Source organism: Rhodococcus sp. T2V (assembly GCF_029269925.1).
Classification (GTDB): domain Bacteria; phylum Actinomycetota; class Actinomycetes; order Mycobacteriales; family Mycobacteriaceae; genus Rhodococcus_F; species Rhodococcus_F koreensis.
On record NZ_JARJBD010000031.1, the window covers coordinates 55,764 to 105,098 of the forward strand.

Annotated in this window: 32 protein-coding genes and 2 pseudogenes; 22 read left to right on the top strand and 12 right to left on the bottom strand. The window is 69.4% G+C overall.

Features of this window, described 5'->3' with window-relative positions; all coding sequences use genetic code 11:
• Positions 1 to 97 precede the first annotated feature (97 nt).
• The 17 genes and pseudogenes from P3H15_RS25055 to P3H15_RS25135 all read left to right on the top strand — a co-directional run bounded on the left by P3H15_RS25055 (position 98) and on the right by P3H15_RS25135 (position 18,185).
• Positions 98 to 1,450: an MFS transporter gene (locus tag P3H15_RS25055; RefSeq protein ID WP_276139699.1), complete on the top strand. Its 1,353-nt coding sequence runs from the start codon at positions 98 to 100 to the stop codon at positions 1,448 to 1,450.
• Entirely contained in the window at positions 1,447 to 2,475 is a 1,029-nt protein-coding gene (locus tag P3H15_RS25060; protein WP_276139700.1) for a Gfo/Idh/MocA family protein, read from the top strand. The genes P3H15_RS25055 and P3H15_RS25060 overlap by 4 nt, the downstream gene beginning before the upstream one ends.
• Positions 2,472 to 3,524: an alcohol dehydrogenase catalytic domain-containing protein gene (locus P3H15_RS25065; protein WP_346348803.1), complete on the top strand. Its 1,053-nt coding sequence runs from the start codon at positions 2,472 to 2,474 to the stop codon at positions 3,522 to 3,524. Before P3H15_RS25060 ends, P3H15_RS25065 begins: the two co-directional genes overlap by 4 nt.
• Before the next feature lie 101 nt (positions 3,525 to 3,625).
• Positions 3,626 to 4,639 (top strand): LacI family DNA-binding transcriptional regulator, encoded by a 1,014-nt coding sequence (locus P3H15_RS25070; protein WP_276139702.1) that lies wholly within the window; start codon positions 3,626 to 3,628, stop codon positions 4,637 to 4,639.
• A 274-nt stretch (positions 4,640 to 4,913) separates the two neighbouring features.
• Positions 4,914 to 6,476, top strand: a complete 1,563-nt coding sequence (locus P3H15_RS25075; protein ID WP_276139703.1) for a CoA-transferase — start codon at positions 4,914 to 4,916, stop codon at positions 6,474 to 6,476.
• A 12-nt stretch (positions 6,477 to 6,488) separates the two neighbouring features.
• A complete protein-coding gene (locus P3H15_RS25080; RefSeq protein WP_276139704.1) occupies positions 6,489 to 7,676 on the top strand; it encodes an acyl-CoA dehydrogenase family protein in 1,188 nt (395 codons plus the stop codon).
• 65 nt (positions 7,677 to 7,741) lie between these two features.
• Entirely contained in the window at positions 7,742 to 8,782 is a 1,041-nt protein-coding gene (locus P3H15_RS25085) for a sugar ABC transporter substrate-binding protein (protein WP_276139728.1), read from the top strand.
• A 45-nt stretch (positions 8,783 to 8,827) separates the two neighbouring features.
• The gene (locus tag P3H15_RS25090; RefSeq protein WP_276139705.1) at positions 8,828 to 9,859 is read left to right on the top strand and encodes an ABC transporter permease; all 1,032 of its coding nucleotides are present in this window, start codon (positions 8,828 to 8,830) and stop codon (positions 9,857 to 9,859) included.
• On the top strand, positions 9,856 to 11,373 hold the full coding sequence (locus P3H15_RS25095) for a sugar ABC transporter ATP-binding protein (RefSeq protein WP_276139706.1): 1,518 nt from the start codon (positions 9,856 to 9,858) through the stop codon (positions 11,371 to 11,373). Before P3H15_RS25090 ends, P3H15_RS25095 begins: the two co-directional genes overlap by 4 nt.
• The gene (locus tag P3H15_RS25100; protein ID WP_276139707.1) at positions 11,370 to 12,395 is read left to right on the top strand and encodes an ABC transporter permease; all 1,026 of its coding nucleotides are present in this window, start codon (positions 11,370 to 11,372) and stop codon (positions 12,393 to 12,395) included. Before P3H15_RS25095 ends, P3H15_RS25100 begins: the two co-directional genes overlap by 4 nt.
• Before the next feature lie 34 nt (positions 12,396 to 12,429).
• On the top strand, positions 12,430 to 13,548 hold the full coding sequence (locus P3H15_RS25105) for a Zn-dependent alcohol dehydrogenase (protein WP_276139708.1): 1,119 nt from the start codon (positions 12,430 to 12,432) through the stop codon (positions 13,546 to 13,548).
• A gap of 16 nt (positions 13,549 to 13,564) precedes the next feature.
• Positions 13,565 to 15,076: an aldehyde dehydrogenase family protein gene (locus P3H15_RS25110; RefSeq protein WP_276139709.1), complete on the top strand. Its 1,512-nt coding sequence runs from the start codon at positions 13,565 to 13,567 to the stop codon at positions 15,074 to 15,076.
• Positions 15,073 to 15,738, top strand: a pseudogene (locus P3H15_RS25115) (GMC family oxidoreductase); the annotation flags it as partial. The gene P3H15_RS25110 and the pseudogene P3H15_RS25115, both read left to right, overlap by 4 nt.
• Positions 15,739 to 15,818: 80 nt before the next feature.
• A pseudogene (locus P3H15_RS25120) lies at positions 15,819 to 15,905 on the top strand (hypothetical protein); the annotation flags it as partial.
• Between the two features lie 6 nt (positions 15,906 to 15,911).
• Positions 15,912 to 16,676: a GMC family oxidoreductase gene (locus P3H15_RS25125; RefSeq protein ID WP_276139729.1), complete on the top strand. Its 765-nt coding sequence runs from the start codon at positions 15,912 to 15,914 to the stop codon at positions 16,674 to 16,676.
• A gap of 4 nt (positions 16,677 to 16,680) precedes the next feature.
• Positions 16,681 to 17,172: a hypothetical protein gene (locus P3H15_RS25130; RefSeq protein WP_276139710.1), complete on the top strand. Its 492-nt coding sequence runs from the start codon at positions 16,681 to 16,683 to the stop codon at positions 17,170 to 17,172.
• Entirely contained in the window at positions 17,169 to 18,185 is a 1,017-nt protein-coding gene (locus P3H15_RS25135; RefSeq protein WP_276139711.1) for an aldo/keto reductase, read from the top strand. The genes P3H15_RS25130 and P3H15_RS25135 overlap by 4 nt, the downstream gene beginning before the upstream one ends.
• Positions 18,186 to 18,192: 7 nt before the next feature.
• Here the strand turns inward: P3H15_RS25135 and P3H15_RS25140 are convergent, their stop codons facing one another.
• Positions 18,193 to 21,690, bottom strand: a complete 3,498-nt coding sequence (locus P3H15_RS25140) for a serine/threonine-protein kinase (RefSeq protein WP_276139712.1) — start codon at positions 21,688 to 21,690, stop codon at positions 18,193 to 18,195.
• A 69-nt stretch (positions 21,691 to 21,759) separates the two neighbouring features.
• Between P3H15_RS25140 and P3H15_RS25145 the strand changes: the two genes are divergently transcribed.
• On the top strand, positions 21,760 to 22,431 hold the full coding sequence (locus tag P3H15_RS25145; RefSeq protein WP_276139713.1) for a cyclase family protein: 672 nt from the start codon (positions 21,760 to 21,762) through the stop codon (positions 22,429 to 22,431).
• Between the two features lie 5 nt (positions 22,432 to 22,436).
• Here the strand turns inward: P3H15_RS25145 and P3H15_RS25150 are convergent, their stop codons facing one another.
• From P3H15_RS25150 to P3H15_RS25160, 3 genes are read right to left on the bottom strand one after another with little or no spacing between them, the layout of a single operon-like run.
• Positions 22,437 to 22,727 carry a MoaD/ThiS family protein gene (locus P3H15_RS25150; RefSeq protein WP_072946317.1) on the bottom strand — a complete coding sequence of 97 codons (291 nt, stop codon included), beginning with the start codon at positions 22,725 to 22,727 and terminating at the stop codon, positions 22,437 to 22,439.
• A complete protein-coding gene (locus tag P3H15_RS25155) occupies positions 22,724 to 23,821 on the bottom strand; it encodes an exo-alpha-sialidase (RefSeq protein ID WP_276139714.1) in 1,098 nt (365 codons plus the stop codon). Before P3H15_RS25155 ends, P3H15_RS25150 begins: the two co-directional genes overlap by 4 nt.
• 53 nt (positions 23,822 to 23,874) lie before the next feature.
• Entirely contained in the window at positions 23,875 to 24,462 is a 588-nt protein-coding gene (locus P3H15_RS25160) for a sigma-70 family RNA polymerase sigma factor (protein WP_276139715.1), read from the bottom strand.
• 169 nt (positions 24,463 to 24,631) lie between these two features.
• Between P3H15_RS25160 and P3H15_RS25165 the strand changes: the two genes are divergently transcribed.
• Both P3H15_RS25165 and P3H15_RS25170 read left to right on the top strand, forming a co-directional pair.
• Positions 24,632 to 25,819 carry an AAA family ATPase gene (locus tag P3H15_RS25165; protein ID WP_276139716.1) on the top strand — a complete coding sequence of 396 codons (1,188 nt, stop codon included), beginning with the start codon at positions 24,632 to 24,634 and terminating at the stop codon, positions 25,817 to 25,819.
• Positions 25,820 to 25,928: 109 nt separating this feature from the next.
• On the top strand, positions 25,929 to 26,645 hold the full coding sequence (locus tag P3H15_RS25170) for a M50 family metallopeptidase (RefSeq protein WP_276139717.1): 717 nt from the start codon (positions 25,929 to 25,931) through the stop codon (positions 26,643 to 26,645).
• Here the strand turns inward: P3H15_RS25170 and P3H15_RS25175 are convergent.
• The 5 genes from P3H15_RS25175 to P3H15_RS25195 all read right to left on the bottom strand — a co-directional run bounded on the left by P3H15_RS25175 (position 26,580) and on the right by P3H15_RS25195 (position 45,739).
• The gene (locus P3H15_RS25175) at positions 26,580 to 41,255 is read right to left on the bottom strand and encodes a non-ribosomal peptide synthetase (protein WP_276139718.1); all 14,676 of its coding nucleotides are present in this window, start codon (positions 41,253 to 41,255) and stop codon (positions 26,580 to 26,582) included. The two genes, P3H15_RS25170 and P3H15_RS25175, sit on opposite strands and share 66 nt — an antisense overlap.
• Before the next feature lie 136 nt (positions 41,256 to 41,391).
• Positions 41,392 to 42,399 carry an NAD(P)H-dependent glycerol-3-phosphate dehydrogenase gene (locus P3H15_RS25180; RefSeq protein ID WP_276139719.1) on the bottom strand — a complete coding sequence of 336 codons (1,008 nt, stop codon included), beginning with the start codon at positions 42,397 to 42,399 and terminating at the stop codon, positions 41,392 to 41,394.
• 10 nt (positions 42,400 to 42,409) lie between these two features.
• Positions 42,410 to 43,747 carry an HNH endonuclease signature motif containing protein gene (locus tag P3H15_RS25185; protein WP_276139730.1) on the bottom strand — a complete coding sequence of 446 codons (1,338 nt, stop codon included), beginning with the start codon at positions 43,745 to 43,747 and terminating at the stop codon, positions 42,410 to 42,412.
• Between the two features lie 328 nt (positions 43,748 to 44,075).
• Positions 44,076 to 45,416, bottom strand: coding sequence for a helicase-associated domain-containing protein (locus tag P3H15_RS25190; protein ID WP_276139720.1), 1,341 nt, complete (start codon positions 45,414 to 45,416; stop codon positions 44,076 to 44,078).
• A gap of 14 nt (positions 45,417 to 45,430) precedes the next feature.
• Entirely contained in the window at positions 45,431 to 45,739 is a 309-nt protein-coding gene (locus P3H15_RS25195) for a calcium-binding protein (RefSeq protein ID WP_276139721.1), read from the bottom strand.
• A 139-nt stretch (positions 45,740 to 45,878) separates the two neighbouring features.
• On the opposite strand from P3H15_RS25195, the gene P3H15_RS25200 reads away from it, so the two are divergent.
• Positions 45,879 to 46,040 (top strand): hypothetical protein, encoded by a 162-nt coding sequence (locus tag P3H15_RS25200; protein WP_276139722.1) that lies wholly within the window; start codon positions 45,879 to 45,881, stop codon positions 46,038 to 46,040.
• Between the two features lie 16 nt (positions 46,041 to 46,056).
• On the opposite strand, the gene P3H15_RS25205 is transcribed toward P3H15_RS25200, so the two are convergent.
• From P3H15_RS25205 to P3H15_RS25215, 3 genes are all read right to left on the bottom strand, one after another.
• The gene (locus tag P3H15_RS25205; protein WP_276139723.1) at positions 46,057 to 47,415 is read right to left on the bottom strand and encodes an MFS transporter; all 1,359 of its coding nucleotides are present in this window, start codon (positions 47,413 to 47,415) and stop codon (positions 46,057 to 46,059) included.
• Between the two features lie 50 nt (positions 47,416 to 47,465).
• Positions 47,466 to 47,852 (bottom strand): carboxymuconolactone decarboxylase family protein, encoded by a 387-nt coding sequence (locus P3H15_RS25210; protein WP_276139724.1) that lies wholly within the window; start codon positions 47,850 to 47,852, stop codon positions 47,466 to 47,468.
• 152 nt (positions 47,853 to 48,004) lie between these two features.
• A complete protein-coding gene (locus P3H15_RS25215) occupies positions 48,005 to 49,009 on the bottom strand; it encodes an AraC family transcriptional regulator (RefSeq protein WP_276139725.1) in 1,005 nt (334 codons plus the stop codon).
• 159 nt (positions 49,010 to 49,168) lie between these two features.
• On the opposite strand from P3H15_RS25215, the gene P3H15_RS25220 reads away from it, so the two are divergent.
• The coding region (locus tag P3H15_RS25220; RefSeq protein ID WP_276139731.1) for a 3-keto-5-aminohexanoate cleavage protein at positions 49,169 to 49,335 on the top strand (167 nt) is incomplete at its 3' end.

The window sequence follows — 49,335 nt, forward strand, 5'->3', positions numbered from 1 at the left end:
AATCGCGCCGCGCAGATGAGAAAGCGTTTACAAATTCGGTGACGTGGGTCATAGTAGTCGGGTTCCGGCAGTTCCTTTCCACAGTCAGGAGTTCTCGATGGGCATGACCGAACTCGGCACCGAGCGGTCGACCGCGGTGCCGTACGGGTCGGCGGGGCAGCAACGCCGCCGGGTGATCAAGGCGAGCGCGGCGGGAACCGTGATCGAGTGGTACGACTTCACGCTCTACGGTCTCGCGGCCGCCCTCGTCTTCGGGCCCCTCTACTTCCCCGGGGCGGGATCCCTCGCCGGCACGATGGCCGCCTTCGGGACGTTCGCCGTCGGCCTCGGCGCCCGCCCGATCGGTGGGCTGGTCTTCGCGCACTTCGGTGACCGGATCGGCCGCAAGCCGATGCTCCTCATGACCCTGCTCGTGATGGGCGCCTCGACGACGCTGATCGGGGCACTGCCCACCGCGGACGCGATCGGCATCTGGGCGCCGATCCTCCTGATCGTCCTCCGCCTGTTCCAGGGCGCAGGCGCGGGCGCCGAGTTCGCCGGGGCGATCACGATGGTCTCCGAATCCACCGACAGTTCCCGGCGAGCGCTCTCCAGTGCGTATCCGGGGGCCGCGATCTACGTCGGAACCGGCGGCGCCACCGCGATCTTCGCGTTGCTCACGCTGATGCCCGACGACCTCTTCCTGTCCTGGGGATGGCGTATTCCATTCCTGGCCAGTGCCGTCATCGTTCTCGTCGCCGGCTACCTGCGGCTGAAGGTGAACGAGACGGCGGTGTTCGAGGAGGCCGCCCAGCACGGTGAGGTCGACCGTGCACCGCTGGTCGAGGCGGTCCGCAACCACTGGCGGCAGATCCTGTGCGGACTCGCCCTGTTCAGCTTCGTGATTCCATGGGCCTACGTCATGCAGGTCTTCGCGCTGTCGTTCGTCACCAAGACCCTCGGGGTCGATTCCACCCAGGCCCTGATCGGGTTGATCGTCGCCGAGTTCTGCGCCATCCCCGTCATCCTCGGCTTCGGCCGGCTGGCCGACCGGATCGGCCGCAAGCCGGTCCTGTTGTCCGGCGCGGTCTTCGGGATCGTCTTCCCGTTCCCGATGTTCATGATGCTCGGCACCCGGTCGCCGTGGATGGTCGGGCTGGCGCTGATCCTCGGCATCTGCCTCGTCCAGGGCACGACGTCCGGACCGGGCGGCGCGCTGCTCTCCGAACTGTTCCCCACCAAGATCCGCTGGAGCGGCATCGCGATCTCCCGGGAGATCCCGGCCGCGGTGGTCGGCGGCACGATCCCGCTGGTCGCCACCGCCCTCGTCGCCGTCGCGGGCGGAACACCCTGGCTCGTCGCGAGCTACCTCATGGGCCTGAGCGTCGTGGGTCTGATCGGCATCGCCCTGCTCCCCGAGACTCTCGGCCGGAGCGTGGGTGCGCGCACCCCCGTCGAGGCGGCGTCGTGACCCGTCGTGTCGTGGTGGTCGGCGCCGGTCTCGCGAGCGCCGCGCACCTCACGGCCCTGCGGGCGGTCGGCGCCGACGTGGCCGGTGTGGTGACGCGCGACGAGACGAGGGCGGCCGCCGCCCACCGGCTGGCACCGGAGGCGCGGATCCTCCCGAGTCTCGACGCGGCAGCGGCCCTCGACGCCGACACGGCGGTGGTGGTCACGCCGCCGTCGAGTCACCTCGCGGTCGCGTCGGCGCTGGCCGAACGGGGTCTGGACCTGGTGATCGACAAACCGCTGGCGGCCTCGCTGACCGATGCGCAAGCGATCGTGGACGTCGCGGAGCGGACCGGTGTGCGGGCCGCGGTCACGCTCCAACACCGCTACAAGGAGGCGGCCGTCCGCACGCGGCAACTGCTCGCGGACGGCGCGATCGGCACGCTGCGCTCGGCGACCGTCGCTGTCCCGCTGTGGCGGCCGGACTCCTACTACGCCGAGGCCGGGCGCGGCACCTGGGACCGCGACGGCGGCGGAGTGCTGATCACCCAGGCCATCCACACCCTCGACCTCTACCTGTCGCTGACCGGACCGGCGCGCAGTGTCGTCGCCGCGTCCTCCACCAGCCGGGGGCGGCTCGAGGCCGAGGACACGATCCACCTGCTGATCGACCACGGCACACATGCGGCGTCGGTGACGGCGAGCACGGCGGCCTGGCCGGGCGGCGCCGAGACGATCCACCTCTTCGGCGACGCGGGACAGCTTCGGCTGGTGGGCGATTCGCTCGTCCTGATCGGCGACGGTGCCCGCACCCTCGTCGACGGGACCGTCGACGCGTCCGGACCCGACCCGCTGTCGATGACGGCGTGGTTCGGGTCGCTGTACGAAGACGTCTTCACCAGTTGGGCGGCGGGGGCGGAGCCGCTGTCCGACGCCCGGTCCGGGTTGCGCGTGCAGTCGGTGATCGACGCCGCCTACCGGTCCGCCGCAGCCGGCACGACACCGGAAATCGTCTCCGAGGAAAGGGAAAGTGCATGTCAGTCTTGAGTATTCGGGTCGACGGTCCGAACGACTTTCGTCTCGACCGCGGTGACGTCGCCGAACCCGGTGAGGGGGAGGTGCTCGTCGCTCTCGACTCGGCCGGGATATGCGGCGGCGACCTGTCGCATCTGCGTGGCCGGAACGCCGTCGCCGCGTACCCCACGGTGCTGGGCCACGAATGCGCCGGACGCGTGTCGCGGGTGGGCCCGGGAACGAGTCTCACGGTCGGGCAGCCCGTGATGGTCTACCCGACGACGGGATGCGGCCGATGCCGCGCCTGCCGCGACGGCAGGATCAACAACTGCCCGAGTATCCGGGTGTTCGGGCTGTCCGATCCGCGCGGGTGTTTCAGTGAGGAGTTCGTCGTCCCCGAGACGCAGTGCGTGCCCGTCAGCGACGCGGTGCTGGACCGTTTCGGGGCCCTCGTCGAACCGCTCGCCGTCGGCGTCCACGTCGTCCGCCGCGGCGGCGTGTCGACGGGGGACACCGCGCTGGTCGTCGGGACCGGGGCGATCGGTCTCGCGACCACACTGGTGGCCCGGAGCCGGGGTGTCCGGGTGTTCGGCGTCGATCGCTACACCGAACGGGAGCGTCCCGCCCTGGCGTGCGGGATGAGCGATTTCACGACGGACTCGGGTGACGCGCTCGAGGGCTGGCTCCGGCACCGGACGGAATCGGTCGACCTGGTCTACGACACGGTGTGCTCCCAGGAATCCGCTCGGCTGGCGCTGCGGGTCCTCGCTCCGGGCGGCCGGTACGTGGCGATCGCGTCCGCGAAACCCGGGCACGAACTGACACTCGACTACAGCGCGCTCTACGCCCGCGAACTGTCCGTCGTGGCGTGCCGGAACTACGTGCGGCAGGACTTCGTCGACGCGGCAGGACTGCTCGAGTCGGGGCAGGTGGACGCGTCGCCGCTGCACACCGCGACGTTCGCGCTGGACGAGTTCGGCCGCGCGGTCGAGGAGCTCGAATCGAACGGCAGCAGGCACGTCAAGGTGCTGCTGACGTCGCGGAAACTGCTCGGAACGCGCGCGTTGTTGCACGGGGAGTGAGGGTCCGGGTGATCCGGAGCCGCCTTCGCGCTACGCTGTAAGCGTTTCCACCCTGCGCTGGGTGGACGGTGGCAATGGCGACGAGAGATGCAGAGGCAACGATGGCTGATCAGACCCGGGTGCCCGCGAGCCGTCGCGTCACGATCAACACCGTAGCGAAGGCCGCCGGCGTCTCGATCGCCACCGTCTCCCGCGTCATGAGCGGCAGCTCGTCGGTGACCCCGGACCTCGCGGCCCGGGTCCACAAGGTCGCCGACGAGCTGTCCTACCGGCCCAGCACCGCCGCCCGCGGACTCGTCCTCGGGTCGCTGAGAAACATGGGCGTGATCCTGCCCGACCTGGCCAACGCGTACTTCTTCGACGTCGTCAAGCAGATGCACCACGGCGCCACTGCCGACGGATACCGCATGCTCGTCGCCGACTACTCCGGTGACGCGGCAGACGAACTCGCCACCGCGCTCGACCTGCTCGGCCAGGTCGACGGTCTCGTGCTGCTCTCGTCGAGGATTCCGACGAGCGGGCTGAAGGAACTCGCCAGGCAGTCGACGCCCGTCCTGCTCGTCAACCGGGTGGAGCTGGGGGTCGATCTGCCCATGGTCGCGGTCGACAACTTCACCCCGATGATGGAGCTGTGCGGGCACCTCGCGAAGCTCGACCACCGCCGGATCGTCTACGTCAAGGGTTCGGACCTGGCCTGGCAGAACCGCGAGCGGTGGCGGGCCATCGAAATGGCGAAGGTGCTCGGGATCGAGGCGACGGCGGTGCCGTCGGACGGGACCATCGAGGGTGGCTACGACGTGGTGGAGGAAGCGCTCACGCACGAGCCGACGGCCCTCGTCTGCTTCAACGACCTGACGGCGCTCGGCGTCATCTCGAAACTGCGGGAGCGGGGACTCCGTGTCCCCGAGGACATTTCGGTCACCGGATTCGACGACATCGACATGGCGCGGCACCTGGCGCCGCGCCTGACCACGGTCGTGAGCCCCAAGATCGATCTGGGCGACCAGGCCTGGTCGCTGATGCGTGCCGCCCTGAACAACGAGACCACCACGTCTCCGCCGCTGATCTCCGCGGACGTCGTCATTCGCGAGTCGACGGGCCCCGTCCCGAGCTGAGCCGGGGTTCCCGCCCGGCGATAGAGGCGGGGTCGGCGACAGAGCCGTCGATCATCCATGTCACCCCGGCGCACAGTGCTGCGCCGGTGCGGTGAAGCAGCCCGACGCGACAGTCGTCGGCGAATCGTGTCCTTTCCGGTAGCCGGACAGGTCTCGAAAACTTTCTGTAATCGCTTTCTTGATGTTGCTCAGCTCACAATATAGTGTGTCAATAACCGAGGTACATGGCGTTCATGGACCGATTGGCCAGATGTAAGCATTTACAGGAGCGGATATGACACAGCCGGGAACGGGTGCCGCGGCGAGGCGCTGGACACCGACCACCGCGACAAGAGCCGTGCGCGGCATCGCACCAGGATCGACGATCGCCCTCACCGGTTCGGGCGGCGGAATCCTCGAACCGGACACCGTGCTGAAGGCGCTGGAGGAGTGCTTTCTCGCGACCGGATCGCCCAGGGACCTCACGATCGTGCACGCTCTGGGCATCGGTGACCGGGTGCGCCGCGGAACCAACCACCTCGCGCACAAGGGCATGGTCAAGCGGGTCATCGGCGGGCACTGGACGTGGTCGCCGACGATGATCGAACTCGTCCGCAACGACGAGATCGAGGCGTACGCCTGGCCCGGCGGCGCGATCAGTCAGCTGCTGCGGGAGATCGGCGCGCGCCGGCCCGGCCTCGTCACCGCCACGGGCCTCGACACGTTCGTCGACCCGCGGCACGGTGGCGGCAAGTTCACGCCGTCCGCCACCGAGGACCTCGTCGAACTCCTCACGCTGGACGGTCGTGAGTATCTGCGCTACAAGCCGTTTCCCGTCGACGTGGCCGTCGTCCGCGGCGATTCCATCGACCCGTCCGGCAACGTCACCTGCTCGGGGGAGGCCGCGCAGCTCGACGCGCTGGCCGTCGCCCAGGCGGCGAAGGCCTGCGGCGGCCGGGTCATCGTCCAGGTGAAGAATCTGCTGGACCGGTCGATCGATCCGCGGCTCGTGCACATCCCGGCGGTCCTGGTGGACGACGTTGTCCACGCGCCGGCCCAATGGCAGACGTACGCAGGCGAATTCGACCCGGAACTGTCCGGCGACGCGGCGAACGCCGGCTTCGGCGCGACGGACCACGACCCGATCCGCATGCTGATCGCCCGGCGGGCCGCCGCCGAGGTCCGGGACGGCGACGTCCTGAACGTCGGCTTCGGGGTGTCCGCGCTGGTCGTGGACGCGCTCGCCGAACAGGACCGCCTGGACGACGTCACCCTCGCCATCGAGCAGGGACTGATCGACGGCATCCCCGTCTCCGGCGACCTGTTCGGGGCCGCACGAGGACCGAAGGTCGTGCACTCGTCGACCACCCAGTTCGACCTGTTCTCGGGTGGAATGCTCGACGTCAGCTGCCTGGGCATGGCCGAGGTCGATGTCACCGGCGCCGTCAACGTCAGCAAGATCGGCGGCGGCATCGTCGGACCGGGCGGATTCATCGACATCTCCCAGAACTCGCCGCGCGCCGTGTTCTGCGGAACCTTCACCGCGCGCGGACTGGACATCGAGATCGTCGGGGGAGAACTGGTGATCCGGCGGGAAGGGTCGGTGCCGAAGTTCGTCGACCGCGTCGACCAGGTCACCTACTCCGGCGCTCTCGCCGTCCGTGAGGGACGCGAGGCGGTGTACGTCACCGAACGCGCCGTCTTCGTGCTCACCCGGGACGGCCTCGAACTCGCCGAGGTCGCACCCGGCATCGACATCGATCGGGACATTCTGCCGCACATGGGATTCCGTCCGATCATCAAGAACCCACGCCTGATGGACGCGGGGCTGTTCGCCCCCGTCGCCGTACACATCTGAGGAGAGAACCACATGCCCACCGGAAACAGTGTCATTCCGTCGTCCGTGCTCGGAACCGACGAACGCAAGCTCGTCGCGGAGTTCGTCGACGAACGGATACGGCCGGTCGCCACCGAACTGGACGAGACCGAACGATTCCCCGAAGAGATCTACGCCGAGATGGGCAAGATCGGGCTCTTCGGCATCACCGTGCCCGAGAAGTTCGGCGGATTCGGCGGCACCGCCCTCGACTACCTGTTCGTCATGGAGTCGCTGTCCTACGGTTATGCGTCGGTGGCCGACCAGTGCGGGCTCGTCGAGATCCTCGGCAGCCTGCTCGGCAACTACGGCACCCCCGAGCAACAGGAGCAGTACCTGCGCCCGATGCTCTCCGCCGAGAAGCGCTGCGCCTACGCGCTCACCGAGCCGGGCTCCGGATCCGACCTCGGGTCGATCACCACGCGGGCGGTGCGCAGCGGCGACGGCTGGGTGCTCAGCGGCGAGAAGATCTACATCCACAACGCCCCGGTCGCGGACTTCGCGGTCGTCCTCGCCGTCACCGATCCCGAACTGGGGAAGCGCGGCGGCATCTCGGTGTTCCTGGTGGATGTCGACCAGCCCGGCGTCAGCCGCGCCTACCACGAGCACAAGATGGGTCAGCGGGCGTCCCAGGTCGGCGGGCTGGTGTTCGACTCCGTCCGGCTGTCGTCCGACGCGCTCCTCGGCGAGGAGGGCAAGGCGTTCGGTTACATGATGAAGGTGCTGGCCAAGGGCCGTCTCGGGATCTCGGGACTGAGCCTCGGCATCAGCCGCGCCGCACTGGACGCCGCCACCCGGCAGTCCCTCGACCGCAGCCAGTTCGGCAAGCCGATCTCCGCCAACCAGGGCATCTCGTTCTCCCTCGCCACGGTCGCCACCGAACTGCGGGCCGGCACCGCGCTGTCGGTCGAGGCGGCGCGGGCCCTCGACACCGGCGCGGCGGACGCCGAGACGCTCTGCTCGATGGCCAAGCTGTACGCCTCCGAGGGATGCGTGCGCCACGCCGACGCCGCCGTGCAGGTGTTCGGCGGCAACGGCTTCATCCGCGGGTACGAGGTGGAGCGCCTCTACCGCGACGCCCGCATCACGAAGATCTACGAAGGCACCAGTGAAATGCAGCGGCTCATCATCAGTCGGGCCGTGCTGAAGGGTGCCGCGGGCACCGGCTCGGACGAACGATGACGCCGGCGAACCGATCGGTCAGGGCGGCGGCCCGGGCCGTCGGCGTTGCCGCGGCCATCTCCGTCATGGCGAGTTCCGCCGTCGCCTGCTCGACGGGATCGGAACGGACCGAGCGGGACGGCGCCACCGTCGACCGCGGCGACATGGTGATGGTCTCCGAGGTCCGGTCGCTGACCAACCCGTACGAGGCCGCGTGGGTGCAGGGCAGCCGCGCGTACGCCGAATCGCTGGGGATCGAACTGAAGGTGATCGTCTACGGCGGCGACTCGCAGAACGCGCTGTCGCAGCTGCAGTCGGTGCTCGCCGCGGGAAAGACCGTCCTGCTCAACATCAATCCGAACACGAGCGCCGACACTCCGGCGATCGTGCGCGCCGTGCAGAACAGCGGCGGGTGCGCGGTCACCCAGTGGAGCAAGCCCTCGGACCTGCACCCCTGGGACGTCGGCAACGGGTGGGCGTCCTACGTCGCCTACGACGGGGTCCAGCAGGGCGCCGACACGGGGAAGGCGCTCGTCGATTCGCTCGGCGGCACCGGCGGCGTGATCGCGCTGCAGGGGTTGCTCGCCAACGAGATCAGCCAGACCCGGTTCCAGGGCTTCCAGCAGGCCATGGACGGACAGTCCGGCGTCACCCTGCTCGACGACCAGCCCGCCGACTTCGACCGCAACAAGGCGTACACCACCACGCAGACCCTGCTCAACAAATACGGCGACCAGGTGAACGGTATCTGGGCCGCAACCGATTCCATGGCCCTGGGCGCCCTGCAGGCGGTGCGCGAAGCAGGCCGGGCGGGCGAGATCAAGATCGCCAGCGCAGCGGACGCCACCCCGGAAGGCCTGGGCGCCATCGCCGACGGCGAACTGCTCTCCACCTACACGACCGATCCCTATTTCAACGGCGCGATGGGCCTCGCCATCTGCTACCAGGCCATGACCGGGGAGATCGACGTCGCGTCGCTGCCCCGCGAGAACCGCGAATTCTACGTCGACCAGTCGCTGATCACCGCGAGCAACGTCGACCGGTTCCGCACCGTGCCGAGTGACGAGGAGATCGTGCGGTCGGTGCAGGATCCCTTCTCGCGCATCACCGGCCCGGTGGCCCGGTAGCCCCCTCACCATTCACGAACCACACAATCTTCCGAAGGAGTGACGATGTCGACGACCGAAATGACGGGGGAGGTGACGACTCCCGCCGAAACTCGCGCGCCCGCGCGCACCACCAGACCCCGCGTGCGACGGTTACTGTCCACCGCAGGCCCGCTCACCGCCCTGCTCGGACTGTGCGCCGTCTTCGCCGCACTGGCTCCCGGATTCGCGACGGCGAGCAACGCGATGGCGATCGTGGAGCAGGCCGCCATTCCCGTGGTTCTCGCGATGGGCGCCACGCTGGTGGTCCTGGTGGGCGGCGTGGACCTGTCGATCGAGGGCGTGATGGCGGCCAGCGGGCTGACGTTCGTCCTGCTCGCCGCGAACAGCGTCAACGGCAACGACCTCGGACTCCTCGCGGTCGTGATCGCGCTGGGCGTCGGTCTGCTGTTCGGGGTGGCCAACGGGGTGCTGCACGTCGTCGCGCGGGTGCCGTCCTTCCTCGTCACCCTGGGAACCTGGTTCGTCGGGCTCGGTGTCGCCACCGTGCTCTTCGGCACCGCCACCCCCCAACTCGCCGACCCGTCGCTCACCGCCTGGGCGGGCGGCCACTGGCTCGGACTTCCCGTCGTCGTGGTGTTCGCGCTCGCCGCCGTGGCCGTGACGGTGGTGCTGTGCAAGGGAACCCGGCTGGGCATGCACACCTACGCGATCGGCGGCGACGAGTCGACCAGCCGCCTGGCGGGCGTCCCGGTCGGGCGCACCAAGATCATCCTGTTCGCCGTGGCCGGACTGCTGTCCGGGCTCGGGGGAGTGCTGGCCACCATCCGGCTCGGTGTCGGCGACGTGAGCGTCGGATCGGGAAGCCTGTTCCTCACCCTGTCCGCGGTGGTCGTCGGCGGCACCCTGCTGTCCGGCGGTCGCGGTGGGCCCCTGCACTCCCTGGTGGGTGTGCTGCTCCTCGTGGTCCTCGGCAACGGGCTTCTCCTCTCGGGCGCCAGCCCGTACATCCAGCAGGGCGCCCAGGGACTCATCATCGTGGTCGCGGTGATCGCCACCGGGTGGCCCGCCCGCAGTCGATTGAGGGTCGTGAAATGACATCTCTCCTGGAACTCCGCAACGTCACGAAGAAGTTCGGACCCAACACGGTCCTCGACGACGTGAGCCTGTCCATCGCTCCGAACGAGGTGGTGGGACTGATCGGCGAGAACGGCGCCGGCAAGTCGACACTGCTCAAGATCCTCGCGGGAGTGCACCGCCAGGACGGCGGCCGGATGGTGCTCGGGGGGCGCGAGGTGAGCTTTTCGAGCCCGGCCGACGCCGCCGGCCACGGGATCGGGGTCGTGCATCAGGAGCAGTCGCTGCTGCCGAACCTCACCGTCGGCCAGAACCTGATTCTCGGGCACGAGGGCGACACCGCCCGTGCCGGATTCCTCCGCCGGCGCCGGATCCGCGCCCGCGCCCAGGACATGTTGTCCGTGGTGGAGTCGACGGTCGACCCCGGTGCGCTCACCGAAACGCTCGGTTTCGCGCAGCGCCAGATGGTGGAGGTGGCGCGCGCCGTCGCGTCCAGGCAGTCCGAACACCCGCCGCTCCTCATCCTCGACGAGCCGACATCGGTGCTCGAACCCGAGGACGTCGAGGTGCTCCACCGCCGGGTCACCGCCCTCAAGGAGCGCGGTTCCGTCATCTTCGTCTCGCACCGTCTCGACGAGGTCCTCCGCTTCTCCGACCGCGTGTACGTGCTGCGTGACGGCAAGGTCGTCGGCGAGCGGATCGCCGCGGCGGCAACCGAATCCGAGCTGTATCAGCTGATGATCGGGAAGGGTGCGGCCGAGGAGATCTACTCGTCGGAGCGCAAGCGCGCCGTCCTCCGGACCGGCACACCGACGCTGTCGGTCCGCGGCCTCACGTGTGGCGGCAAGGCGACGGACGTCTCGCTCGACGTCCACGCCGGGGAGATCGTCTCGGTGGTGGGGGTGGTCGACTCCGGCCGCGAGGAGGTGGCCCGCGCCGTGTTCGGCGCCGTCCCCGTCGATTCCGGAACCGTCGAGATCGACGGGCAGCGTTCGGCGCCCCGATCACCCGCGGACGCCGTGCTGTCCGGTGTCGCGTACGTTCCCGCCGAGCGTCGCGTCGAGGGCATGATCGCCGGGGCGACCGTCGCGCAGAACATCGCGACGGTGCATCCGGTGGAGGCGGGCGGCGGCCGCATCTCCTCCGGCGCCCGGGTGCAGGAGACCGCGCGCACCTGGATCGACACACTCGGCATCCGCCCCGCCGACCCCGACGCCGACATCGCGCGACTGTCGGGCGGCAATCAGCAGAAGGCCGTGGTCGCCAAGTGGATCCTGGGCGACGGCCTGAAGGTGCTGGTGCTCGACCACCCCACCCGCGGGCTCGACATCGGCGCGAAGGAAGACCTGTACGCCCTGTTCCGCGACCTGTCCGAGCGGGGAGTGGCGATTCTGGTGCTCGCCGACACCCTGGACGAGGCGATCGGCCTCGGCCACCGCGTGATCGTGATGCGCGACGGCGAGATCACCGCCGAGTTCGACTCGCCGCCCGGAAACCCGCCCAGCAAACTCCAACTCCTCGAGAAGATGATGTGATCGCCGTGGCAACAGAAACTTTCACCGAGAGGACTTCCGCCGACACGCGCGCACCCGGGGGTGCGGCGGCCGCGGTGTCCCGGACGACGCGGGACCGGCTGCGCCTGGCGGGACCGTCGGTCGTGCTGGTCGCGCTCGTCCTTCTCGTCGCTCTCGCCGAACCGAACTTCCTGTCCGTGAACGCCCTCGCCGTGGTCTCGGCGCAGGCGGTCCCGATCCTGCTGCTGGGGCTGGGCCAGATGTTCGTCATCCTCACCGGCGGCATCGACCTGTCGGTAGCGGCGCTCGCGTCGCTCGCCACGGTGATCCTGGCGACGGCGATCGGGTCGCTCGGCCCGATCGCGGTCGTCGTCACCCTCGTGGCGCTCACCCTGATCGGTGCGCTGACCGGTCTGCTGATCGTGTTCGGGCAGGTCCCGTCGTTCGTCGTCTCGCTCGGTGCGCTGGGATTCTGGGGTGCGGTCGCGCTCGTCGCCTCGGGGTCGACCACCATCTACATCAGCGAAGGCTACGACGCGATCTTCTGGCTCAGTTCGTGGACGGTGCTCGGACTGCCGATGGCGGTGTGGGTGGGCGTGGCCGCGGTCGCCGCGGTGTTCTGCGCGATGCGGTTCTCGCCGCGGGGCAACGTCTTCCACCTTGTCGGGCTGGGGGAGATCGCGGCGATGATGAGCGGCGTCCGGACCCGGGTGGTCCGGGTCGGAGCCTTCGCCCTGTCCGGCTTCTTCGCTGGAGCCGCGGGTATCGTGTTGTCGGCCCAGCAGCAGAGCGCCGCACCGCAACTCGCGGATTCGCTGCTGCTTCCCGCGATCGCGGCCGTGCTGGTCGGCGGTTGCGCCATCACCGGTGGAATCGGTGGCGCATGGCGGGTGCTCGTCGGCGCCCTGGTGGTCACCGTCCTCCGGGTGGGCGGTTCGGTGGCCGGCATCGATCCCAGCTTTCAGCAGATCGTGTACGGCGTGGTCGTCATCGTCGCGGTGGCCGTGACGCTCGACCGCAGCCGGCTCTCGATCATCAAATAGGACCCTGTGTGAGTGTGAGATTCGAAGGAGAACGATGAGTACGACGGCACGCGGTGCGGTGATTCACGAAGTGGGCGGCAAGTGGGAGGTCGACGAACTCGTCCTCGCCGAGCCCGGTCCCGGGGAGGTGCGGATCAAGGTGATGGCGTCCGGGCTGTGCCACTCGGACGATCACCTCGTCACCGGCGACATCCCCAACACGCTGCCGCTGGTCGGCGGTCACGAGGGTGCCGGGGTGATCGACGCGGTCGGTCCCGGGGTGACCCGGCTCGCCGTCGGTGATCACGTCGCCACCGCCTACCTCCCCGCCTGCGGAACTTGCGCCTGGTGCGCGCAGGGGATGCAATATATCTGCGATACGGGGGCCGGTATGGAGGCTGGTTTCATGCTCGACGGAACGGCGCGGTTCGCCACGCAGTCGGGGCGGCCGATCGGTGCCATGCAGCGCCTCGGCACGTTCGCGAATTACCTCGTGACCTCCCAGGCGCAGGCCGTCAAGATCGACGCGGATATCCCGTTCGACGTGGCCTGCCTCGTCTCGTGCGGGGTCGCGACCGGCTGGGGCTCCGCCGTGAACGGCGCGGGTGTCCGTCCCCGGGACACGACGCTGGTCGTCGGGGTCGGCGGCGTGGGGATCAACGCGGTGCAGGGTGCCCACCACGCGGGGGCCGCGCACGTCGTCGCCGTCGACCCGGTGGCGTTCAAACGCGAACGCGCCCTCGAACTCGGCGCCACCCACGCGTACGCGTCGATCGACGAGGCCATGCCGTTCGTCCGCTCGGTCACCAACGGTCAGGGCGCCGACAACGCCGTCGTCACCGTCGGGGTGGTGGACGGTCAGCTGATCGCCGACGCGTTCGGCGCCGTCCGCAAGGAGGGCACCGTCGCGGTCGTCTCGATCGGCCAGAACGCACCGGGGATCCCGATCAGCCCGCTCGAACTGGTGGTCTACGCCAAGCACCTGCGCGGGGTCCTGTTCGGCAACTGCAACCCCACCCGGGACATCCCGGCGCTCCTCGACTACTACAAGTCGGGACGATTGAAGCTCGACGAACTGATCACCAGGCGATACGCCCTGGACCAGGTGAACGACGCCTACGCGGACCTGCACGCAGGGCTCAACCTGCGCGGCGTCCTCATCCACGAACACTGACAAGGAACGGCTCCAGATGTCGACAGTCGAAGCAACACACCTCCGCACCTACGGGCACTTCATCGGTGGCCGGGCGGTGCCCCCGTCGGACACCACGTTCGAGCGGATCAGCCCGGCCGACGGCCGCGTACTCGCGACGTACACCGCGGGCACGCGCGCCGACGCGCTGGGTGCCGTCGCCGTCGCCCGCACGGCGTTCGACGAGGGTGAATGGCCGCACTGGACCGCGATGGACCGCGGCCGCGCTCTCCTGCGCTGCGCTGGGCGGATGCGCGAACACGAGGAACACCTCGCCCGCATCGACGCCGAGGAGACCGGCAAACCGATCACCCTCGCCCGCGGTGACGTCGCGGCGAGCATCGAGTTGTTCGAATACGCGGCGGCCCTGGCCATGACGATGCACGGCGAGGCACACACGGCGCTGGGCGACGACTGCACCGCCATGGTGGTCCGCGAGCCGGCCGGTGTGGTCGGCATGATCATTCCCTGGAACTTCCCGCTGCTCCTGCTCGCGCAGAAGCTGCCGTTCGCGCTCGGCGCCGGCTGCACCGCGGTGATCAAGCCCGCGGAATTCACGTCCGGCACCGCACTCGAACTGGCCCGGTTGCTCACCGAGGCCGGCGTCCCCGACGGCGTGGTGAACGTGGTCACCGGTGCCGGTTCGGTGGTCGGCGCACCCCTCGCGGAGAGCCCGTTCGTCGACATCCTGTCGTTCACCGGGAGCACCGAGACGGGCAAGCGCATCGTGGAGGCGTCCGCGGGCAGCGTCAAGCGGCTGTCGATGGAACTGGGCGGCAAGGCCGCCAGCGTCGTGTTCGCCGACGCAGACCTCGACGACGCCCTCGACGGGGTGTTGTTCGGGGTGTTCTTCAACCAGGGCGAATGCTGCGTGTCGGGCGCCCGGCTCCTGATCCAGGATTCGATCGCGGACGCCTTCCTGAGCCGCCTCGTCGAGGCCGCCGGCCGCATCACGGTGGGCGGTCCGCTCGACGAGGCGAGCGAACTGGGTCCCATGATCGACGCGGGCCACCTCGCGAACGTGCTCGGCCACATCGACGCGGCGCGGCGCGGCGGTGCAACCGTCCTGACCGGTGGTGAACGGCTCGACGGCGAGAACTGGGGACGAGGGCATTTCGTCGCTCCCACGATCCTCGACGGCGTCGGCGAAGAATCCGCCGCCTTCCAGGAGGAGATCTTCGGCCCCGTCCTCACCGTCACCCGGTTCAGCGACGTCGACCACGCCATCCGGCTCGCGAACGCCACGGAGTACGGACTGGCCGGGTCGATCTGGACCAAGAACATCGACAAGGCGCTGCGGGTGGCCCGCGAGATGCGCAGCGGCCGGGTGTGGGTGAACACCACCATCGACGGCGCCCCGCAACTGCCTGCCGGCGGCATGAAGCAGAGCGGGTTCGGCCGCGAGATGGGCCAGGCCGGCTTCGACGAGTTCACCGACGTCAAGACCATTCAGATCCGCACCGGGCCACGCACACGCGTGTTCCCGAACTGGACCGGAGGCAACCGATGAGTGCCGGCACCTACGATTACGTCATCGCGGGCGGTGGCACGGCGGGCTGTGTGCTCGCCGGGCGGCTGACCGAGGATCCGACGGTTCGGGTTCTCCTGCTGGAGGCCGGCGGCAACGACCGGCATCCGTTCATCCACGTGCCCGCGGGATTCGCGAAACTCACCGCGAGCAAATACGACTGGGGATTTTCGAGCGTCCCCCAGGAGCATTGCAACGGGCGCGTCATCCCGCTCGCTCAGGGCAAGGTCATCGGCGGGGGCGGCTCGATCAACGCCCAGGTGTTCACCCGCGGCGCGCACGAGGACTACGACGAGTGGGCGCTGAAATACGGTTGCGCCGGATGGTCGTTCGACGAGATCCAGAAGTACTTCCTCCGGTCCGAGGACAACGAACGGCTGTCGGCGCCGTACCACGGGACCGACGGCCCGCTCGGAGTCTCCGACCCGATCAACCCCCACCCGCTGTCGAAGTCGTTCGTCCAGGCGGGGCAGGAATTCGGCCTGCCGTTCAACGGCGACTTCAACGGCGATCACCAGCACGGTGTCGGCCTCTACCAGACGACCACGAAGAACGCCCGACGGTGCAGCGCCGCGGTCGGGTACCTCGCACCCGCCAGGAAGCGCCCCAACCTGACGGTCCGCGAGAACGTCGCCGTGTCGCGGGTTCTGCTCGACGGCGGACGCGCCACCGGGATCGAGGTGCTCACCCCGCACGGTGTGGAGACGTTCCGGCGTCGCGCGAGGTGCTGGTCGCCGCGGGCGCGTTCGGATCGCCCAAGATCCTGCAGCTGTCCGGGATCGGGCACCCGGACGATCTGCGGGACGCGAACGTCGAGGTGGCCCATGCCCTTCCGGGGGTCGGCCGGAACCTGCACGATCACTGCGATCTCGACGTCATCTACGAACTCCGCGAGTACCAGAGTCTCGACCGCCTGAACCTGATCCGTCCGGCCACGGCCAAGGCGGGACTCGAGTACGCCGCCTTCCGGCGGGGTCCGCTGGCGTCGACGGTCGTCGAAGCCGGTGGATTCAGTTTCGGGCACGCGCAGGAATCGATCCCGGACCTGCAGTTCCACTTCCTGCCCGCCGCCGGTGTCGAGGCCGGCGTCGCGGCGGTCCGCCCGGGATACGGCTGCACCCTGAACTCGTACGCTCTGCGGCCGGAGAGCCGCGGGTCGGTGAAGATCAGGTCGAACGATCCCACCGCCCAGCCGCTGATCGACCCGAACTTCCTCGCCACCGACTTCGACCTCGAGTCGAGCATCGAGGGTCTGCGGCAGAGCCGGGAGATCATGGCGCAGTCGTCGATGGCCCGGCACATCAAGGCCGAACATCTGGCAGGCGGCCTGTCGGTGGACACGAAGGACGACTACGTGAAGTTCGTTCGCGCATACGGCCGCACCTCGTACCACCCGGTCGGCACGTGCGCGATGGGCGTCGGCGACGACGCCGTGGTCTCACCGGAACTGAAGGTGAAGGGCATCGAGGGTCTGCGGGTGGTCGACTCGTCCGTCATGCCGCGGATCGTCAGCTCCAACACGCAGGCTCCTACCGTGATGATCGCCGAGAAGGCCGTCGATCTGATCCGTGGGGAAGGATGACCGGATGACCACATTTTCCGGACTGACCGCAGACGTCGCCCGCGAGGCCGTCGAACTCGCCCTCCCGTCGATCGAGAACCTCTCCCACGGATCCCCGGGACACCTCGTCGTGCTCCGGCCGGGCGTCGCCCCGTCCGCCGATGCGGAGTTGCCCGTCGTCTACCGCCGCAGCTGGGGTGAGAAGAAGGACTGGCGCGGGCCGTACGACGCGATCGCCGAGTCGAAGGCGCGGATCAGCTGGACCACCGGACTGCCGTCGCACGCCGTCCAGCAGTTGCACCCGTACCTCTACCAGCAGGGGTGGACCAAATGGGGTGGCAGCGCCGTGGGCGAGGGCGGGCTCGTCGTGGCGTACAGCGGCGACAAGTGGTTCCACGACCAGTTCTATTCGGAACTCGTCGTTTCGGCGATCAAGGTGGTGTGCCTCCGCGAGATGGACGCCGTGATGCGCGACCCGGGCACCCTGTTCTTCGGCAACGGAAGTGAGAATTCATGAAGGTGAACGACACTCGGCGATTCGGGCGCGCCGGCTTCGACGTCTCCCTCCTCGGCTACGGCGGTGCGCCCATCGGCAACATCTTCCGGCCGATCCCCGAGGTGGACGCCCAGGCGCAGATCGCCGAGGCGTGGAACATGGGCGTGCGGTCGTTCGACACCGCACCCATGTACGGGCACGGACTGTCCGAGCACCGATTGGGTCACGCGCTGCTGACGCAGGACCGCGAAGATTACGTGTTGTCCACGAAGGTCGGGCGCACGCTGACACCCGCGGCGCGTGGGTCGTTCGACACCGGGATCTGGGTGGACACCCCGCCGTTCCGGGCCGACTTCGACTACTCGTACGACGCGGTCCTGCGGCAGGTGGAGGACAGCCTGCAGCGCATGTGCCAGGACAGGTTCGACATCCTGTACGTGCACGACATCGACCGGTACACGCACGGCGACGCCCAGCCCGCGCGGTTCGCGGAGGCGCTCGCGGGTGCGTTTCCCGCACTGATCCGGTTGCGGGACGAGGGCGTGGTCCGGGCGATCGGTATCGGGGTCAACGAGGCCGACGTCTGCGTCGACGCCCTCGAACGCGTCGACCTCGACTGCGTCCTCCTCGCGGGCAGATACACACTGCTCGAGCAGGATCCGGTGAAGGGCCTGCTGCCCCTCGCCGCGGAACGCGACGTCGCAATCGTGCTCGGCGGTGTGTTCAACTCGGGTGTCCTGGCCACCGGCGCGGTCGCCGGCGCCAAGTTCAACTACCAGCCGGCGCCGGAAGAGGTGCTGAGCCGGGTACGCGACTTCGAGAAGTTCTGCGCGCGCCACGGGGTTCCGTTGGCGGCCGCGTCGATTCAGTTCGCGGCCGCGCATCCCGCGGTGCGGGAACTCCTGCTGGGCGCCAGGAACTGCGACCAGTTGCGGCAGAACGCGGCCTGGCTCGAACACCCGATCCCGGCCGAATTCTGGCAAGACCTGCGCGCTGCGGGACTGATCCGGGAGGAGGCGCCCACCCCGACCTGACCGCCGGTCACATCGTGTACGGAGACGTCGAGTTCTGCAGTTCCTCCAGGAAGTCGGAGGGGACCGTCGGCCGGTCCGGGGGCCAGTCGCCGGCCAGTTGATCGGCCCGCAGATCCGCGACCAGTGCGACGACGAGGGGCCCGCCGTCGGGAAGTACCCGGTGGAGTCCGCGCGCCGCGCAGATCGAGGCGATGGACGCGAGTGCCTGCTTCGCCTCGTCTTGGCGGCCCGCCGCGGCGAGGCACGCCACCCGGAGGCGTTCGGCCAGCAGGTGCCCGCGGTTACGACCGGTGCCTGCCAGCCGGTCGGTCCACTCCTGCGTCCACGCGCACGCCGTCTCGATGTTCTCGCGGGCCCCGGTGGCGAGCAGCATCCGAATCGCGGTGGCCTCCTCGACCTGCGCGACGATCTCGTCGATGCCCGCGACCGGGCGCCGCCGGTTCTCGTAGCGGACCGGGTCCGGTGCGCCGAGGGTCGGATGCGGGGCGATGCCGAGTCGCCGGCGTTCGTTCTCGACGCGGGCCCGCAGGCGGGCGAGGGAGAAGGTCCCGGCCACCTCGAGTCCGGCGTGGAGGCGTTTCGTCGCTTCCTCCCGGTCGCCGCGCAGCGCCTTGACGTGCGCTCCGGTGACGAAGCGGGCGACCTTGAAGTCCACCCCGCCGGTCTCGATGGCCAGGGTGTATCCGTCGTCGAGGAGACGCTCCGCCTCCTCGACGTCCCCGCGTTCGTAGAGCACCTCACCGAGCAGCGATCCCGCGAGCCGAGCGGACGGTGCGCGCGGCCCGCCCAGTTTCCGGCCTGCGCGGCGGGCGCGCCGGAAACGGTCGACGGCATCGTCGATGTCGAGTTGCTCGTACGAGGCGACACCCAGATAGCTCTGGCCGTGAACGACGTTGTGCGGTCCCTTGTTCCGCTCGTAGAAGGGCCGCGCGACCTCCTGGATCCTGCGCACTTCCGCGAAGTCGAAGCGGTACACGGCGGCGAACGTGGTGACGTTGAACGCGGCGCACACCACCCACGGGTGCAGCGACTCCGGGCGGGCGAGGCAGTCGCCGACGAGTTCGTCGATCCGTTCGGTGCGGTCGTTGCGCAGTTCCGCCACGGCACGCACGACCCCCGCCTCCGCCCGCAGATCCGCCGTGTCGCCCGCGCTCGCGTCGCTGTCGGCGAGCGCCCGTTCGGCTCGTTCGAGGGCCCGTTCGGCGGCCGAGGTCCGGTTTGCCATCGCGTTCGCCCACGCCGTCGTGACCTGCAGTCGGGCGCTCGCGGCGACGAGAGCGGGCGGCAGCATGTCGACCACCGCGGACAACGTCGCCGACTGCGACTGCTCGAGCAGCAGCAACCCGTCGGCCTCGACGAGTTCCACGGCACGTTGCTCCTCGCCGCCGGCGAGGGCGTGCTCGACGGCCTCGCGGAGCAGGCTGTGGTCGCAGAACCAGCGGGACGCGGCGCGGTGCAGTTCCCGGATGCGGTCGGGTTGGTCTCGTTCGAGCCTGCGGCGCAGGAACTCGGCGAACAGGGTGTGGTAGCGGAACCACGTTCGCTCGTCGTCGATGTGGCGCAGGAACAGGTCCCGGTCCTCGGCCGCCTCGAGCAACGCCTGCCCACGGGCGGTGCCCGCGAGCGTGCCCGCGAGACTGCCGCACGTGCGTTCGGTGATCGAGGTGGCCAGCAGGAAGTCGAGCATCTCGGGTTCGAGGGTGTCGAGGACGTTCTCGGCGAGGAATTCGCCGATCGCGTGGTGGCGTCCGGACAGTCCGGCGATCAGCTCCGACGGATCGGCCCGTCCGCGCAGTGACAGCGACGCCAGTTGCAGCGCCGCCACCCAGCCGTCCGTGGAGTCGCGGAGTTCGGTGACGTCCTCGCTGTCGAGGGGCAGGCCGCCGAGGTCGACGAGGAACGACTGTGCCTCGGAATCGTCGAAACGCAGTTCCGAATAATCGATTTCGACGAGTTCGTCCTTGACCCGCATCCGGCTCATCGGCAATCCGGCCCGGGTCCGGCTCGTCACCACGACCTGCAGGTGATGGCACCCGTTGTCGAGAAGGAACTCCAGAGCGGCGATCGTCGCGGGTTCCGACACCCGCTGCCAGTCGTCGATGATCAGGGCGATCCGTTCGCCGCTCTCGTGGATCTGGTTGACGAGCGAGGTGAGCACGTACCGTTCGGCCTCGTCGTCGTGCTCCTCGAGGACCTGGCCGAGTTCCTTCGCCAGGTTGGGGCGCACGCGGCGGATCGCCTCGATGAGGTGCGCGACGAACCACACCACGTTGTCGTCGTCGCTGTCGACGGTCAGCCACGCGACCGCGACCCCTTCGTCGGCGAGGACGTTCCGCCACTGGGCGGCGAGGGTGCTCTTGCCGAATCCGGTGGGACCGTGGATCACGGTCAGCAGGCGACGGCGGCCGGCCCGCAGCAGGTCGATCAGCCGGCCGCGCTCCACGAGTTGCCGGGTCGCGGCGGGCGGCCGGAACCGGGTGGCCGGCGCGGGCGGCGGCGTCGACGTATATTTCGCCCTTCCGGTCGTGGAGGTCCGGAACGGACCGGAGACGGTCGAGACCGTGCCGTGTGAGGAGTCCTCGCCGTGATGGACACCGGGGTCGACGGGCATCGCCATCTCGTCCACGGCCAGACCGTGGTGGCGCTCGACCTCCCGCAGTTCGTCTCCGAATGCGGCGGCGGACGCGGGGCGATCTTCCGGTTTCCCGGCCATCGCCCGCTGGATGACGGCGCTGAGGTCCTCGGGGAATCCCTCGCTGCGCAGGTCCGGGACGGGCTGGGTGGTGATGCGCAGGAACTGCGCGATCACCTCCTCGCCGTTGTGCCGTTCGAACGCGGCGTGCCCGGTGATCGCGCTGAACAGGGTCGCGCCGAGGCTGTACACGTCGGACGCGGCGGTCGGGGTCCGCCCCGACAGCACCTCCGGCGCGGTGAACGCGGGGGATCCGGTGACAGTGCCCGCCGTCGTCTCGAACGCCCCCGACATCCGGGCGATCCCGAAATCGGTGAGTTGCGGTTCGCCGTACTCCGTGAGCAGGATGTTTCCCGGTTTGACGTCGCGGTGCAGGATGCCGACCCGGTGCGCCGTCTCGAGGGCGCCGGCGAGTTTCACCCCGATGCGCACGGCGTCGCTCCAGGGGATGGGCCCGCGCCGCCGGATCTGCGCGTCCAGCGAATCGTGGGGGTGATACTGCATCACGATGTACGGCCTGCCGGTGTCGGTGGTCCCGACCTGCATGATGTTGACGATGTGCGGGTGGCCGCTCAGCCTGCCCATGGCGCGCTGCTCCCGCAGGAAGCGTTCGAGGTTCTCGGCGTCGAGCGCGGAGGTGAGAACCTTGACCGCCACCGTGCGGTCGAGTTCCGGTTGCGCGCACCGATATACCACCCCGAACCCACCGTGCCCGATCTCTTTGGCGTCCTCCAGCCCGACCGCGGACAGCTCGGCCGTGAAGGTCGCAGACACCGACTCACGCTGGGTGGCGAGCGGGTCGAAATCGGTCATGCCACCACCTCTTCGCTCGCCATCGAGCATATCGCGGCAGGGGTGACGCCGAGGCCGGACAATCGAGCGATGCCACACGTGCGGAAAGTCGTGGATCTGTCCCACACCATCGGGCCCGGGATGCAGGTGTATCCCGGCGACCCGGTGCCTACCCTGATCCGGCACTGCACCCTCGAGCGCGACGGCTACAACGTGCTGGACGTCCGGATCGGGTCGCAGTCCGGGACGCACGTCGACGCCCCGGCGCACCTGAAGGCGGGGGCGGCGACCATCGACCGGCTGGCACCGGAGTTGTTCGTCGGCCGCGGCGTCGTGTTCGACGTGCGCGGGCTCGGTGCGCGGCAGCGGATCACCCCGGACCTGATCGGGTCCCGGACGGACGACGTGCGGCCCGGCGACATCGCCGTGTTCCATACCGGGTGGTCTCGGTTCTACGGAACGGACGCCTATTACACGCATCCGTTCCTCGACACCGCGGTGTGCGCACTGCTGCTGGACCGGGGAGTGCGGACGTTCTGCCTCGACGCCCCGAGCGTCGACGAGACACCGGACGACGAGCACGCCGACGCCGGATATCCGGTTCACCATCTGATCGCCGACGCAGGCGGAGTGATCGGCGAGAACCTGTGCCGGCTCGACCGGATCGACTTCCCCGATCCGCTCGTCAGCCTCCTGCCGATCTCCCTCGAGGCCGGCGACGGAGCCCCTACCCGGGCCGTGGCGATGCACCTGGCCGACTAGCGTGCTCAACCACCGGCGACGGACTGCAGGATCTGCAGTTCCTGCCCGGGGGTCACCGCGGTGCCGACGCCGCCGAGGAGCCGGACGTCCTCGCCGTCCACGTAGACGTTGACGTACCGCCGCAGGGCGCCGGTCTCGTCCCGAATCCGGCGGCCGAGAATCGGGAACTCTCCCGCCAGGACGTCGAGCACTTGGGAGACCGTCGAAGCGGAGTCGAGGGGCACGTGCACGGAGCGCTCCCCGCCGACGATCGACGCCAGCGCCCGCGGAACCCGAACGGTGACGCCCTCGCTCATGATTCGATCACCGCGGCCCGCACACACAGCACGTCGGGCAGGTGCGCCGCCACCGTGCGGAAGGTCGCGCCCTCGTCGGCGCTCCCGTAGACCTCGCCGCCGCGCGTGCCGAAATACACCCCGACCGGGTCGGCGGTGTCCACGGCGGCGGCGTCGCGGAGCACCACGTTGTAGTCGCGGTCCGGCAGCCCGCTGTCGAGGCGCGTCCAGCTGTCCCCGGCGTCGTCGCTCCGGTAGACGGCCGGCCGTCCGTCGGGCGGGATGCGTTCACCGTCCGCCTCGATCGGAACCACCCACACCGTTCCCTCACGGCGTGGATGGGTGAGCATCACGAACCCGAAGTCCGTCGGCAGTCCGTCCGCGATCGACTTCCACGTGTCGCCGCTGTCGTCGGAGCGGTAGACCCCGTGATGGTTCTGGGCGTACAACCGGTCGGGGACGACGCCGTCGCGCGCGATCTTGTGGACGCACTGGCCGAACTCCGGGTTCGGGTCCTGGAGGAAGTAGGCGGTGATCCCGGTGTTGCGCGGCTCCCAGGACGCACCCCCGTCCGTGGTGCGGTACACGCCTCCGGTGCTCATCGCGACGTGCACGGTGTTTACGTCCTGTGGATGCGGGACGACGGAATGTGCTGCGGCACCGCCGTATCCGGCTCCCCACTCGGGCCGGTGCGGATGGTCCCACAGCCCGCGTTCGAGGTCGAAATGCTCCCCGCCGTCGACCGACCGCCACACCGAGATGGGCTCACAGCCCGCCCACACGACACCGGGACGGTCGTCCGTGTCGGGACGGATCTGCCACACCCGCTCGAGTGCGGCGCCGTCGCCGTCGCCGAAGTGGATGGCGCCGTGGTCCGGTTCGGTCCACGTGGCGCCCAGATCGTCGGAATGCGCGACGGTCGGACCCCAGTGTTCGGACCGGACCCCGACCAGGATGCGGGTGCGTCCACTCCGTGTGTCGATCCCGATGCTCGGAATCTCGTTCATCAGGAAATGCGGGCCCGACAGCGACCAGGTGGCGCGGTCGCGGCTGGTGGCGAGCCACAGGCCCTTCTTCGTTCCGATCGCGAGCAGGACGGTGTCGGCTGCGCTCATGAATCCATCGGACCACTCGGTCCGCCGGATGGCAACGACCGGGCCGGAACGCCTCAGCGAGCAGGCCCGTGCCCGATCCGCGCCCGCAGGTGGCTCAGCGCCCGGTGCTGCGCGACGCGGACGGCGCCCGGTGTGGTGTCCAGGACTCGTGCGGTCTGTTCGGCCGACATTCCCACGATGACGCGCATGAAGAGGATCTGCTGGTGCCGGACCGGGAGCGTCTCGACGAGCAGTCCCATCTCGCCGCGCAGTTCGTCGCGCAGGACGTGATGTTCGGGGCCGTCCTCGACGTCCACCACGTGATGTGCCGCGGCGGCGCGCGCGGTCGGCGGTACGGACATCCGGGTGGCGCGTCGCCGCGCGTCGGACACCTTGTGTGCGGCGATGCCGAAGATGAACGACAGCAACGACTTTCCCTGGTTCTGGTACGTCCGCAGGGCGCTCATCAACGCTAGGCACACGTCCTGGGTGACGTCGTCGGCGGTCGTGTGCGGGTGATCCACCGATTCGAGCCGGGTGGTGCAGTAGCGGTGCACGAGCGGGTGCGCAATGCGGAGAACCTCTTCGACGGCGTCTTCGTCGCCCGTCGCTGCGTACGGCGCGAGTCGTTCCAATTCGGCTCTGGCGTCCAATTCGATCATGGTGTTCTCCCTGTTCCTGCGGCTGTATCCAGCCTCGGGGGAACACGCGATCGTCGATAGGCACCGCAGGGTGCGGAAGTCACCACCCCGGCTACGACTTCATAGCGGGATCTAGGACACGCGCTAGATGAGCGCAGATTCGGCAACAGAGGTTGTTACCTTCGTGGCCATGGACCCTGTCCGTAACCCCTATGCACCCGGCGCGGGGCAACGCCCGCCGGAGCTCGCGGGACGAACCCGGCAGCTCGACGCGTTCGACGTGGTGCTCGAGCGGATCGCGCGCGGCCGCCCGGAGCGCAGCGTGATGCTGACGGGTCTGCGCGGGGTCGGGAAGACGGTCCTGCTGAACCACCTGCGGTCGGCGGCCATCTCTCGGCGGTGGGGAACCGGGAAGATCGAGGCGCGCCCGGATCAGGATCTGCGGCGGCCGCTGTCCTCGGCGTTGCACATGGCGATTCGGGAGATCGCGGGCTCACACCGCGACCCCGATCGCGTGGAGGAGTTCCTCGGAATCCTGAAGTCGTTCGCCCTGCGTGCGACGGCCGACAAGGGCATGCGGGAGCGGTGGCAACCGGGGATCGACGCGCCCGCGGTGAAGGGTCGCGCCGATTCCGGGGACATCGAGATCGACCTGGTGGAATTGCTGCTGGACGCGTCGTCCCTGGCCCGCGATGTCGGGGTCGGGATCGCACTGTTCGTCGACGAGATGCAGGACCTCGGCGCCGCGGACGTCTCCGCGGTGTGCGGGGCCTGCCACGAACTCAGCCAGGACGCGGCCCCGCTGATCGTGGTCGGCGCCGGACTGCCGCACCTGCCCGCGGTGCTGTCGGCGTCCAAGAGCTATTCGGAGCGGTTGTTCAGCTACCACCGCATCGACCGGCTGGACCGGGTGTCCGCGGACCGGGCGCTGATCGCGCCCGCCGAGCGCGAGGACGTGAAGTTCACCGACGAGGCGCTCGACGCGTTGTATGCGGCGGCCGACGGCTACCCCTACTTCGTCCAGGCGTACGGCAAGGCGACGTGGGACGTGGCCGCGGCGACACCGATCACGGAGGAGGACGTGCGGGTGGCCGAGCCGACCGCGGAGGAGGAACTGGCGGTCGGGTTCTTCGGTTCGCGGTACGAGCGCGCGACGCCGGCCGAGCGGGAGTACATGCGTGCGATGGCCGATCTCTCCGGGGACGACGGCCCGGTCGCGACGGCGGCGATCGCGTCCGAACTGGGCCGCAAACCGGCGTCGCTGTCACCGGCGCGGGACGGGCTGATCAAGAAGGGTCTGATCTATTCGGCCGAGCGCGGGTCGATCGGATTCACCGTGCCGCACTTCGGGAAGTACCTGCGCGCGCAGAACGACTAGGCACGGCTAGCGAAATCTACGGCTATCTACGGTTCTACGTAGAGAGCCGAAGATTGTCCTGTCGAGTGCCGGGAACCGTCGTCGGCCGGTCACCGTACACTCGGCGCCGATGAATGGACTTCACTCGTTGTGGGAGCGCATGAGCGCCGTCAGCCCCGCGCCGGCTCCCTGGATCGTTCAGGTCACGGCGGTGGTGGCCGTGATACTCGTCCTCGAACCACATGCCTGGCGAATCACCCGCAATGTGGTGACCATCGTGCACGAGGGTGCGCACCTGGTGGTCGCCCTGTTGTTCGGTCGCACGTTGAAGGGGGTGCGGCTGCACTCGGACACGTCGGGTGTGGCCATCTCGTCCGGTAAACCGACCGGGATCGGCGTGGTCCTCATGACGTTCGCCGGCTACGTGGGCCCCGCCGTTCTGGGTCTCGGCGCGGCCTGGGTGCTGGGCACCCAGCACGCGGTCGCTGTGCTGTGGATCGGTGTCGTGGCTCTCGCGGCCATGCTGATCCTCGTCCGGAACCTGTACGGATTGTTCTCCCTCACGGTGGTCGGGGCGCTGCTGTTCGGGCTCGTGTGGTTCGGCACGCAGGACCAGCAGGTGGGGGCGGCCTATCTGATCACGCTGTTCATGCTCGTCGCCGCCCCGCGGCCGGTCCTGGAACTGCAGCGTCAACGCGCCCGCGGCGCGGCCCCGGAGTCGGACGCGGATCAACTGGCGCGGCTCACCCACGTTCCCGGCATCGTGTGGGTGGGATTGTCCCTACTCGTCACGCTGAGCTGTCTGGCGCTGGGTGGCTGGTGGATTCTCCGTCCCGTCGGCGGCTGAGGCGCCGTCGAGGTAGCCGGCCAGGATCGGTCCGATGACGGCCAGCGCCTCCGGGCCGGTCATCTGTGCGTGCGGGCGGTCGACGGTGTGGGCGATCACGTCCCCGCCGATCCACGGGCGCCACGTCGCGAACGCGGCCGTGGGCCGGGAGCCGTCGCCGGCCGCGCCGAAGAACAGCAGGCTGCCGTCGAAGTGCCCGGGCACGAAGTCGGCGGCGGCGTCGATAACGTCGACGTAGTCCTCGTACAACCGGGCCAACTGTTCCGGACCCAGCTGTTCCGATGCGCCGCCCCCGAATTCCGCGAGCAGTTCCGGCAGTGTCGGTACCGGGGTGTCCCGCTCCGCCGACGCGTAGCTGTCGATCATCGCGAGCACGCCGACGTCCTCGCCGCACGAGCGCAACTCGACCGCCATCGCGTGCGCGATCACGCCGCCCACCGAGTACCCGAGCAGGTGGTACGGCCCCCGCGGCTGCACGCGGCGGATCTCCTGCACGTAGCGGGCAGCGCGGTCCGTGATCGTCGTGAACCGGTCGCCGCCCTCGGTCACGGCGGGGGATTGCACACCCCAGACCGCGCGATCGGGGCGCAGATGGGCGGTCAATCCCGAATAGCACCAGGCCAACCCGACGGCCGGATGGATGCAGAACAGCGGCTCCCGTTCGCCGTCCGCCCGCAGCGGCAGCAGCACCTCGAGTGCCGCGGAGACGTCGGAGGCCGCGGCGAAACTCGACGAGATCCGTGCGGCGATGCTCTCCGCGGTCGCGTCGGTGAAGAACCAGTCGAGGCGGACCTCGACGTGCGTCGAGGTGTGCAGCCGCGACGCCGCCCTGGTCGCGGACAACGAATTGCCGCCCAGCTCGAAGAAATTGTCGTCCAGCCCCACCAGCCCGGTGCCCAGCACGTCCGCGAACACCGCGGTGACCAGTTTCTCGGTGCGGGTCGTCGGAGGACGGAACCGATGCGCGCGTGGCACACCCGGATCGGGGAGCGCCCGCCGATCCAACTTGCCGTGGGGTGTCGACGGCAGTGCCTCCAGCACCACGATCTGGTTGGGCACCATGTACCGGGGCAGTCGCTGCGCCAGTTCCGCCGACACGGCACGGGTGTCCACGTCCGCACCCGGACGCGGCACGACGTAGCCGACCAGCCGGGATCCCGTGGCCGGGGATTCGTAGACGGCCGCCGCGGACTGCGCGACGGCGGTGTTGCGGCGCAACGCCGTCTCGATCTCCTCGAGTTCGACGCGCTGACCCCGGATCTTCACCTGGAGGTCCCGCCGGCCGAGGTAGTGGATCGTGCCGTCGCGCCGGCGACGGACTACGTCGCCGGTCCGGTACATCCGCTGACCGGGCGGTCCCCACGGATTCGCCGGGAACCGGGAGGCCGTCGTTCCCGGCTGCCCGAGATACCCACGGGCCAACTGGGCGCCCGACAGGTAGAGCTCACCGGGAACGCCGGCAGGCACCGGATGCAGCCGCGAATCCAGCACGAGTGCACCGACACCGTTCTGCGGCACACCGATCGGGACGGTCGTATCGATACTCTCGACGACTGTGCGGGTCACGGCAACGGCCGTCTCGGTCGGACCGTACTCGTTGTAGAGCACCGTGCCCGGGCACCGGGCGTGGACACTGTGCGCGGTGTCCGGCGGCAGGACCTCGCCGCCGCAGGACACCTGCCGCAGTGACGTGAGATTCGCGTCGGGGATCGCGAGGATCTCGGCCAGCATCAGCGGAAGGAAGTATCCGGCGGTCACCCGGTGCCGTCCGATCAGCTCGGCGAGATGCCGGGGGTCGCGGTGGCCGTCCGGGCGGGCGATCACCAGCCGCGCACCGGCGATCAGCGGCCACCAGAATTCGCGGACCGAGGCGTCGAACGTGTACTGCAGCTTGAGCATCACCGTGTCGCCGGCGCCGAGCGGGTCCGTGTCCTGCCGCCAGGTCAGGAAGCTCACGACGGCCGCATGGGTCACGACGACCCCCTTGGGTGTGCCCGTCGATCCCGACGTGTGGATCACGTACGCGGGGTTCTGCGCCCTCAGGGGAGCGGTCCGGTCGCGGTCGGAAATCGGCGACGGATCGACCCCGGACAGGTCCACCCGGTCGACGACGACGAGCCGTGTGTCCGCAGGCAGGACGTCGGCGAGGTCGAACCGATCGCGTTCGGTGGTGAGGACGACCCGCGCGTCCGAGGCGCGGATGATCTGGGCATTGCGCTGCGCCGGCTGGTCGGGGTCGATCGGCACGTACGCCGCGCCCGCTTTCGCGACGGCGTACATTGCGACGAGGAGGTCGGCGGAGCGGCGAATCGCCAATCCCACCAGAGACTCCGGGCCGACACGAGCGTCGATCAGGTGGCGGGCGAGCCGATTGATCTGACGGTCGAGTGCACCGTAGGTGAGCACGCGGTCGCCGGCGACGACCGCTTCGGCGTCCGGCGACGTGGCGACGTGCCGCTCGAACAGATCGACGAGTGTCTCACCGGAGGACGGCGCCGCGTCGGGGACATCCGGGTCCGGATCGACGAGGGCGAGGTCGCCGACAGCCCGATGCGGGTGCGCGACAGCCTCGCTCAACGTCCGGAGGAAACGTTCCCCCAGATCGACGACCGTGTGATGGTCGAACAGGTCGGTGGCGTAGGTGAACACGGCCGTGCGCCGGGTGCGTTCCGTCGACGGGCCGGGATCCGCGGTCACGGTGAGTTGCAGGTCGAATCGGGCCGACCGGGTGGGGGGAGTCGTCGCCGACACCCGCAGTCCGGGCAGGGTGAGCGGGGTGTGGTCGAGGTTCTGGAACGCCAGGGCCACCTGGAACAGGGGATTGCGGGCGCGGGACCGGGTGGGGTCGAGCGCCTCGACCACGGTCTCGAACGGGACGGTGGAGTGCGCGAACGCGTCGAGGTCGTCCTCCCGCACCCGGCCGAGCAGATCGGCGAAGCTTTCCGCCGGACTCACCTCCGTGCGCAGCACCAGGTTGTTGACGAACATGCCCACCAGTTCGTCCAGCGCCTGATCCCCGCGCCCGGCGACGGGGGTGCCGATCACGATGTCCGTGGACCCGCTCAGCTTCGCGAGCAGCACGGCGAACACTGCGTGCACCACCATGAACGGGGTGACGGCGCACGTCGACGCGGTGTGCTCGACGGCGCGGTAGAGAGCGTCGTCGAGCGCGAAGTCCACGGTGCCGCCGCGGTGCGACGCGATGGCCGGATGTGGGCGGTCGGTGGGCAGCGACAACTGTTCCGGCGCATCGGACAACGTGTCCTTCCAGTACGACAGTTCCCGCGCCGCGACGGACCGCGGATCGTCGCTCTCGCCCAGTAGCTCGTGCTGCCACAGGGTGTAGTCCGTGTACTGGACGGGCAGTGGGGCCCACCGCGGCGCCTCGCCCGCGACCCGCGCCTCGTAGGCGGTCATCAGATCGCGGACGAGCAGCGGCACCGAGAACCCGTCCGCGCTGATGTGATGGACCATGACGGCGAGCACCCACTCGTCGGTGGCGAGAGCGAACAGTCGGGCGCGGATCGGCGGTTCGGCGCCCAGCGTGAAACCCTGCGACGCGAACGTCGCGACCCGTGCGGCGACGTCGCCCCTGGCCACGGATATCGGCCGGAGGGATGGGGTGGCCCGCGACACCGGGACCACCTGCTGGTACGCGACGCCGTCACTGTCCGGGTACAGGGTGCGCAGCGGTTCGTGCCTGCCGACTACATCGGCCACGGCCGCGGTGAGGGCGGCGACGTCGAGTGTTCCGCCGAGCCGCAGCGCCATCGGGATGGTGTATTCGGGGGAGCCGGGTACGAGGCGGGCGAGGAACCACAGTCGTTGCTGCGCAGGCGACAGCGGCACGCGGGGCGGGCGCGGGCGCAGGGTCAGGGGCACATGCGCCGCGCCGTCGGTCTGCTCGGCGACGGCCGCCGCGAGTGCGGAGACGGTCGGGGTGTCGAACACCGCGCGCACCGGCACCGACGTCTCCAGCGCGGCACCGATCCGGGACACGGCGCGTGTCGCGGACAGCGACGTGCCACCGAGGGCGAAGAAGTTCTCGTCGCGTCCCACGAGGTCGAGCCCGAGGACCTCGGCGAACGCTGTCGCCACCACCCGCTCGGCGGGTGTGTGCGGGGCGTCGAAGTCGGTTGCCGCCGGAACGGGGTCGGGCAGCGCCGAGCGGTCCAGTTTCCCGTTGACGGTGAGCGGCACGGCGTCCACCACGACCACGATCGCGGGTACCAGCGGTGCGGGCAGGCGCGTCGACGCACAGCGGATCAGCTGATCCGGATCGACCGTCTCGCCCCGCTCCGGGAGTACGTACGAGACGAGTGCGTCGACACCGTCGCGCAGTTCGCGCACATCCGTCGCCGCGAACCGCACGCCCGGGTGGGTGAGGAGGGTCGCATCGATCTCGCCGAGTTCGATTCGCACACCACGCAGTTCGATCTGGGCGTCGTTGCGGTACAGATACTCGATCGACCCGTCCCGGCGCCACCGGCCCACGTCGCCGGTCCGGTACATCCGTTCCCCGGCATCACCGAACGGGCAGGCGACGAACCGCGCGGCGGTGAGCGCGGGCCTGCGATGGTAGCCGCGCGCGACGCCCGGACCGCAGATGTAGAGTTCGCCGGCCACCCCCGTCGGAACCGGGTGCAGACGCGCATCCAGCAGAACTACCGCGGCGCCGCGGACCGGGCGGCCGACGGTGACCGGCTGATCGGCCACCAACGGGTCGCTGATGGTCGTCATCACCGTCGTCTCGGTCGGACCGTATCCGTTGAACAGCGACAGGTGCCGTTGCGGCGCCCAGGCCGTCACGAGGTCCGGCGGGCAGGGTTCGCCGCCCACCACGACCACCTGCAGGTCGTGCAGGCCGCGGGGGTCGACCGTCGCGAGAACCGTCGGCGTGGTGAACATGTGGCTGACCCGCTCACCGGCCAGCACGTCCGTGAGCGGATCGTCGCCCTGCACCGTCGGAGGTGTGAGCACCATGCACGCGCCCGCACCGAGAGCGAGCAGAATCTCCAGCACCGCGCCGTCGAAGCCGGGGGACGACGCATGCAGTGTCCGCGAGGCCGCCGTCACCGCGTAGCGCTCCCGCTGTTCCGCCGTGAAATCGGCGAGACCGGTGTGAGTCACCGTCACGCCCTTGGGGTTTCCCGTCGAACCGGACGTGTATATCACGTACGCCGGGTGACGCACCTCCAGCGGCCGCCTGCGTTCGGCATCGACGATCGGGGCGGACGAGCAACCGCGACATTCGGTTCGGAAGTCCGGGGCGTCGAGCAGCAGCCAGTCCGTCCCGTCCGGCAGGGTCGCGCGGTCGGCGACGGTGGTCAGCCCGAGCGCGGCGCCGGAGTCGCCCAGCAGGTACTCGATCCGCGCGGCGGGGTAGCGCGGGTCCACGGGCACGAACGCGGCCCCCGTCTTCGCGACGGCCCACACCGAGACGACGGACAGCGCCGAGCGCGGCAGCGCGAGAGCGACGATCGTCTCGGGTCCCGCCCCGTGCCGCATCAGCGCGCGGGCGAGACGATTCGACGCGGTATCCAGTTCGCGGTACGTCATGGTCCGGCCGTCCGCCGTCAGCGCCGGACCCTCCGGATTCCGTTCCGCGGCCGCCGACATCAGGTCGGGCAGCGTCCGCTGGGGCAATGACGCGGGACCTTCGTGCCGTGCCTGTTTCTCCTCGCGGTCGAGGATGTCGATGTCGCCGATCACGACAGTCGGGTGTGCGAGCGCGGCCTGCAGAACCCGCCGGAACCGGTCCGCGAACCCGGAAACGGTGGCCTCGTCGAACAGGTCGGTGGCGTAGGTGAAGACGCAGGAGAGGGGTCCGGGGCCGCCCCGATCGTCGAGCGATTCGGAGACGGTGAGCTGGAGGTCGAATTTCGCCGTGTGCGTGTCGATCTCGACGACGGCGGCCGCGACCTCCGGCAGATCGACCACGACCGGTGCCGTGTTGTGATAGGCGAGCGCCAGCTGGAACAGCGGATTGCGACCGCGCGACCGCTCCGGCGCAACCGCCTCCACGATCTCCTCGAACGAGACGTCCGAGTGCGAGTACGCCGCGAGGTCGACGTCCCGCACGCAGGCGAGGGTGCCGGCGAACGAATCGTGGAGTGCGAGGTTCGTCCGCAACACCAGCGTGTTGACGAACATCCCGACGAGGTCGTCGAGTGCGCGCGGCCCGCGCCCCGCGATCGGAGTGCCGATCACGACGTCCGCGGTGCCGCCGAGTCTGGCCGCGAGAACGGCCAGCGCCGTGTGCACGACCATGAACGGAGTGGCGTCGTGGGTGCGCGCGAGGGCACGAATCTGCCGGTGCGTCTCCGCGTCGAGGGTGAACGCGACGTCGGCGCCGCGGTGCGTCGCGACCGGCGGGCGGGGACGGTCGAACGGCAGGGTGAGCAGTTCGGGCATCCCGGACAGGGTCTGTGTCCAGTACGCCAGACCCGGTTGCCGGTCCCGCAGTTCACGCTGCCAGAGGGCGTAGTCGGCGTAACGGACCGGCAGTGGCGTCCACACCGGTGTGCCACCCTGCACCCGCGCGCGGTACGCCGCCATCACGTCCCGGGCGAGCGGCCCCAGCGAGAACCCGTCGGCACTGATGTGATGGACGACGAGGGCGAGCACCCACTCGCCGGCACCGACCGTGAGAAGTTCGGCGCGTACCGGGGGTTCGGCGGTGAGGTCGAATCCCGCCGACAGCAGTTCCCGCACCCGGCCGTCCGGGTGCGCCGTCTTCCGCACCGTGCACGGCGGCACGGCGGTCGCGGGGAGAACGTGCTGGCACGGGATCCCGTCGTGCTCGGGATAGACGGTGCGCAGGGGTTCGTGGCGATCGATCACATCGCGCACGGCCGCACACAATGCCGTTTCGTCCACGGTGCCGGTGAGGCGGAGCACGACGGGAATGCTGTCGGTGGCCGAGAGTCCGTCGAGCCGGTTCAGGAACCACAGGCGTTGCTGGGCGAGGGACAGCGGTACGTGGGCGGCCGGGGCGCGGGCGACCAGCGGAGCCTGCGCGGTCTCGTGTGCGCGGTCCGCGAGATACGCCGACAGTTCCGCGACCGTCGGGTGGTCGAACAGGGCGCGGAGGTCGACGGTGGTTCCCAGCGCCGCTCCGACGCGGGCGGCGGCCTGCGCCGCGGTCAGCGAGTTTCCCCCGGCGGCGAAGAAGTTGTCGTACCGTCCCACGGATGCGGTGCCGGTCACCTCCGCGAACACGAACGCGATCACGTCCTCGGTGGGGGTGGCCGGCGGATCGGACGCAGGCCGCGCGGGCCCCGGTTCCGGCAGGGCGGCGCGATCGAGCTTTCCGCTGGACGTGACGGGCAGTTCGGGAAGCGGAACGAAGGCGGACGGAATCATGTAGGCCGGGAGCAGTCCGGCGAGACGGCCGGTGATCCGCCGCTCGTCCGGCGGTGCACCGTCTGCGGCCACGACGTACGCGATCAGCCGGTCTCCGGCGTCCCGGTCGCGGTGCACGGTGACCGCCGCTCGGGTCACCGCCGGGTCGGACGTCAACGCGGTTTCGATCTCGCCCGGTTCGATGCGCTGGCCGCGGAGTTTGATCTGGAAGTCGGTGCGCCCGAGATACTCGAGCCCGCCCGCCTCGTTCCACCGCACCACGTCGCCGGTGCGATACATCCGTCCGCCCGTTCCGCCGAACGGTTCGGCGACGAAGCGTTCGGCGGTCAGGTCGGGGCGTCCGGCGTAACCGCGCGCCAGGTGCGCACCGGCAAGGTACAACTCGCCGCTCGTCCCGACCGGCACCGGTCGCAGCCGGCGGTCGAGCACATACGTACGTACGTTGTGGACGGGACCGCCGAGGGAGACCACCGCGCCGATCTCGTTGCCGTCGACCGACTCCGACGTCGCCACCGCGGCCTCGCACGGGCCGTACCAGTTGTACAGCGCAGCCGCACTGCGTTCCGCGAATCGTGCTGCCGTCCCTGCGGACAGCGACTCGCCCGCCGAATACACGCGACGAACAGTCGAGGGCACCTGCGGCCCGCACTGCGCCAGGAAGGTGTCGAGCATCGACGGAACGACGTGGAGCGTCGTGATCGACCGCTGCGCGACGGTCCGCGCCAGATAGCCGGGGTCCTGGTGTCCGCCGGGTTCGGCGACCACCACCCGTGCGCCGGTGTGCAAGGGCCAGAGCAGTTCCCACGCGGAGATGTCGAACGTGAGCGGGGTCTTGTGCAGCACCGCATCGGTGCCGTCGAGCGGCGTCAGCATCTGTGCCCACCGAAACTGATTGACCATCATCTCGTGCGTCACCGTCACGCCCTTGGGTCGTCCCGTGGAGCCGGAGGTGTAGATGACGTACGCGGCGTTCGCCGGCCGCAACGGTGCACGTCTCTCGGAATCCGAGACCGGACGGGGGTCGTACCCGGTGACGTCCAGCCGGTCGAGGTCCACGACGGCGACTCCGTCCGGGACCGTGCCGCTCCCGGCGCCGGACGTGAGAACCAGTGCTGCCGAGTCGAGCACGAGGGCGGTGCGTCCGAGCGGGTGCCCGGGATCCACGGGCAGATACGCGCCGCCGGCCTTCAGCACCGCGTGCAGCGCGACGAGAAGCCGAATCGAACGGGGAACCGCCACCCCGACGACGCTTTCCGGTCCGACGCCCCTCGCCACGAGATACCGGGCCAGCCGGTTCACCCGTGCGTCGAACTCCGTGTACGTCAACCGATCCGCGCCGAACTCCACCGCCACGGCACCGGGTGAGCGCTCGACCTGCGCGTCGAACAGATCCACCAGGGTGGCCGAGGGCACCGCTGCGTCCGTCGCATTCCAGGTGCGCAGCACCCGCTCCCGCTCCGCCGCACCGAGAAGGTCGAGGCTGCCGAGGGCGACGTGCGGATCCCTGCCCACGCAGTCGAGCACGCGGCCGACCCGTGCGAGCAGGGCCGCGCCGTCGTAGCGCGGTGACCGGCATTTCGCCGTCAGCCGCAGGGTCGGGGCCGCCGTCACCGCGAGCGTCACGGCGTAGTGCGAGGCGTCGTGTGCGCGAACGCCGTCCAGGATCAGACCGTCCGTGGGTTCCGGCAGCGCGGTGCGATCCACGGGGTACGACTCGAACGCGACCAGCGTGTCGAACAGCGGCGCGACCCCGACAGCCCGCTGAATGTCTGCGAGACCCAGCCAGTGGTGTTCGAGCAGGTGAACGTGCTCGGCCTGCAGGCGGGTGAGCAGCGCGGCGACGTCGATGCCGGGATCGAGGGGGATCCGCACGGGGACGGTGTTGACGAACAATCCCACCGCGCTCTCCACGCCGGCGAGTTCAGGGGGCCTGCCGGAGACGGCCTCCCCGATCACGACGTCGTCGCGTCCGGTCGCTTGCCCGAGGACGATTCCCCAGGCCGCCTGGACGACAGTGCTCAGCGTGACTCCGAGTTCGCTCGCGCGGGCCGTCAGTGTGCGGGTGTCCTCCTCGCTCAGTTCCAGCACCGACTCGGACGTGGTGGGGGTGTCATCCGCCGGCGCGGCCGGCTCGGTGATGCCGTCGAGCGCCGCGGCCCACGCCCGCGCCGAGGCGTCGGTGTCCCGCGCCGCGAGCCACTCCAGGAAGTCGCGATAGGGGCTCGAATCCGGTCGCTCGGTGCGGGAGTCACCGCCTCGGTAGGCGGTGAAGAGTTCACGCACCAACAGTGGCATGGACCAGCCGTCCAGCACGATGTGGTGGGCGGTGATCACCAGTTCGGCACGGTCAGGACCCTGCGACAGCAGCGTGAACCGAATCAGCGGTGGGGCCGACACGTCGAAGCGGGTGGCGCGGTCGTCGAGCAGGATCTCCTCGGCGTCGCGGTCGGTGACGTCGACCTGCCGCCACCGCAGCGGCACGTCCCCGAGTACGAGTTGCACCGGGACGCCGCGACCGTCGCGCACGAACGCGGTGCGCAGATTCGCGTGCCCCGCGAGGACGGCGCTGCACGCGCTTCGGAGTCGGTCTTCATCGAGGGTTCCGGACAGGCTCAGGATCACCTGCATCGCGTAGGGATCGCCCTCCGCGCCTGCGAGCGCCGCGTGGAACAGCAACCCCGACTGCAACGGTGTCAGCGGCCACACGTCGAGCAGACCCGGACGGTCGCGTTCCCATTCCACGATGTCCTCGCGGTCCACGGCGACCAGCGGCAGATCTGACGGCGTGAGCCCACTCGTGTGTGGAGAACGCGCCACCGCGACGAGGGCTGTCAGCGCCTGCTCCCACAGATCGGCCAGAGCCCGTACGTCCTCTGCCGCAATCGCACCCGCCGGGAAGGCGAACGTGGCGTCGAGGGCGCCGTGGGTGGTGAACGCGGTGATGTCGATCAGCGCTGTGACCGGCATCGACGGTTCGGCGGAGGAGAACACGGCGGCGCCGTCCCGCACCGGCCGCCAATCATGCTCGGAATCAGTGTTGTCGAGCCGTCCGAGGTAATTGAACGCGATCTGGCCGGTCTCGTCTCCCGGACGCCGCAGCAGGCCGTAACCGATGCCCTTGTCGGGCACCGCACGCAACTGTTCCTTGACCACCGTGACGGCGGTGCCGGCGTCGTCCAGGTCGAGGTCCCCCAGGTCGAGGCGGATCGGAAAAATACTGGTGAACCACCCGACGGTGCGGGACAGATCGGCGCCGGGCAGCACCGCCTCCTCGCGGCCGTGGCCCTCGAGCCGGATCGTCGGCACCGTGGCCGGTCGGCCGCGGTGGCGTTGCCACTGCGCGAGGGCGAGGGCGAGGGCGGTGAGGAGTGCGTCGTTGACCTCGCAGCGGAAGGCGGCCGGAACGTCGGTGAGGAGCGAGTGCGTTGCCGATGTTCTCGTGTGAATCCGGTCCACCGTCGAATTCACGTCACGTCGTGGGTCGAGTGGCCGGGTGCCGAGCGGCGGCTCCTCGACCGACGTCGTGGCTCGCCAGAAGTGCAGTTCGGACCTGCGGCCGGGGCGCTGCGCCTCCTCGGCCAGTCCGTGCGACCACCGGCGCAGGGACGTGCCGACAGGAGGAAGGCTGGGCGACGCTCCCGCTTCGAGTTGCGTCCACACGTCGGCGAGGTCGCCGATCAGGATCCGCCACGACACCCCGTCGATCACCAGGTGATGCGCGACGAAGAGCAGCCGCCCACGACGGGTGGTGTCTTCCGGTCCGGGATCGAGCCAGACGCACTGCATCATCACGCCCGCAACCGGATTCAACCGCCGGACCGCCGCCTCGTGCTCGTCCCGCGTCCGCTGCGCGGGGTCCGCGTCGGCGGGTAGCGTGACCCGCGTGATCGTGCCGTCCGGCAGCGGTGCGCCGGCCGGGCTCACCGTGAGGAATGCCGTCCCGTCGGAGTGGCGTCCGAGGCGCGCCCGCAGCGCGTCGTGCCGATCGACGACGGCGCCGATCACCGTGTGCAGTGTCTGCGCGTCCACACCCCGCGGCAATTCCACCACCACAGCCTGGGCGTACCGGTCGACGACCCCGACGCGGTCGAAGAGGAACCGGGCTGCCGGGGGGAGTGGCATCTCGCCGATCCCGCCGCCGGGGAGTTCCTCGAGGGTCGGCCCGCTTCGGTCGTCGCCGGCGACGCCGCTGAGCCGGGACACTGTCCGCTGCTCGAACACGTCGCGCGGGGTGAACGAGATTCCGGCGCTCCGCGCCCGGGCGGCCAGTTGAATCGCCATGATGCTGTCGCCGCCGAGCGCGAAGAACGACTCGTCCACACCGAAATCGGACGTCCCGAGGATGTCGGCGTAGAGGGCGTGGAGCGTCCGTTCCCGGGCTCCCTCGGGAGCGAGGTTGGTAGCCGACCGGGCGTGCGGCTCGGGAAGGGCAGCGCGATCCAGCTTGCCGGACGGGGTCAGCGGAAGGTGGGGGAGCACGACGACGTCGGCAGGCACGAGATGCGGGGGCAGCTCGGCGGTGAGGAACGACAGCAACTCCCGCTCCGTCACGGCGTCGGCGCCCACGTACGACACGAGCTGATCACCGGTGGCCTGCGAGCGAATCACGGTGACGGCGAACCGAACCGCCGGATGCCGGCGGAGCGTGGCGTCGATCTCCCCGGGTTCGACGCGCAGGCCCCGGAGGTTCACCTGCGCGTCGCTGCGGCCGAGATACTCGAGTTCGTGGTCGCGGGTCCAGCGGACCGTGTCGCCGGTGCGGTACATGCGGGTACCCGGCGGTCCGTACGGATCGGCGACGAACCGTTCCGACGTCTGACGGGCCCTGCGGTGATACCCGCGGGCGAGGGCCGGTCCCGCGACGTACAGTTCGCCGACCACGCCGACGGGGACCGGGCGGAGCCGGTGGTCGAGGACCACCACCCTCGCGCCGTCGATCGGCCGGCCGACGGTGACCGGTGCGGAGTCGCGGAGGGGACCGCTGACGGTCGCCATGACGGTGGTCTCCGCCGGGCCGTAGGCGTCGATCATCCGGCACCGGGACGCCCACCGCGACACCAGTTCCGGTGGGCACGCCTCCCCGGCGACGACCAGCGTGCGCAGACCTTCGACGTCGGCGGGCTCCATCGATGCCAGCACCGACGGGGTGAGTACCGCGTGGGTGACTGTTTCGGCGGTCATCAGCTGCGCCAGCGGGGATCCGCCGTATGCCGCGGGCGGGGCGACGACCAGTGCGGCACCGGAACCGAAGGCCGTCAGCATCTCGAAGACCGAGGCGTCGAAACTCGGCGACGCGACGTGCAGAACCCTCGCCGACCGGTCGAGGCAGAGTCGGGTGCGCTGCGCGGAGACCAGATTCGCGATCCCGCGGTGCGTGACCACCACCCCCTTGGGGGCGCCGGTCGACCCGGACGTGTAGATGAGATACGCGGCGTCGTCGAGTCGTGTTGCCGGCGTGCCGAAACCGGGACTTCCGGAGCGGGCTGCCTCGTCGAGCAGCAGCCATTCGGTGCCGTCCGGCAACGTGGAGACGAACTCCGCGGAGGTCACCCCGATTGCCGCGCGGGAGTCGTCGAGCATGTGCCGAACACGCGGCGCCGGGTACGTCGGGTCCACCGGCAGGAAAGCGGCACCCGTCTTCGCGACGGCCCAGACCGCGCAGAGACAATCGAAGGACCGTGGGAACGCCAGCGCCACGACGTCGCCGGACCCGACACCGAACCGTGCCAGCTCCCCAGCGATCCGGTCCGACCGCTCGTCGAGTTCCCGGTAGGTGACCTCCCAGCCGGCGTCGACGACGGCCGTCGCATCCGGGTCCCGGGCGGCAGCAGCGCGGAACACGTCGGCGAGAGTGACCGGCACATTGTCCGGCGGTCCGGGGCAGGGGACCAGCGCCGCGGTTTCGTCCTCCGTGAGGACGGGGAGATCACCGATCGGGTGCGCGGTCTCGGCGTCGAGGAACTGCTGGAAGTACCGCAGGAATCTCGTGTGGTGACCGTCCAGTTCGTCCTGCGAATACAGTCGCGGATTCGCCTTGAAGTCGAGATGCACGCGTCCGCGTGGACCGGAGCGGTACAGGTTCACCAGCAGGTCCTCGATCGGACCCGAAGACAGCACGTGCAATTGACTCCGCAGGGAACCGAGTTCGAGTTCCTCCGGAAACAGCATGATGTTGACGGCCGGACCGAACAGCCGCGGCCCGGACAGCGCGTCTCCCAGATCGGCGCGGATGTCCTCGTGCCGGTACCGCTGATGCCGCAGGGCACCCGACATCACGAGACGCGTGCGGACTACCAGATCACCGACGGTCGCCGTCCCCGCACCCGGGATCCGCAGCGGCACAATATTGGACACCATCCCGCCGGACCGGCGCAGCGCCGCCGTCGTGCGAGCCGACACCGGCAGGCTGAGCGTGACGTCGTCCTGGCCGGTCATGCGCGCCAGAAAGCCGGCGACCGCGCAGACCGTGAGTGTCGCAGGATTGACCCCGTGCGCCGCCGCGCATTTCTCCAGCCGATCGACCAGTTCGGTGGACAATATTCCGCTGACGTCCCGGGAACCGGCGGCCGCAGGCGCGGGGCCGCGCGCGAGGGTGCTCGGGCGGGTGACGCCACGCATCGTGTCGGTCCAGTACTCCCGGTCGGCGTCCCGGCGGGTCGAGTCGCGGTAGTCGATCTCGAGGTCGTGAATGCGTCGCAGGCCGAGGGTCCTGCTCGCGGGCGGCGGCAGTCCGTGCACCGCGGCCGTGTAGAGCGCGGCGATCCGGTAGACCAGCGTGATGGACCCGAAACCGTCCATCGCGACGTGGTGGGCGCGCGAATACCAGAAGTAGTGGTCGTGCCCGACATGGAGAACGTACGAGACGGTCAGGCGGTCATGCCGGACGTCGATCGGTTCGGCGGACTCGGCGCGCATCCACGCGTGCGCCGAAGTCTCGGGGTCCGGAACGTCGCGGAAGTCGACGTAGCCGACGGTCGCGTCGAGGCTCGGGTCCACCCATTGCCGCGGTTCCCCGCCGACCTCGGTGATCTGCAGGAAGAACGACTCGAACTCGGCGGCAGCGCGAGCACACGCCGACGTGAGAGCGCTACGGTTCAGCGCGCCGCGGATGTCGACGTACTGGGCGACCGACACGGGAACGGCAGGGTCGACGCGCTGCGCGAGCCACATCCCCATCTGTGCGGGCGACAGCGGATAGGCGCGCGCCGGCGAGTCTCCGGGACCAGTCGGGGTCGGTGAACTCATCGCTGACTTCTCTCACGCATCCGTCCCCGCACGACGCTGCTCGCTGGGGGTGCCTCCCTTCAGGAGTCTGCCCCAGTTTTCTAGGAGATTGCTTAGAAACGTCTAGATAGTGCTACTTCCGGTTGCAGTTGTGCGATCACGCCACCTCGTCCTCACTGCCGGCAGCGACTTTCCGCAGGCCACGGTAGGCGCCCTCCGGAGTCTGCCGCCCCGCGACCACCGCCTCGACCTCCGCGGCGATGGGCATGTCCACGTTGTAGTCGCGGGCCAACTCCATCACGGTGGGGGCGGTCTTGACGCCCTCGGCCACCTGCCCCAGCTTGGCGACAGCCTCCTCGACGGTCATGCCGCGGGCAATGAACTCGCCCACCCGCCGGTTGCGGGAACTCGGGCTCATGCACGTGGCGATCAGGTCGCCGACCCCGGTGAGCCCGGCGAACGTCCGTGGGTTCGCACCCATCGCTTCACCCAGCCGTGTCATCTCGGCCAGCCCGCGTGCGAGGACCATCGCGCGCGTGTTGTCGCCGACATCCAGCCCGTCGGCCATCCCCGACGCGATGGCCACGATGTTCTTCAGCACACCGCCGAGTTCGCAGCCCAGCACATCGGTGTTCCGGTACACGCGGAACACCGCCGACGCGAACAACGGCTGCAACGCGGTCGCGACCCGCACGTCCTGGGTGGCGACGACCGACGCCGCCGCAAGTCCGTCGACGATCTCCCGCGCAATATTGGGGCCCGCGAGAAGCCCGACCGGATGCCCCGGCAAGCACGCGGCGATCACCTCGGTGGGCCGCAACCGTGTTCCCGGCTCCAGCCCCTTCGCCAGCGACAAGACCGGCACCCACGCCCGCACCTCGTTGGCGATCTGAGTGAGCGTGCTGCGGACCGCGTGCGACGGCACCCCGACCACGAGAACGTCGGCTTCCTGCGCCGCTTCCACCAGGTCGGCTGTCGAGCGCATGGAGTCGGGGAGTGCTCGCTCGCCGAGGTAGCGGGAGTTGCGATGCTCGGTGTTGATCTCGTCCGCGGTATCCGAACTCCGCGCCCACAGCAGGGTCGGTGTGTTGTGGGCGGCGAGACCGGCCACCGTCGTTCCCCACGAACCGGCGCCGAGCACGACGACGCGCACCGGCCGCGCCATTACCGATCACTCATCGAATTGATGCTGTCCATGGTCTCAAGCGTGGCACTTGTGAAGCGTTCACGAAGCTGATTCGGCAAGTCCCGGCGGTCGGGAGTGGTGGTGCCGCCGAGCGGTAGTGGTGCCCGGTCGGGGTGCCGAGGTCGATGAGGTGGGTGCGGCCGGGGCGGCATATCGGGCGGGCCGTCCAACCGTCGCCTTCCTTCGCGTAGTTGCAGGCCTCGCAGAGGCCGGATCCGTTGCGAACACTGGTCTCACCAGACCTCCGCCGTGAGCGGATGTGGTCGTGGTGTCGGATCGGCGCATCACACCACGGGGTGCGGCACGTCTGATCTCGCAGATCGATCAGCTTTCGCAGGCTTTTCGGGAACGTTCGAGATTGCGATTCCATCGCCGTCAACGACCCTGACTGCGGGCACGAATACACGCGCTGCAACGACGTCTCGGTGTCACCGTCGAGGGCGTCGGCCACCAGCTGTCGCGCGATCCCGGCCGGCACCGGCCCGAACCCCTGAAGCTGCGCCGCCTCGTGACCGCCTGCCAGCAGTGTCTCGTCCGAGAGCACCAGGTTCACCGTCACCGGCACACCCGACGCCGCCGACGCTCCGGTGCCGCGTTCGAACAACAGGTCCACCATCAGCTGATTGCGGGTGCGGCCACCACTCTCGCCGGTCGCGATGAGACTGTCCGCATCCCGACCCAGCGTGGCCTGCAAGCAGACCGCCTGCTCCACCGGCATCAGCGCACTCAGATAGGCCATCGAATCCGGGGCAGGCCTTGTCGTGACCCGACGCTCGGACACTGCCTTGCGATGTCGCCGGACGACCGAGGCGGCGTCGAGTTCGACCGCCAGGGCTTTGGCCCGCGCGATCAGACCGCGGTCGCCGACTCCGTCGAGTGTGGCTGGGTCCGAACACAACCGGCGATCCACGACAGCCCGATCGTCCGCGGACAGGCAGGCTGTTTCCCGCACGAGTAGGGTGGCGCGCCACTCGTTCAGCCGCCCGGTTTGCAGCATCGCCAGCGTATGCGGCATCTCGTGCACCAGCGCCTGCGCGAACCCCAGATGCCGCCCACCGCGGTTTGGAGACTCCCTGCGCGCCAACGCAATCTGTGATGCGATACCCCGACCCCACTCGGATCGCGGAAGTTTCCGAGCCCTGCGGTCCGCACGGATACTCGTCGCGACATCGTCGGTGATCGCCGCCTGCACCGCGCACCCGACCGATTTCAACGTCTCGATCGCATCGAGCAGGTCGATGCCCAACCCCGGATCCCCACTCGCCGCTTCGGCGCATTGCAGTCGCGCCGTGAATGCGCGCAATTCCTCGAGAAGCACTGCCCCCACAACCAACCTCCCCCAAGGCAATTCGAATATACATTTCGATCGTAGCTGTAGGCGCGAGGCGGGGCAATACCTGAATCGGAGGCGCATTCCCCCTGCCCGGAACACCGAGGGCGGTCATCCGGGTCAAGGGCGGGGTCATTTTCCGCAACGGTGCCGACGAGGAATGCGAGAACAAGGGCTCCGACATGTACTGCAACCAATTTCGGATTCCGCTTCGTCCACATCGACTCCGTCCACATCGACTGGATCTACTACCAGCGGATTCGGCCACCGGTCGTGCTCGAGGGTCGCCGCCCGGTCCTGTGTGTCGCGGTGTTGACGTCTTCGGTCAGGGGGTGTTCGGCGCGGGCAGGGCGTAGCCGAGTTTGTGTAGGGCCCTGCGGAACTTCGGTTCGTGTTCGACGGGGACCGCGAAGTGGCGGTCCCCGATCGGCCGGCACAGTGTGCGGAGTGCGCGGTCGCGGGTGATGAGCGCAGCGAGTGCGGCATCGGTGCATTCGATCACCCGGGCGTGGCCGTGGTCGGTGAGCTGGGTGGCTCGGCGGGTGACGTCGTCGATGACGGTCCGCAGCGTGCCGGGCAGCTCATGGTCGGTGCGCGCGGCGAGGAAGGTAGTGAGGTCCGCGAGGTGGCGGCCACCGTCGATCGCGGCCAGCAGGCTCGCGGCGGAGAGGGCCCAGACCCGGTCCGCGGTGTGCTCGGCGTAGCCGGACAGCAGTAGCTGATCGCCGGGGGACAGGGTTCCAGTGGCGACGATGTCGAGGTTGGGCAGGACCTTCAGAACCCGGGGTGGAGGGTTGTCGGCGGGCGGCTGGTAGGTGTCGGTCAGGCCCAGGGTGTAGCCGCCCAGGGCGGTGAGCCGGATCGCCTGCAATCCGTCATACCTGCTCAGCGCGTCCAGGTCGTCACCGCCCCAGTTGGCGTGGAAGTCCGACCGTGCGCCGGTGGGGTGGAGGTAGTCGAGGTCGAGCAGGCCCAGCGTGCCGGCGTACTCGAACAGCACCGCCATCGTGTAGCGGCCCTCGAGGATCTCCCACCGGTGGTAACCGTCGTAGCCGAGGCTGCCGTACTGCGGGTCGACGAGATAGAGCTTCCACAGCGCGCGCTCGCTGCGTGCGACGTTGGGGCTCATGCCTTTCCGTCGCATTGCCGTGAACAGTGAATCAATGCCGATCCACTCTCCGGGTGGGCAGACGGCCAAAGCCGCAGCGACGGTCTGCCGGCGGGTCCGGGCCGAGGTGAGGACGTTGTGTGCGCGCTGACCCTTGATCTGTTCGATTCGGCTGAACTCGTCGATCACCGCGTGGGTGAGCCAGCGCCGCCACAGTTGGGAGATGGATTCGGCGGCCGGCCGACGCAGGGCGGTACGGCCCTTCGGGGTCAGCCGCAGGCGCCCGCTCACGATCGTAGCGAGCCCACCGGCCTGGATGATCAGCGGCCACGCGAACGACGCGATCGGGTCGTCGAGGTAGAAGTCGCCGTGCGCGAGCTGTGAGCCCACGGCAGCGACCGTCGCCGCGGAGGGGCGGTGCGTCTTCTCGCTGCACCGCAATTCACCGGCCGCGCAGAGGTTCAGCACCGTGTGCAGATTCGACATGGCCTCCTGTTCGGTCATTCGTATCCGGTGTTCCCCGGTCGCGCTCGGGGGTGCGGTGTCGCCGGTGTTCATGCTCGTGTCCTCACCTATCTCAGCCAGTGGCGGTATGCCTCGATCCACTCGGCACCGTCGGGTGGAGGTGCCGGCAACGGCAGGTCGAGGATTAGGATGCGCTGTCGTGACCGGCCGCGGGTGCAGATCGCCACGATGTGGTCGTCGGTCAGGTCGATGCCGGACACGGTGACCTGGGCACCGAGCACACGGGTGTGGAACGGCAGGTCGAGGTGCTCGTCGAGCATGGTGTAGAAGCCGGTGACGCATTCGCTGTCGTTGTAGCAGTCGATCGTCGCCTCCGCGACCATGGCCTCCAGAGCGCCGCGGTTGGGTGATCTCACGGCGACGAGGATAGCCCGAAGCAACCCGGAGTCGGACCCGGCTCCTCTCCGAGGTCCATCAGATCGCGGTGACGCCGTCCTGTGGCTGTATTCGATGCAGGCGGTGGCGTGGTGGTCGGATCACCGCCCGCAGTGGTAGGTGCTGGCGAGCCGGCTGCGCCCGGAGTTGGTGCGGGTCGAACCGCTCGCGCTCGATCACCCCGCGATCGCCGACGCGGCGAAGGCCCTCCAGCGCACCGTCGAGGTGTACGACAACTCGGCAAGTCCCGGCAGCGGCTGCCACCGGGACTTGCCGAGTTGATGTGGTCCGGCGAAACCTAGACCTTGGCCGCCGCGGCGGCACTCTGCGCCGCGAGCTTCGCGAGCCCGGCCGGGTACATCCGCTTGCCGAGGAACAGGGCGACGATCGCCAGCACGTACACCAGCGGTGCCAGCTGCAGTGCGCCGAGCAGGCCGAGGCGGTCGGCGAGGATGCCGATGACGAAGGGGCCGGTGGCCAGGCCGAGGACGTTGTTGGTCACGGTCAGGCTGCCGAGGGCCGAGGCCCGCACCGACTGGTGGGTCAAACCCGCCACCATGGCGGCGGTGGGGCCGGACGAGCCGGCAGCGAAGAAGGCGCCGATGCCCAGCAGAATCAGCTGGTACGCACCGGTTTCCAGCTGGAATGCGATTCCGAGCGAGGCCAGCGAGATCGTGCAGTAGGTGATCGCGCTGGTCCACTTCGCGGCCGCGTTGCTGCGGCCGACCCGGTCTGTGATCATGCCGCAGACGATCATGCCGATGGCGATCAGCAACACGAACCCCGACGCGACGGTGCCGGCCTTGTCCGGGGCCATGCCGTAGTAGCGGTTGAAGTAGCTCGGGGCCCAGGCGAGCAGCACGGCCGCGTTGAACATCTGCAGTCCGCCGCCGAGGTAGGCGCACCACACGGTCGGGTTGGTGAACAGTGTCGACACCGGCACGCGGATCGCGGGTTCGTCGGGGCGGGCGGATTCGGCGGTGTCGTCGGTCGCGGCGTGCTCGGCCAGGCGGCGTTCGGTGACAATCGTGCGGAATGCCAGGACCAGGATGAGTCCGAGGACCGCCATCGCGGCGAACGACCAGCGCCAGCTCAGGTGCACGGCGATGACGGCGCCGAGCGAGACGCCGACGACCGAGCCGAAGGAACCGCCGGCCATGAACGCGCCGCTGAGTGTGGAGTGGACGCGTGGCGCGAAGACGCTGAGAACCACGGCGATTCCGACACTTCCGTACGCGGCCTCGCCGACACCGACGAGGAAGCGCGCGGCGAGCATCTGCTCGTAGCTCGAGGCGATCGCGCACAGCAGGGTCGCGACACTCCACAGCGTGGCCATCAGCACCAGGGACTTCACGCGCCCCCATCGGTCGGCCAGCAGGGACAGCGGGAGGGTGAGCAGCCCGACCATCAGCGCGACGATGCTGGTGAGGGATGCGAGCTGGGAATCCGTCAGTGCCCAGTCGGCCTTCAGGAACGGGAAGACCGCACTGAGAACCTGGCGGGACATGTAGTCGGACAGCAGCAACGCGAACGCGAGGGCGAAAACGAGCCAGGGGTAGAACGAGGAGCGTCGGGTGCGGTGGTCGGCGGTCGGCACGGAACTCGACGGGGCGGCGACTGCGATCTCGAGTTCGGACGTGGTGGGATTCGGTCCCATGGATGCTCCTGAGGGTGCGGATGGAGAGGGAGAGAGTGTGGGAGCGGCGTTCAGGGTGCCGGGCGCCGGGACTCGTACGCGTCGAGTTCCTCCGCGAGGATCGGCACGCCGAGATTGCAGGCGTGGATCCCGAGGACGCTCACCATCTCGAGGACGGTGAGGATCTCCTCCTTGGACACACCGAGTTCGAGTGCGGCCCGGATGTGCCTGCGCACTCCCGGCGCGTACATGTGGGTGGCGGCGGCATCGATGGCAATGCTGAGCAGTTCGACGAACTCGGGCGTGAACACCCCACGCTGCACGGGAGTGGCGTTCATGGCCATGAACTGCTCGGTCCACTCCGGATCCCACTGGGACAAGGTGTCCCACAGAGGATTCCAGCTTCCCGCACTCTTCATTCGGTCGAGTGTCGGGGTGGGTATCGGCTCAGCGGTCATGGCGGCTCGTTTCACGGAGAACGAATCGGGTGTGATGCGGGCTACGACCCGACCCGATAGTGGCCTGCATCACGCTACGTGGCCGGTGGGGTGATTAGTTGCCCCTACGGGACGGAATTCTTTGCATTTCGGGACATCGGTCGCACGGCCACCTATCCCGCGGTGTGTTTGCGCCACTCGCGAGGACTCATGCCGAACTGCTGATGGAACCACCGGGAGAAACTGCTCGGCGTCGAGAAGCCGAGCATCTCGGAGATTTCCGTCAACGAGTAACGCCGCCCGGTGACCATGCGTTTCGCGAGTTCGGCGCGGGTGGAATCGAGGACCGAGGTGAAGGTCTCTCCCGATTTCGCGAGGTGCCGATGCACCGTCCGGCGGTCGACGCCGAGGCTGCGGGCGACCTGCTCGATCGAGCAGCGCCCGCTCGGCAGCAGCAGTTCGACGAGTTCGCGCACGCGATTGGTGAGGGTGGGTTCCTCCGGTGCGGTGAGCGTGTCGAGGATCTGTTGCGCATAGGACCGCAGCAGCGGGTCGGACAATCTGTTCGGCTCGTCCAGATCGCCTGTATAGACGAGGATTCCGGAGTACTCGCCGTCGAAGTGGAGTGGCGCGCCGAAAACCTGCCGGTGCGTGGAGTCGTCGGCCGGACGTCCGTGTTCGAAGCTGACGGACACCGGATGCCACCGCTCGCCCAGCAGTTGCCGCAACAGCTGGTGGGTCACCGCGACCGCCAGTTCGACGGACTGCCGGACCGGCACGGGTTCGCCGAGATCGAAGCTGATGCGGATCGTGGCCAGGCCGTCGCGCTCCGACAGCCGGATGTGCAGCGCCTCGTTGTACGTGTGCTGGAAGCGGATCAGCATCCGGAGTGCGCTTCGCGCGTCGGGCTCGTCCCGGATGCCGACGCTCAGTGGGCCGAGGGTGGACAGGCGCCGCCGCTCGGCCAGCTTCAGCGCGAAGTCCTGGCGACCCGACGTTGCGGCGGACAACTCCAGCAGACGGGCGACCGACGACGCGGGCACCCAGCGGTCCTGCAGGTCCAGCCCGGCCGGGTCGAGTCCGACGCTCGTCAGCAGCGTCACCGGGTCGAGCGACAGTGTGCGGCTCAGTTCGACGAAGCCGGTCAACGCGGCATACCGGGCGAGGGGCTTGGCCATTCGCGTCACCTTCCGTCGCAGGCGTCCCCTCGGCCGGGTGTCCCGAACGGGAAACAAATATGTCCCGTCAGGGTAAGTCTGGATCGCATCCCGTGGCTACCGTTATGTCAGCTGAGTCACAGTCCCGCCGTCCGCAATCTTTTCGAACGGAGAACACCCATGCATTTCCACGACGACGCCCTCTTCCCCGAGAACCAGGAGAAGCTGGTCATCACGTGTGCCCCGTACGGTCCGGAGTGGGAGCCGGACGACTTCCGCGAGGACCTGCCGTTGACGATGGACGAGCACGTGCAGAAGGCGGTGGACTGCTACGAGGCCGGCGCCAC

What these genes read in the sequence shown, in the direction of transcription:
- P3H15_RS25055 (WP_276139699.1), top strand. Translation starts at nt 98, where the DNA reads ATGGGCATGACCGAACTCGGCACCGAGCGGTCGACCGCGGTGCCGTAC.
- P3H15_RS25070 (WP_276139702.1), top strand. Translation starts at nt 3,626, where the DNA reads ATGGCTGATCAGACCCGGGTGCCCGCGAGCCGTCGCGTCACGATCAAC.
- P3H15_RS25075 (WP_276139703.1), top strand. Translation starts at nt 4,914, where the DNA reads ATGACACAGCCGGGAACGGGTGCCGCGGCGAGGCGCTGGACACCGACC.
- P3H15_RS25080 (WP_276139704.1), top strand. Translation starts at nt 6,489, where the DNA reads ATGCCCACCGGAAACAGTGTCATTCCGTCGTCCGTGCTCGGAACCGAC.
- P3H15_RS25085 (WP_276139728.1), top strand. Translation starts at nt 7,742, where the DNA reads ATGGCGAGTTCCGCCGTCGCCTGCTCGACGGGATCGGAACGGACCGAG.
- P3H15_RS25090 (WP_276139705.1), top strand. Translation starts at nt 8,828, where the DNA reads ATGTCGACGACCGAAATGACGGGGGAGGTGACGACTCCCGCCGAAACT.
- P3H15_RS25095 (WP_276139706.1), top strand. Translation starts at nt 9,856, where the DNA reads ATGACATCTCTCCTGGAACTCCGCAACGTCACGAAGAAGTTCGGACCC.
- P3H15_RS25105 (WP_276139708.1), top strand. Translation starts at nt 12,430, where the DNA reads ATGAGTACGACGGCACGCGGTGCGGTGATTCACGAAGTGGGCGGCAAG.
- P3H15_RS25110 (WP_276139709.1), top strand. Translation starts at nt 13,565, where the DNA reads ATGTCGACAGTCGAAGCAACACACCTCCGCACCTACGGGCACTTCATC.
- P3H15_RS25130 (WP_276139710.1), top strand. Translation starts at nt 16,681, where the DNA reads ATGACCACATTTTCCGGACTGACCGCAGACGTCGCCCGCGAGGCCGTC.
- P3H15_RS25135 (WP_276139711.1), top strand. Translation starts at nt 17,169, where the DNA reads ATGAAGGTGAACGACACTCGGCGATTCGGGCGCGCCGGCTTCGACGTC.
- P3H15_RS25140 (WP_276139712.1), bottom strand. Translation starts at nt 21,690, where the DNA reads ATGACCGATTTCGACCCGCTCGCCACCCAGCGTGAGTCGGTGTCTGCG.
- P3H15_RS25145 (WP_276139713.1), top strand. Translation starts at nt 21,760, where the DNA reads ATGCCACACGTGCGGAAAGTCGTGGATCTGTCCCACACCATCGGGCCC.
- P3H15_RS25150 (WP_072946317.1), bottom strand. Translation starts at nt 22,727, where the DNA reads ATGAGCGAGGGCGTCACCGTTCGGGTTCCGCGGGCGCTGGCGTCGATC.
- P3H15_RS25155 (WP_276139714.1), bottom strand. Translation starts at nt 23,821, where the DNA reads ATGAGCGCAGCCGACACCGTCCTGCTCGCGATCGGAACGAAGAAGGGC.
- P3H15_RS25160 (WP_276139715.1), bottom strand. Translation starts at nt 24,462, where the DNA reads ATGATCGAATTGGACGCCAGAGCCGAATTGGAACGACTCGCGCCGTAC.
- P3H15_RS25165 (WP_276139716.1), top strand. Translation starts at nt 24,632, where the DNA reads ATGGACCCTGTCCGTAACCCCTATGCACCCGGCGCGGGGCAACGCCCG.
- P3H15_RS25170 (WP_276139717.1), top strand. Translation starts at nt 25,929, where the DNA reads ATGAATGGACTTCACTCGTTGTGGGAGCGCATGAGCGCCGTCAGCCCC.
- P3H15_RS25175 (WP_276139718.1), bottom strand. Translation starts at nt 41,255, where the DNA reads ATGAGTTCACCGACCCCGACTGGTCCCGGAGACTCGCCGGCGCGCGCC.
- P3H15_RS25180 (WP_276139719.1), bottom strand. Translation starts at nt 42,399, where the DNA reads ATGGCGCGGCCGGTGCGCGTCGTCGTGCTCGGCGCCGGTTCGTGGGGA.
- P3H15_RS25190 (WP_276139720.1), bottom strand. Translation starts at nt 45,416, where the DNA reads ATGAACACCGGCGACACCGCACCCCCGAGCGCGACCGGGGAACACCGG.
- P3H15_RS25205 (WP_276139723.1), bottom strand. Translation starts at nt 47,415, where the DNA reads ATGGGACCGAATCCCACCACGTCCGAACTCGAGATCGCAGTCGCCGCC.
- P3H15_RS25210 (WP_276139724.1), bottom strand. Translation starts at nt 47,852, where the DNA reads ATGACCGCTGAGCCGATACCCACCCCGACACTCGACCGAATGAAGAGT.
- P3H15_RS25215 (WP_276139725.1), bottom strand. Translation starts at nt 49,009, where the DNA reads ATGGCCAAGCCCCTCGCCCGGTATGCCGCGTTGACCGGCTTCGTCGAA.